The sequence below is a fragment of the Bradyrhizobium sp. USDA 4486 genome (assembly GCF_054057995.1).
Genome location: NZ_JBSRZV010000001.1, coordinates 6,104,054 through 6,161,252, shown reverse-complemented (window position 1 = coordinate 6,161,252; position 57,199 = coordinate 6,104,054). Strand labels below are relative to the sequence as shown.

Below are 57,199 nucleotides of genomic sequence, written 5' to 3'. Positions count from 1 at the left end.
TCGGCGCCCATCGACTTCAGTTTCACGACTTGCGAGTCCACCGTCGGATCGGTGACCTCGTAGGAGACCTCGCCGACGATCATGCTGGCGGCCTTATCACCGAGGCCGCTCTTCAGCCCCGCGAGATAATCGCGGCCCATGTCGTCGTTCTGGTAGAGCACGCCGATCTTGGCGTTGGGATGCTCCTTGAGAATGTACTTGGCGTAGATCCGTCCCTCGGACACGTAGTTGGGATTATAGGCAATGGTCCAGGGATAGTTCTGCGGGTCGTTGAAGCGGGCAGCGCCGGTCGAGGCGAGCAGCTGCGGGATCTTCTTGCCGTTGAGATATTTCTGCACGGCGGCGTTGGCGGCGGTGCCGATGATCTGGAAGGTGAACAGCACTTCGTCGCCCTCGACGAGCTTGCGCACCTGCTCGACGGTCTTCGGCGGCGAATAGGCGTCGTCATACTGGATCAGATTGATCTTGCGGCCGTTGATGCCGCCCTGATCGTTGATCATCTTGAAGTAGGCGGCCTGCGTCTTGCCGATATTGGCGTAGACGGAGTAGGGGCCGGAGAACGGCACGGTCTGGCCGATCTTGATCTCGGTGTCGCTCGCACCGGTATCGTACTTCTTCTGTGCGAGGGCTTCACTCAGGAAGGCTTGGCTGGCGGAGAACGCCAAGGCGAGCGCCGCCGTGGCAGCTAGATAGGCTCTGCGAGTCTTCATGTTGGGTTGTTCCTCCAGACGGAATTTTCGGCCGATGGTCTTTTTCCGTTGATTGCAACGGTCGCCATCGCTGCGGGAGAGTGTGGAGGAACGCGAGGTGCCGCGCAAGGATCGCGGCGCTGCGTTGTAGCGTCTCAGGTCGGGACTATTGAGCGAGGAACAATGCAGCCAGCGCGACCACCGCCGGCAGCGCCTGCACGATCATGATGCGCGTGCTGACGGTCGCGGCACCATAGACGCCCGCCGCGATCACGCAGAGGAGGAAGAACACCTTGATCTGGAATGCGAACGCTGGATTGCCGTGGACCAGACCCCAGATCAGGCCGGCGACGAGAAAGCCGTTATAAAGTCCCTGGTTGGCGGCGAGCACCTTCGTGACCTCGGCCTTCTCGGGCGTATTGCGAAACACCTTCAAACCCGTCGGCTTGGTCCAGAGGAACATCTCCAGGACCATGAAATAAGCGTGCAGTGCGGCGACCAGCACCACCAGGACATTGGCGATCAGGATCAAGTTGAGCTCCCCCAAAGCGTCAGCTTTCGGGTGGACGCTAGCATGGCCGCCGTGGCAAACGCGATGTGTGTTTCGACGCAATGGTGCCGCAATGGCCGCCCGATCAACCAGACCGTCTGTAAGCTTCCGCCTCGATCGCCTGCCGACGCCGATCGGGATCGCGCTGCTCGTCACCGATGCCGAGGGCAATCTTCGCGCGCTCGACTGGGAGGATTACGAGCACCGGATGCGCGAGCTGCTGCGCCTGCATTACGGCGCGGTGGATATGACCGATCAGCCGGCGCCCGCGCAGACGCGGACGGCGCTGTCGCGCTATTTCGAAGGTGATCTCGCCCAGCTCTCGGGAATCGCGTGGCGCATCGCCGGCACGCCGTTCCAGCAGAAGGTCTGGACCGCGCTGGCAAAGATCCCCGTCGGCACGACAATGAGCTACGGCGCGATGGCCGCCAGGATCGAGATGCCGAAGGCCATTCGCGCCGTCGGCCACGCCAACGGCTCCAACCCGATTAGCGTCGTGCTGCCCTGCCACCGCTTGATCGGCGCGGATGGTTCGTTGGTGAAGTATGGCGGCGGGCTGGAGCGGAAGAGGTGGCTGCTCAGGCATGAAGGGGTGGAGGTCTGAGAACTCCGTCGTTCCGGGGCGATGCGAAGCATCCAACCATGGTGCGCAATTGCGCACCTGGAAATCTCGAGATTCCGGGTTCGCCCTGCGGGCGCCCCGGAATGACGGGAGAAAATCACGCCGCCGGCTGAACCGCCTTGTCGCCGGCCATCACATGCGTCAGCGCGCTCTTGATCGCGGACTGCCGCGTCGGCGCGTTGATCTGCGCGCCGAGGAGGTCGGTGACGTAGAACACGTCGCGCGCGCGCTCCCCGAAGGTCGCGACATGAGCGGATGCGATGTTGAGGTTGAGCTTCGAGATCGCGGTGGTGAGCTCGTAAAGCAGGCCGGGCCGGTCGAGGCCGGAGACCTCGATCACGGTGTAGCGGTCGGACCATTGGTTGTTGATGGTCACTTCCGGCTCGATCACGAAGGGGCGCGCCTTGCTGCGCACTGTGCGCCGCGCCACCACTTCAGGCAGGCGCAGCTTGCCTTCCAGCACGTCCTCGATCATCTCGCCGATCCGGGTGGCGCGCCGGCCCTCGTCCTCGTCGCGGTCGTATTCCCTGGAGATCGAGATGGTGTCGAGCGCGCGGCCATCGGTCGTGGTGTAGATCTGGGCGTCGACGATGTTGGCGCCGGCAGAGGCGCAGGCTCCCGCGATGATCGAGAGCAGCCAGGGATGGTCGGCGGCGAAGATCGTCAGCTCGGTGACGCCGCGCATCTCGTCGAAGCCGACATTGATCGCGAGCTTGTGGCCGGCCTGCTCGCTGGAACGGACGAAGCGGGCGTGGCGGATCTTTCGCGGCAGCTCGACCTTGAGCCAATAGGCCGGATAGTGCCGGGCGATATAGGCATCGAGCTCTTCCTTCGGCCATTCGGCGAAAGCCATGCGGAATTCGGCATGCGCGGCGGCAAGGCGTTTTCCCCGGTCGACTTCCGAGAAGCCGCCGGTGAGCACCGGCTCGGTCTCGTAGTAAAGCGAGCGCAAGAGCTGCGCCTTCCAGCCGTTCCAGACGCCCGGACCGACGCCGCGGATGTCGGCAGTGGTCAGGATCGTCAGCAGCTTCATCTGCTCGACCGACTGCACCACGGCGGCGAAATTCTCGATGGTCTTGCGATCCGAGAGATCGCGCGACTGGGCAACCGTCGACATGGTGAGGTGCTCTTCGATCAGCCAGGCTACGAGCTCGGTGTCGGCCGGGCTGAAGCCGAGCCGCGGGCACAGCCGGCGCGCCACCTTGGCGCCGGCGATCGAGTGGTCCTCGGGCCGGCCCTTGGCGACGTCGTGCAGCAGCGTGGCGATGTAGATCACCGCGCGGTGCTCGGGCCGGGTCTTGCGCATCAGATCGCTGGCGAGCGTGAACTCCTCGATGCCGCCGCGCTCGATGTCCTGGAGGAAGCCGATGCAGCGGATCAGGTGCTCGTCGACGGTGTAGTGATGATACATGTTGAACTGCATCATCGAGACGATCTTGCCGAAGGCTCGGATGAAATGGCCGAGGACGCCGGTCTCGTTCATCCTGCGCAGCACGATCTCGGCATTGTCTGAGGTCAGGATCTCCATGAACAGCCGGTTGGCCTCGGGGTTCTCGCGCAGCTGCGCGTTGATCAGCCCGAGTGAGCGCGTCACGTCGCGCATCGCGTCCGGATGGAAGGCGAGGTTGTTCTTCTGCGCGAGGCGGAAGATGCGGATCAGATTGACCGGATCGTGCTTGAAAATATCGGGCGCGGCGACGTTGATGCGGTTGTTGTCGACGATGAAGTCGTCGCTGTCAGGCACGCGCCGCTTCGCCGGCGCCGGGCGCAGCCGCGCCATCATCCGGCTCAAGACCGGCGCGGGCTTGGCTTGCTGGTCCTCGAGCTTGGCGCAGAGGATGGCGGTGAGGTTGCCGACTTCCTTGGCAACCAGGAAGTAGTGCTTCATGAAGCGCTCGACATCCTGCATGCCGGGATGCGAGGTGTATCCGAGCCGGATCGCGATCTCGCGCTGGAGGTCGAAGGAGAGGCGCTCCTCGGCGCGGCCGCAGTAAAAATGCAGATTGCAGCGCACCGACCAGAGGAAATCGGCGCAGCGGTGGAAGGTGCGGTACTCCTGCGCGTCGAACACGCCGCGCTCGACCAGCTCGTCGGTGTCGCGTACGCGATAGACGTATTTGGCGATCCAGAACAGCGTGTGCAGGTCGCGCAGCGCGCCCTTGCCGTCCTTGACGTTAGGCTCGACCAGATAGCGCGACTGGCCGCCGCGGCGGTGCCGCTCCTCGCGCTCGGCGAGCTTGGCGGTGACGAACTCGGACGCGGTGCCTTGCACCACTTCCTTGTCGAAGCGTTCGACCAGCTCGTCATAGAGCGGCTGATCGCCAGTGAGGAAGCGCGTCTCCAGGATCGCGGTGCGGATGGTCATGTCGCCGCGCGCCTGCCGGATCGATTCATCAACCGAGCGCGTGGCATGGCCGACCTTCAGCCCCATGTCCCACAGGCAATAGAGAATGGCTTCGGCGACCTGCTCGCCCCAGGCGGTCTGCTTGTAGGGCAGGATGAACAAGAGATCGATGTCGGATTCGGGCGCCATCAGGCCGCGGCCATAGCCGCCGGTCGCTACCACCGCCATCCGCTCGGCCCCGCTCGGGATCGGCGAACGATAGAGATGACGCGTCGCCGCCGAATAGAGGATGCGGATGATCTCGTCCTGGACATGGCACAGACGCTCGGCGCAGCGGCGGCCGTGACGGTCCTTCAGCAAGATCGCCTGGGCCGCCGCGCGCGCCGCAATCAGCTCGGCCTTGAGCAGTTGCGCGACCGCGGTGCGGAACGCGTCCTCGCGCCCCTCATGCTTTTCGGCAAGCGCGTCGACCGCGGCGGTGATCCGCGCGGTGTCGAAGCGATCGTCCACCTCAGGCTTCTGCTCAGTCGCGACGCTATCCATGTCTCACCGAATATAGAGTCTCATCGGATATAAGAGGCGGCGGGCGCTGTCACCCGCCATTCTCAGGCAATAGTCGTTCCATGCTGGAAAGGTGCGGCTTTGGGCAAATCTGTTCTCGGCCAGTACGTTTCATGGGGCGGATTTTCTCGTTGACCTCTAGATGTAACTCATTGAAAAACAATGAAGTTTTGGAGGAGCCTGGGTATGACCTGGATGACACGACGCATTCTGCTTGCGGGAGCCATTGCGCTCGCCGTGACCCCCGCGGCAAAGGCCGCCGATCCGCTCAAGGAGATCCGCATCGATTGGGCGACCTACAATCCAGTGTCGATGGTCCTGAAGCAGAAGGGGCTGCTCGAGAAGGAGTTCGCCAAGGACGGCATCACCATCACCTGGGTGCAGTCGGCCGGCTCGAACAAGGCGCTCGAATTCCTCAACGCCGGCTCGATCGATTTCGGCTCGACCGCGGGCTCGGCGGCGCTGGTCGCGCGCATCAACGGCAATCCGATCAAGTCCATCTATGTCTATTCGCGCCCCGAGTGGACCGCGCTGGTCACGGGCAAGGATTCCAAGATCGCAAGCGTCGCTGATCTGAAGGGCAAGCGCGTCGCGGTGACGCGCGGCACCGATCCGCACATCTTCCTGGTGCGCGCGCTGCTTGGTGCTGGTCTCACCGAAAAGGACATCACGCCGGTGCTGCTCCAGCATGCCGACGGCAAGACCGCGCTGATCCGCGGCGACGTCGAGGCCTGGGCCGGTCTCGATCCCATGATGGCGCAGGCCGAGGTCGAGGAAGGCGCCAAGCTGTTCTACCGCAAGGCCGACGCCAACACCTGGGGCATCCTCAATGTGCGCGAGCAGTTCTTGAAGGACTATCCGGATGCTGCCCGCCGCGTGCTCGCGGTGTATGAGGAGGCGCGAAAATATTCGCTGGCCAATTACGACGAGCTGAAGAAGACCTTCATTGCAGCCACGAAATTGCCCGAGGCGGTCGTCGACAAGCAGCTCAAGGAGCGCACTGAGCTCACCCACAGCCGCATCGGCGCGCCCCAGCGCGAGTCGATCCTCGCCGCGGGCCTCGCGCTCCAGCAAGCCGGCGTCGTCGACGCCAAGGTCGACGTGAAGGCTACGCTCGATGCCCTGATCGACGACCAGGTCCCGCTGCCGACGAACTAGTGCGCTCCTACCCTCCCCTGGAGGGCAGGGCAATCGCATATGGCTTGCACGATGCGGCGGCATCGGCACTGGGCTCCCTCTCCCGCTTGCTTGCGGGAGAGGGTTGGGGAGAGGGTGTCTCCACAACGGGATAATCCCCAAGAGGAAAGAGCCCTCACCCGCCGCGCTCTGCGAGCGCGTCGGCCTCTCCGCAAGCGGGAGAGGCGGAGCAAGCCTGCAGACAATCCCCGTGAAATCCATATGCGATGGCCCTGCCCTGGAGGGGAGGGTAAGAGGCGCCCTTGCATTCCCCCACGAGACGCGCTTCCTACCGGACATGATCTCCGACGCGCCAGTCCTGCAACAAACCTCGGAACCAGCCGAACGCGCTGCCGCGCCTTCGCGGCTGTCGCGCTATGGGCGGCCGATGCTGGGACTATTGCTGCCGCTGACCCTCGCGCTCGGCTGGGAGCTCGTGGTGTTTCTCGGCTGGTCCAACGGGCGCCTGGTGCCGCCGCCCTCGCGCGTCTTCGCCACCATCACCGAGCTCGCCCGCTCCGGCGAGTTGGTCCGCCACATCGCCGCAACGCTGTGGCGGGTTGGGCTCGGCTTCGCCTTCGGCGTTGTCGCGGGAACGTTGCTCGGCGCCATCTCCGGCTACTGGTCGCTGGCGCGGCGGCTGCTCGATCCGACCGTGCAGGCGCTGCGCGCGATTCCCTCGCTCGCTTGGGTGCCGCTCTTCATCCTCTGGCTCGGCATCTTCGAGACCTCGAAGATCGCGCTGATCGCGGTCGGCGTGTTCTTCCCGGTCTATCTCGGCGTGATGGGCGCGATCCTCTCGGTCGATCGCAAGATCGTCGAGGTCGGCCGCACTTTCCGCCTTTCCGGCTTCGCGATGATCCGCCGCATCCTGCTCCCGGCGGTGCTGCCGGCTTACGTCGTGTCCTTGCGCGTCGGCCTCGGTCTGGGTTGGATGTTCGTGGTGGCGGCCGAACTGATCGGCGCCTCCGAAGGCCTCGGCTATCTCCTGCTCGACGGCCAGCAGCTCGGCAAGCCCGCGCAGATTTTGGCCGCCATCGTAATCTTCGCCATCCTCGGCAAGCTCACCGACTGGCTGATCGAGGCCGTCGCCGCGCCGTTCTTGCGCTGGCAGGACACCTTCTCCCGCGCGAAGGGAGCGTAATGCGATGCTGGCGCTCGACCGGGTCAGCAAAACCTATCCGAATGGCGTCCAGGCGCTGGCGCGCTTCTCCGCAGAGATCGGGCAGGGCGAGATCATCGCCATCGTTGGCGGCTCCGGCTGCGGCAAGTCGACATTGCTCCGCGCCATCGCCGGCCTCGACTGCGCCAGCTCGGGCACAGTGACGCTCGACAGTGAGGCAATCTCTTCGCCGCATGCCAAGATCGGCATCATCTTCCAGGAGCCGCGGCTTCTCCCTTGGCTCAGCGTCGCCGACAATATCGGTTTCGGCCTTGCCGACCTACCGGCTGCCGAACGCCGTGAGAAGGTCGCGCGTGCGCTCGAGCGCGTCGGGCTCGCCGACAAGGCACAAGCCTGGCCACGCGAGCTCTCGGGAGGGCAGGCGCAGCGCGTCGCGATCGCACGGGCGCTGGTGCCGCAGCCCGAGGTGCTGCTGCTCGACGAGCCGTTCTCCGCACTGGACGCCTTCACCCGCAGGGATCTGCAGGATCACCTGCTCGACCTCTGGGCCGACACGCGCCCGATCTTGATCCTCGTCACGCATGACGTCGACGAAGCTGTGGTGCTGGCCGACCGCGTGCTGGTGATGCGGCCACGGCCCGGCCGGCTGTTCGACCAGATCGAGATCAATCTCGGCCGGCCGCGGGATCGCAACTCGCCGCTGTTCGAGAATTTCAAGCGCAGTGTGCTGACGTCACTCGACCGCTCGCTGGACCGCAGCGTGCCCGACCGTGACGCAACCCAGGGTCCCGGTGAGGCCATGTGGTGGTGACATTCGCTCCTTAAGCCGGTACATCGGCAGGCGTATTTTCCGGGAGAGAACAACATGGACGCTGCCGAACTGCGCCAGATGCAGGCCCCGATCAAGGAACGCTACAAGACCGATCCCAAGGCCGCGATGATCACGCTGAAGGCCAAGGGCTCCACCGACAGCGAAGGCATCGCCTGCAAAGTCGAGACCGGTCGCGCCATCGCGATGGCCGGCCTGCATCCCGCCACGGGCGGCTCCGGCCTCGAGCTCTGCTCCGGAGACATGCTGCTGGAAGCGCTCGTCGCCTGCGCCGGCGTCACGCTGAAATCGGTCGCGACCGCGATCGAGGTGCCGCTGAAGACCGGCAACGTCTATGCCGAGGGCGATCTCGATTTCCGCGGAACGCTCGGCATCGACAAGGAGACCCCGGTCGGCTTCGCCGAGATCCGTCTCCGCTTCGAGGTCGACACCGACGCGCCGCAGGACAAGCTTGATCTGCTGCTCAAGCTCACCGAGCGCTATTGCGTGGTCTATCAGACCATCAAGAACGGCCCGAAGGTTTCGGTGTCGATGCAGCGGATATGAGGAGCGAAAGCCGCTACTCCACAATTGGTGTCGTCCCGGCGAACGCCGGGACCTATAATCCCAAAGGCCGATTGTATTGCCGAACTGATCACTACAATCGTCTGACACAGCGAAGCCTGTGGCCATGGGTCTCGGATCTGCGCTGCGCTTGTCCGGGATGACAAACAAAAAATGCCTCCCGAGTTCCACTTCATTCTCCTCCTTGTCCTGCGCATGGCGATCGCGGCGGCGTTCGTGGTGTCGGCGTCGATCATCACTGAACGCTCCGGCCCGGTGATCGGCGCGCTGGTGGCGACGCTGCCGATCTCGGCCGGTCCGTCCTACGTCTTCCTCGCCATCGACCACGACGCCGCCTTCATTGCGCAAGGCGCGCTGGCGAGCCTTCCGGTCAACGCTGCGACGATCGTCCTCGGGCTCACCTACGTCGTGCTGGCGCAGCGGAACAATCTGCTGGTGAGTTGTGGAAGCGCCGTCGCGGTGTGGATCGTGCTCGCCTCCATCATCCGCCTGTTCGACTGGAGTCTGACGGCCGGCCTTGCGGTGAACCTGGTCGCCTTCGGCATCTGCATTCCCCTGCTGGCAAACTACCGTCATGCGAAGATGCCGCTGGTGACGCGCCGCTGGTACGACCTTCCGTTCCGCGCCTCGCTGGTGGCGACGCTGGTCGCCATCGTGGTCTCGACCTCGGGCTGGGTCGGCCCGCGGGTGAGCGGCGTTATCGCGCTCTACCCGATCGTGTTCACCAGCATCATGGTGATCCTGCATCCGCGCATCGGCGGTCCGCCGACCGCCGCCGTGCTCGCCAACTCCGCGTGGGGCCTGCTCGGATTCGGCATGGCGATTGCGGTGCTGCATGTCGGTGCCGCAAACTTTGGCTCCGCGATCGGCCTCACCATGGGGCTCGCCACCTGCATCGGCTGGAATTTGACACTGTGGTGGAACGGACGACGGAAGCGGCTGGCGGCAGTTTCGTAGGGTGGGCAGAAGGCGCGCTCTTCGCGCCGTGCCCACCATCTCCTTTCAGTCTTGGCTATGACAGGGTGGGCACGCTGCGCTTCGCCCACCCTGCGGCACTTTTCACTGCTTCGGCAGCTTGGCCTTCAACGCATAGAGCGCTTCGAGCGCCTCGCGCGGGGACATCTCGTCCGGGTGCAGCGCCTTCACGGCGTCCATCAGCAGCTCGGCCTCGCTCGGCGGCGCAGCTTCCGCGGCGGCGCGGGAGGGGACGGCGAACAGCGGCAGGTCGTCCACCAGCGCCCGCGCGGTCTGGCCGCGGTCCTGCGCTTCCAGCTTGGAGAGCACGGATTTGGCGCGCGTGATCACGGCCGGCGGCAGGCCGGCGAGTTTTGCGACCTGGATGCCATAGGAGCGGTCGGCCGAGCCCGGCAGCACCTCGTGCAGGAACACGACGTTGCCCTGCCATTCCTTCACGCGCACCGTGGCGTTGAACATGCGCGGCAGTTTTGCCGAGAGCGCGGTCAGCTCGTGATAATGCGTCGCGAACAGCGTGCGGCAGCGGTTGCTCTCATGCAGGTGCTCGATCGCGGCCCAGGCGATCGAAAGACCGTCGAAGGTCGCGGTGCCGCGGCCGATCTCGTCCAGGATCACCAACGAGCGCTCGCCGGCCTGGTTGAGGATCGCCGCGGTCTCGACCATCTCCACCATGAAGGTGGAACGACCGCGGGCGAGATCGTCGGCGGCGCCGACGCGCGAGAACAGACGGTCGATGATGCCGATCCGCGCGCGCGTCGCCGGCACGAAGCTGCCGATCTGCGCCATCAAGGCAATCAGCGCGTTCTGGCGCAGGAAAGTGGATTTACCCGCCATGTTCGGACCGGTGAGCAGCCAGAGCTGGCCGGACTTTTGCGCAGGGCTAGGTGACAGATCGCAGGCATTGGCGATGAACGGCTCACCGTTGCGCTTCAACGCCTGCTCGACCACAGGGTGGCGCCCGGCTTCGATCGCGAAGGCAAGCGACGAGTCCACCTCTGGCCGCACATAGTTTTCGTCGACGGCGAGCTTCGCCAGTGACGTCGCGACGTCGAGCAGCGCAAAGCCTTGCGCCGCCGCGCGCAGATCGTCGCTGATCGCGAGCGCCTTGGCGCAGAGCCGCTCGAAGATCTCGAGCTCGAGGCCGAGTGCGCGGTCGCCGGCATTGGCGATCTTGGCTTCGATCTCGCCGAGCTCCGACGTGGTGAAGCGCACCTGCCCCGCCAGGGTCTGGCGGTGGATGAAGGTCGCATTCAGCGGCGCCGACATCAGCTTGTCGCCGTGCTGCGCGGTCACCTCGACGAAATAGCCGAGCACGTTGTTGTGGCGGATCTTGAGCGCTTTGACCCCGGTGTCGTCGGCGTAGCGCGCCTGCATCGAGGCGACCACGAGGCGCGAGGCATCGCGCAGGTTTCGCGCTTCATCCAGCGCAGGCTCGTAGCCCGCGCGAATGAAGCCGCCGTCACGTTTGATCAGCGGCAATTGCTCCTCGAGGGCACGGGCAAATTCGGCTGCGAGTTCCCGCGACGGTCGCTGCAAGGCGGCCATCACCGCCGCGATCTCCTGCGGCGGTTGCTCGAGTTCCGAGAGCCGCGTCAGCGCCTGATCGGCGGCGATGATGCCGTCGCGCAAGCCCGCGAGGTCGCGCGGGCCGCCGCGGCCGACCGACAGGCGCGCCAGCGCGCGCGACATGTCGGGTGCGCCGCGCAGGATGCTGCGGATGTCCTCGCGCGCAGCAGAATCGGCAACGAAGGTGCCGACCGCATCGAGCCGCCGCGCGATTGCCGTCGCATCGGTCAGCGGTGCGGCGAGGCGTTGCCCCAGCAGACGCGAGCCGGCGGAGGTCACGGTGCAGTCGATGGCATCGAGCAGCGAGCCGCGACGCTCGCCGGCGAGCGTCCGCGTCAGCTCGAGATTGGCGCGCGTCGCCGGATCGATCGCCATGGTCGCGCCCGAGGCTTCGCGCGCGGGCGGCGACAGCGGCGGGTGCTTGCCGACCTGGGTGCGGTCGACATAGGTGACCGCGGCGGCAGCTGCCGTGGCTTCCAGCCGCGTCAGCTGCGCGAGGCCGTCCATGGTCGCGACCGCAAAATAGTCGCAGAGGCGCTTCTCGGCGGTGGCGCCGTCGAAGACGTCGCGGGTCAGCGGCGTCACTGCCGGGAGCTCACGCAGGGTCTGGCCGAGCTCGCTGTCGTTATAGAGCGCGTCGGTGACGATCGCCTCGTTCGGGTTGATGCGCGCCAGCGTCGCCGCCAGCTCGCCGCCGGAAACCTCCGTCACCATGAATTCGGCAGTCGAGATGTCGATCCAGGCGAGGCCGAAGCGGTCGCCGCCGGCGGACGAACGCGCCCGCGCGATCGCGAGCAGGTAGTTGTTGGCACGCGCATCGAGCAGCGTGTCCTCGGTCAACGTGCCCGGCGTGACCAGCCTAACCACGCCGCGGCGCACGACGCTCTTGTTGCCGCGCGCTTTCGCCGCCGCAGGGTCCTCGGTCTGCTCGCAGACCGCGACCCGGTGGCCGGCCGAGATCAGGCGGTGCAGATAATCCTCGGAGCGCTCCACCGGCACGCCGCACATCGGGATGTCGTTGCCCTGATGCTTGCCGCGCTTGGTCAGCACGATGCCGAGCGTCCTGGAGGCGATTTCGGCGTCCTCGAAGAACAGCTCGTAGAAATCGCCCATCCGGTAGAACAGCAGGAGGCCCTGATGCGCCGCCTTGATCTCGAGGTACTGTTCCATCATCGGCGTGACGCGCGCGGCGGCTTCCGCCTGTGGCGCGGGCGCTTCGTCGGGCGGCAGTACGGGTATCGGTTGTTGCATGGTCATGGGCGGCGCAACCTACAAAATTTCGGCACCTGCTCCTATCGGTTTGGCCGGAGAGGGGAGGTTTTCCACGTTGTCCGCATCAGGCGAGGAGCTGCCACATTCTCATCGTCATTCCGGGATGCGCCGACAGCGCAGGCCCGGAATACCGCCGGCTCGTGGTTATGGATTCTCAGGTGCGCAATTGCGCACCATAGCTCGCCCTCGGGGCGCCCCGAATGACGGAGAGTTTCGAATATGCCACCCGCGAAACCGTCAATTGACCTGCCGCGGGCACCCTCCTAAAACTCCGCCGACATTGAAGAATTTGGCCGGATCGCGGCATTCAGGGAGAACAACGATGCGTGACGTCTTTATCTGCGATGCCGTGCGGACCCCGATCGGCCGCTTCGGCGGCTCGCTCGCCAAGGTGCGCGCCGACGACCTCGCCGCCGCCCCGATCAAGGCGCTGATGGCCAAGCACTCCAATCTCGACTGGGCGCAAGTGGACGAAGTGTTCTTCGGCTGCGCCAACCAGGCCGGCGAGGACAACCGCAACGTCGCGCGCATGGCGCTGCTGCTGGCAGGCCTGCCGGATTCGGTTCCCGGCCAGACGCTCAACCGCCTCTGCGCCTCCGGCCTCGACGCGGTCGGCGCTGCGGGCCGCGCCATCCGTTCCGGCGAGATCGAGCTTGCGATCGCCGGCGGCGTCGAATCCATGACACGCGCGCCCTTCGTGATGGGCAAGGCGCAGGAAGCATTCTCACGCTCCGCCGAGATCTTCGACACCACGATCGGCTGGCGCTTCATCAATCCGCTTCTGAAGGCACAGTATGGCGTCGATGCGATGCCGGAGACCGGCGAGAACGTCGCCGAGGAATTCCAGGTCTCGCGCGCCGACCAGGACGCCTTCGCGATCCGCTCGCAGCAGCGCGCGGGCAAGGCGATCGCGGCCGGCTATTTCGCCGAAGAAATCACGCCGATCACCATTCCCGGCGGCAAGTCCGGCCCCATCACCGTGGACAAGGACGAGCATCCGCGCCCCGAGACCACGCTGGAAGGCTTGGCAAAACTGAAGCCGATCGTGCGCAATCCCGGCACGGTGACCGCTGGCAACGCCTCCGGCGTCAACGACGGCGCCGCCGCGATGATCCTGGCCTCGGAAGCCGCGGTGAAGAAGCACGGCCTGACGCCGCGCGCCCGCATCCTCGGCCTCGCCTCGGCCGGCGTGCCGCCGCGCATCATGGGCATCGGCCCCGTGCCCGCGACCCGCAAGCTGATGGAGCGGCTCGGCAAGAAGATCAACGATTTCGACCTGATCGAGCTCAACGAGGCTTTTGCCTCGCAGGGCATCGCCTGCATGCGCCAGCTCGGCGTCGCCGACGATGCCGACTACGTCAATCCGCATGGCGGCGCCATCGCACTCGGCCATCCGCTCGGCATGAGCGGCGCGCGCCTCGCGCTCACCGCCGTGCATGGCATGGAGAAGCGCGGCGGCAAGCTCGCGCTCGCCACCATGTGCGTCGGCGTCGGCCAGGGTGTCGCGGTCGCGATCGAGAAGCTGAATTGATGAAACGCAGCGTTCGTCATCCCGGGGCGGTGCACTTGCACCTGAACTATGGTGCGCAGTTGCGCACCTGAGGATCTCGAGATTCCGGGTTCAGCCCTGACGGGCTGCCCCGGAATGACAGCTGCAAGGAAGCCGCCGAAACCCGCTTCCCCAAATTAGTTATGTCCTATAATGATTGGCGGAAGCGTTGACCGGCAGGACCAAAATGGCCGGGGAGGAGTTCGCCAATGACATTCATCTATCCCACCGACAGCAACAGGGCGCATCCGCTGCCGCTGTCGCCCGAGTACAAGAGCTCGATCAAGCGCGCGCCGAACAAGCCCTTGATCCCGATGCGCCACACCCTGTCGGAACTCACCGGCCCGGTCTACGGCCACGAGACGGTGCGCCAGGGCGATAATGACCTCACCACTCAGCATGCGGGCGAGCCGATCGGCGAGCGCATCATCGTGCACGGCCATGTCCGCGACGAGGACGGCCGCGGCGTGCCGAACTCGCTGGTCGAGATCTGGCAGGCCAATTCCTGCGGCCGCTACGTCCATGTCCGCGACCAGCATCCGGCGCCGCTCGATCCGAATTTCACCGGTGCGGGCCGCACCGTGAGCGATGCCGACGGCTATTACCGTTTCGTCACCATCAAGCCCGGCGCCTATCCCTGGGGCAACCATCACAACGCCTGGCGTCCCGCGCACATCCATCTGTCGGTGTTCGGCCATTCCTTCGTCACGCGCCTCGTCACGCAGATGTATTTCCCGAACGATCCGCTGTTCCCGTTCGATCCGATCTTCAACTCGGTGCCGGACGAGAAGGCGCGGGCGCGGATGGTGTCGTCGTTCGACCTCGAGAACACCCAGCCCGAATGGGCGCTGTGCTACCGCTTTGACATCGTGCTGCGCGGCAAGAACGCCACGCCTATGGAGAATCACTAGTGCAGGATTCTGTGAAGCCCAACGGGATCACCCCATCGCAGACCGTCGGTCCGTTCTTCAAATACGGCCTGACGCCGAACGGCGAGTACGCCTGGAACGACGCGTTCACCAACTCGACGCTGACGCCCGACGTCACGGGCGATCGCATCCGCATCGAGGGCCGGGTGTATGACGGCGACGGCGTCGCCGTGCCCGATGTCATGCTGGAGATCTGGCAGGCGGATGCGCAGGGACGCTTTGCCGACCCGCAGGACAAGCGCGCATTGCCGAACGCCAGCTTCCGTGGCTTTGCCCGCTGCGGCACCGACAAGGACGGCAATTATTCCTTCGACACCATCAAGCCGGGTGTGGTGCCGGATCCCGATGGCAAGCCGCAGGCACCGCATGTCCTGCTAGCGGTGTTCGGACGCGGCATGCTGCGGCATCTCTACACCCGGATCTATTTCAGCGACGAGGCCGGCAACGCCGCCGACCCCGTGCTGGCGCTGGTGCCGGCCGATCGCCGCGCCACGCTGACCGCGGTGCGCGAAGCCGGGAAGCCGGTCTACCGGCTCGACCTGCGGCTCCAGGGCGACAACGAGACGGTGTTCTTCGACGTGTGACGTCTCGCCGCCTTCCTGTGAAGGCGGCCGACGCGCGCTGGCGCTTCCCCGGGTGATCATGCAGTATGGCTGCAGCACCGGGGGGCGCGATTCATGACATCCTCACCACTGCCGGCGGTCACGGAGCCCAGCTATCTGACGGCTGCCCTGCGCAAGGCGGGTGCGCTGGACGCCGGCGCCGTGCGCGAGGTGAAGGTGCTGCACCAGCGCGACACCGTTGTGTCGCACATCATCCGCCTCGGCCTGCGCTATGTCGGTGAAGCCGGCGGCGCGCCGCAATCGCTGATCCTGAAGACCGCGCATGCCGCCTTCGCGAAATCACTTGCCGATGCCGGTCGGCACGAGGTGGCTTTCTACACGCAGCTTGCGCCGAGCATGCCGCGGGGGCTCGCGCCGCGCTGCTTCGACGGGAGCTTCGACGAGGAGAGCCGGGCCTGGCACCTTCTGCTCGAGGATCTCACCGACAGCCATGTGATCGCGACCCAATGGCCTCTGCCGCCGACGCGCGAGCAGGCGATGGCGATCGTCACGACCCTGGCGCGCTGGCATGCGGCATGGTGGGACCATCCCGGTCTTGGTGACACCGTCGGCAGCTGGGCGAGCGCTGAGGAGCGCGCGCAGCACATGGAGACCTTCGCCGGTCATTACGACCGTTTTGCCGATCTCCTCGGCGACCGTCTCGGCGAAGAGCGCCGCACCCTCTATCGCCGCCTGATCGAGCATTCGGCCCGGCTGTCCCAGCGCTATCAGTCACGGCGTCATATCAGCATTGCCCATGGCGATGCCCATATCTGGAATTTCCTGCTGCCGCGCCCCGGTATCGCAGACACCGTGCGCATCTTCGATTTCGACCAGTGGCGCGTCAACGTGCCGACGACCGACCTCGCCTACATGATGGCGATCCAATGGTATCCGGACCGCAGGCAGGCGCTCGAGCGGCCGCTGCTCAATCATTATCACGAGACGCTGATGGCCAATGGCGTCACCGGCTACACACGCGGCGCGCTCGATCAGGACTATCGTCTGTCGGTGCTCTGGCAGATCACCAAGCCGGTCTGCCAATGGAGCATCAACATCCCGCCGCTGATCTGGTGGAACAACCTTGAGCGGGTGATGATGGCGGTCGAGGATTTGGGCTGCGAGGAGTTGTTGTAGCGGCTGCTTGTCCCAGGCGCGGTGCAGCGCGCAGCGGTGCGCCGCAGAACCGGGACCCCAGCATGGCGCCGTATGGGCCCCGGCCCAGCAGCGCAACGCTGAAGCAGCGCTGCGCTGCGTCCGGGGCATGAGACTGGCGTGTGTCCTACTCCATCACCGCATGCTCCGGCCCCGCGGCCTGCTTGCGCAGCGCGGCCTTGGTGGAGCCGATCAGCAGGGCGAGCGGGATGGTGCAGAGAATGAAGAACATCACCAGCTGGTAGTCGTGGGCGAAGGCGATGATCTGCGCCTGCACGCCGACCATCCTGTCGGCCATGGCGCGGCCGGCGTCGGTGGACAGGTTGATCATGCCGCGCACGTCAGGCATCTGCAGCGCGTGGTTGAACGGGTTGATGTGCTCGGACAGGATCGCATAGGTTCGCCGCGTTCCTTGCGTCAGCTCGGCGATGACGACGGAAATGCCGACCGAGCTCGCGACGTTGCGCATCAGGGTCAGCATCGCGGTGCCGTCGGTGCGCAGGTCGTTCGACAGCGTCAGGAACGACACGGTCGAGAGCGGCACGAACACGAGGCCGAAGCCGAAGCCCTGGACCACGCTGACGGTCACGATCTCCGGCACCTGGGTCAGGTCGGTCCAGCCGGTCATCTGGAACAGCGAGCCCGCGGTCAGCGTCAGGCCCGTGATGATCAGCGTGCGCGCCTCGAAATAGCGCATCATGCGGCCGACCAGCATCATGGCGAAGAAAGTGCCGAAGCCGCGGCTTGCCAGCAGCAGGCCGGCGGTGATGATGGGATAGCCGATCACGTTCTGCATGTAGGGCGAAGCCAGCGCCATGGTCGAGAACAGCACGAGGCCCATCACGATCATGAACATGCAGCCGGTGACGAAGTTGCGATCCCGGAACAGCGCGAAGCGGATGAACGGCGTCGAGGTCGTGAAGGAGTGCGCCAGGAAGAAGTAGAAGGCGACGGCCGAGACGATGAATTCCGCGATGATCTCGTTCGACTCGAGCCAGCCCAGTTGCTCGCCGCGGTCCAGCGCGAGCTGGAGGGCGCCGATCGCGATCGCCAGCGCGGCGAAGCCGAGCCAGTCGAACTTGAGAGTGAGATCCTTCTTGGTCTCATCCATGAAGATGATCAGCCCGATCACGGTGATCGCGCCGAACGGCAGATTGACGAAGAACACCCAGTGCCAGGAATAGGTCTCGGTGAGCCAGGCACCGAGCGAGGGGCCCATGATCGGGCCCATCATCACGCCCATGCCCCAGATCGACATCGCCTTGGCGCGTTCCTGCAGCGTGTAGTAGTCAAGCATCACCGATTGCGACAGCGGCACCAGCGCGGCGCCGAACACGCCCTGCAGCAGGCGGAACAGCACCATCTGGTTGATGTCCTGCGCGAGGCCGCACAGCACGGAGGCAATGGTGAAGCCGGCCGAGCAGATGATGAAGATGCGCTTGCGGCCGTAGCGGTTGGCGATCCAGCCCACCGGCGCCGTCATGATTGCGGCGGCGACGATGTAGGAGGTCAGCACCCAGTTGATCTGGTCCTGCGAGGCCGACAGCGTGCCCTGCATGTAGGGCAGGGCGACGTTGGCGATGGTGGTGTCCAGCGCCTGCATGATGGTCGCAGTCATGGCGCAGATCGTCACCATGTTCCGGCGCAGGCCGGGGACCATCAGGCTGGCATTGGGGCCGGACATCGGATCAGTCCTTGTCGTGGTCTTTATCCTGGCTTGCCGTCGCCGACAGGCCGAACAGTCCGGCGAGCGAGCGCTTGTGGCCGGTGTCGATGGTGGCATAGACGCTCATGCCGGCCTTCAGCTTCCTCACATATTTGTCGGTCTCGTCGAAATAGATTCGGATCGGCACGCGCTGCACCACCTTGACGAAGTTGCCGGTGGCGTTCTGCGGCGGCAGGATCGCGAATTGCGCGCCGGTGCCGGGCGAGAGCGAGCCGATCTTGCCTTTGAACACGTGGTTCGGGAATGCGTCGACCTCGAGGGTCACAGGCTGCCCCTCGGTGACATAGGTGAGGTCGCTCTCCTTCGGGTTGGCGTCGACCCAGGGATGAGCGACATCGATGATGGAGAACACCGCCGTGCCGGCGCTGACGTAGCGGCCGAGCTGGATCTGCTCGACCTGCGTCGCCACGCCGCTCATCGGCGCGCGCACCACGGCGTGATCGAGATTGCGCTCGGCATTGTCGAGCTTGGCCTTGGCCTGCGCATAGGGCGGGAACTTTTCCAGCGGCAGGTCGGTGTCACCGAGCAGTTGCGTCTTGGCCGTCGAGATCTGCTGCTTGACGTATTGTGCGATCGACCCCGACGTGACCAGCGCGTTCGCGGCGTTGTCGAGGTCGAGCTGCGAGCCGTAACTGTTCTTCACCAGCGCCTGCTTGCGCTCGACGTCGCGCTGCTTGAGGTCGACGCCCTGCTGGGCGAGGTTGAGCATATCGCCGTAGATCTTGATGTTGGCGCGAAGATTGTCGTACGTGGTCTGCGCCTGCATCAGCTGCGCCTTGGCCTCATCCACCGCGAGGCGAAACGGCACGGGGTCGATCTCGAACAGCACGTCGCCCTGCTGGACGAGCTGGCCTTCCCTGACCACGACCTTATCGATCTTGCCGGAGATGTCAGGCGTCACCAGAACCTTCTGCGCGCCGACATAGGCATCGTCAGTGCCGACATAGCGGCCGCCATTGAGATAGAAGGTGAGGCCGCCGATGGCGACCACAACAGGCAGCACGACCATCAGCAGGAAGCGCCGATAGCGGCGCAGGCCGGCCATGAAGCGGCGCCGCGGATCGGTGCCGGCCTTCTTGGTCGGCTTGCCGCCGTCGATCTTCTGCTCGGGCTGGAATTTGAGGACCTGATCAGCCATAGCGCTGCTCCTTACGCGCCTGTTCCGCTCCGCTACTCTGGATCGCGTTACGCACGTTTTCCTTGATTGTTTCGAGTTGGGTGAGAAGGCGGTGGGCGTCCGCCGGGTTGATGCCGTCGAGGGCGTTGGCCGTGAGCTCGGACTTCAGCCCGCTCATCCGTCCGAGCAGTTGCCGCCCGGCTTTCTTCAGATAAAGGCGCTTGACGCGGCGGTCCGAGGCATCGCTGCGACGCTCGATCCAATCGTTGTCGCACAGCTTGTCGATCAGCCGCGTCAGCGTGATCGGCTGCATCTCCAGCAGCTCAGCGAGTTCCGACTGCTTCATGCCCTCGCTGCGCTCGACCTTGGTCAGCACGGCCCATTGCGCGCGGGTGATGCCGAAGCGAGAGGCCTCTTTGTCGGCATAGACACGCAGCAGACGGTAGAGCTCGCCGAGCGTGAAAAGGAAATTCTGGTCAACCGACCCGCGGCTCATAAGCTTGGCCTCCAATAAGCTTGGGATATAATAAGCAAGCTTATGATTATTTCATGGCGGATCGCCGGGAGGCTGTCCCGCGGCAAGAGCATGGCGGGCAGCCGCATTCCGCGTCGCGCTTTGGGTTCCCTCCCCGAAATGCTAGAACGCTGCCGACATGACCCTCGCAAAGCCGGCCTTTCCTGCGCCCGACCACGATCACGGCCGCTGCACTGCGGACGCGCTGGCGCATGCCGAGGCCGTTTGCAAGCTGCGTGCGCAGAAATTCACACCGATCCGCCGTCAGGTGCTGGGAGCTTTGCTTTCCAGCCATCGCCCGCTCGGCGCCTATGAGGTGATCGACGAGCTCGCCAAGTCGATGGCGCGGCCTGCGCCGATCACGGTCTACCGGGCGCTCGATTTCCTGATGGCCAACGGCCTCGTGCACCGCATAGAAAGCCGCAACGCCTATCTCGCCTGCGCCGCCCACGACCACGATTCAACCTCGGCGGTGGCGTTCCTGATCTGCGAGCGCTGCGGCCTCGTCGGCGAGATACCCTCGGCATCCTTCGCCGGGGATATCAACGCCGCGGCGCGCGGCTCGGGCTTTGCGCCCAAATTGTCCGTGGTGGAGATCACGGGCGTCTGCACCCATTGTCAGAAAGCTGCATAAACCAACAACGGCGCAAAGCCGGATCACAGGAAGACATGTCCGCACCTCAAGCCATCCCGTCTGCCGGTCGTCCCCTCAGTGCCGGCGCCATTGCCCTGATGCTCATGCTGTGCCTGACCTGGGGTTTCAACCAGATCGCGGTGAAGCTGGTGCTGCCGGACATCCCGCCGATGCTGCAGGCGATGATCCGCTCCATGGGCGCGCTGCCGGTGCTGTTCATCATCGGCAGGTTGCGGGGCGTGAAGTTCTTCGAGCGCGACGGCACCTGGAAGCCTGGCCTGATCGCAGGACTGATGTTCGGCATCGAGTTCGTGCTGATCTTCCAGGGCCTGCGTCTGACCTCTGCCTCGCGCGCGGTGGTGTTCCTCTACACCGCGCCGTTCTTCGTGGCGCTCGGCTCCTATCAGGTGCTCGGCGAGCGGCTCGGGGCTGCGCAATGGCTCGGCCTCGCCATCAGCTTTGCCGGCGTTGCGCTCGCGATCGGCGTTCCGCAACCCAATGTGGACGCGCATGTCCTGCTCGGCGATCTCCTGATCGTCGGCGGCGCGGCGCTCTGGGCGGCGACCACACTGGTCGCCAAGGGCACAAGGCTGCGCTTAGCAGCTCCCGAGAAGGCGCTCGGCTACCAGGTCGCGACCTCGATCCCGATCCTCGGGCTGGCGGCATATCTGTTCGAGGAGACCATCACCCACCCACCGTCGCCGCTGTCGCTCAGCCTGATGGCCTTCCAGGCGATCTGGGTGGTGGGAACCACGTTCACGCTTTGGTTCGCGCTGGTGAAGGCCTATTCGGCCAGCAAATTGTCCGCTTTTACCTTCATCACCCCTTTGTTTGGCGTGGTGGGTAGCTATTTCATCATGCACGACACCCTGAGCCTGGCTTTCGGGGCGGCCGCCGTCCTTGTAATTGCTGGGCTTTTCCTCGTTAACCGTCCGAGTGCGGCCGTTCAGGAGCTCCCTCTCCCGGTGCCGCGAGCCCATAAGGGAGCTCCTGAACCGGAGGCCGCACTCGATTCATAAGTTCTTGGTATTCCTTTGAATTCGAAGTTCGCTCAGAGGCGCCGCGAGTGAGGGAACTTCGAACTCAAAGGGATACCGCCAAACGGCTGCGGCGCCGGCTGATGCATTGCTGAATGCCACCCAAACCTGATATTTGGACCCCATGAACAAGCTCGAAAACTCCATCGATTCCGACCTCGCGGGCCCGGCGCCCCGGCACCAGACCACCCAGGTGAAGGTCGGCGACGTCACTGTTGGCGGCGGTGCGCCGATCGTCGTGCAGTCGATGACCAACACCGATACTGCCGACATCGACGGCACCATCGCCCAGGTTGCAGCGCTGGCGCGCGCCGGCTCCGAAATGGTCCGCATCACCGTGGACCGCGAGGAGGCCGCAGCCGCGGTTCCGCACATTCGCGACGGCCTTCTCAAGCGCGGCATCACCACGCCGCTGATCGGCGACTTCCACTATATCGGCCACAAGCTGCTCGCCGAGCATCCGGCCTGCGCCGAGGCGCTCGCCAAGTACCGCATCAATCCCGGCAATGTCGGCTTCAAGGACAAGCGCGACACCCAGTTCGCCGACATCATCGAGATCGCCAACAAGAACAACAAGCCGGTGCGCATCGGCGCCAATTGGGGCTCGCTCGATCAGGAGCTGCTGACCAAGCTGATGGACGAGAACGCCGCGTCGCCGAATCCGCGCGATGTGCGCGCGGTGACGCGTGAAGCGATGGTGCAGTCGGCGCTGCTCTCGGCAGCGCGGGCCCAGGAGCTCGGCATGCCGAAGGACCGCATCATCCTCTCGGCCAAGGTCTCGGCCGTGCAGGATCTGATCGCGGTCTATCAGGACCTCGCGGCGCGCTCGGATTACGCCATCCATCTCGGCCTCACCGAGGCCGGCATGGGCTCGAAGGGCATCGTCGCCTCGTCGGCCGCGCTCGGCATCCTGCTGCAGCAGGGCATCGGCGACACCATCCGCATCTCACTGACGCCGGAGCCCGGCGGCGACCGCACCCGCGAGGTGCAGGTCGGTCAGGAGCTGCTCCAGACCATGGGCTTCCGCACCTTCGTGCCACTGGTTGCGGCGTGCCCCGGCTGCGGCCGCACCACCTCGACGACGTTCCAGGAGCTGGCGCGCTCGATCCAGGATTTCATCCGCGACGAGATGCCGACCTGGAAGACGAAATATCCCGGAGTCGAGCAGCTCAACGTCGCGGTGATGGGCTGCATCGTCAACGGCCCCGGCGAATCCAAGCACGCCAATATCGGCATCTCGCTGCCCGGCACCGGCGAAGCGCCGGCCGCGCCAGTGTTCGTCGACGGCAAGAAGTTCCGCACGCTGCGCGGCCCCGGCATCGCCGCCGACTTCAAGGCACTGGTGATCGACTACATCGACCAGCGCTACGGCCAGGGCGCCAAGGTCCCGGTGACCGCGGCGGAGTGATTTCACTCGCTCGCTAGCACCCCACACTCCGCTGTCGTCCCTGCGAAAGCAGGGACCCATAACCACAGGGCGTCGTGGTTGGGCAGACTGTCACTCCGAGTCTTCGCCAAATTCAATCCTGTGGCTATGGGTCCCTGCTTTCGCAGGGACGACAGCTGAGTTTGCGGTGCAGATTGCGTATCTATTGCCGCACGCTACGATGGCTCCCAATCAACAATGATTGGGAGCAACACCCATGAGCTCACTCGCCGGCAAGCAGGGCCCGCGCTATCGCCACAGCGCGGACGAAGGCGCTGCTTACGAGACCATTGCGGTCGAAAAGCTCACGCCCATCATCGGCGCGGAAATCTCCGGCGTCGATATCGGCCAGCTCGTCGAGGGGGACGCGCGCTCCAACCGGCAGATGGACGAGATCCATCGCGCGCTCGCCGAAAACCTCGTGATCTTCTTCCGCGACCAGCACATCACGCCGAAGCAGCATCTCGCCTTCGGCCGCAAGTTCGGCGAGCTGCATTTCCATCCGGCCGCGCCGCACGAGGACGAAGATCCGGCCTTGATGAAGATCTACGCCGACAAGAACTCGCCGCGCGCCAATGGCGAGGGCTGGCACTCCGACGTGTCCTGCGATCTCGAACCGCCGATGGGCTCGATCCTCTACATCAAGCAGTGCCCGCCGCGCGGCGGCGACACGCTGTTCGCCAACATGTACGCCGCTTATGAGGCGCTGTCGGATCGCATGAAGGCCTATCTCGACGGCCTCACCGCGCTGCACGACGGCGAGCCGATCTATCGCGGGCTCTACGCGAACTATGGCGTCGCCGACCGTCCCTCCTATCCCCACGCCGAGCACCCGGTGGTGCGCACGCATCCGGTCACGGGCAAGAAGGCGCTCTACGTCAATCGCGGCTTCACCCGCCACATCAATGGCATCCCGCGCGACGAGAGCGACGCCATGCTGGCCTATCTCTACCAGCATGCCGAGAACCCGCTGTTCCAGTGCCGCTTCCGCTGGACCGAGAACGCCATCGCGTTCTGGGACAACCGCTGCACCCAGCATCGCGCGATGTGGGACTACTGGCCGCACACGCGCTCCGGCACACGGGTGACGGTGAAGGGGGAAAGGCCGGTGTGAGCAAGCCGTGGCGCGCCATCGTCGCTGTCGCGTTTGCGCTGATCCCGCTTTTGCTGTCGCCAGTTGATCATGGCCAGGCGGCCGCGGCGCGGAAGGCTGCAAAGGCGAAACCGAAAACGTCTGCGCCGGAGACATGCGAGCCGCGGAGATTCCGGATTGTCGTCGACGTCGGACACACACCGGAATCCTATGGCGCGCTCAGCGCGCGCAATGATCCGGAGTTCGGCTTCAACTTCGTTCTCGCAAAACTCATCACGGCAAAGCTCAGGTCCGAAGGCTTTGCCGCCACCCGCCTGCTCGTCACGGATGGCAAGGCGCGGCCGAGCCTATTCAAACGGGTCAGTGCCGCCAATGACAGCCGGACCGATCTCTTCCTGTCGATCCATCACGATTCGGTGCCGGATAAATTGCTCGAGACCTGGGAATTCGACGGCGCGAAGAGCTATTTCAGCGACCGCTTCTCGGGTCACTCGCTGTTCGTGTCGAAGCAGAATCCGCATTTTGCCACCAGCCTGCTGCTGGCGCGGATGATCGGCAGGCAGCTCAAGGAGCAGGGCCTGCATTACGCCGGCCAGTACACGCTGCCACTGATGGGCCGTTACCGGCATCAGTTGCTCGACAAGGATGTCGGCGTATACCGCTATGATGGGCTCATCGTGCTGTCGCGGACGAGGAGTGCTGCCGTGCTGCTCGAGGCCGGCTCGATCATCAACCGCGACGAGGAGATGGAGCTCAACTCGTCTGAGCGGCAGGAGATGATTGCGAGGGCCGTTGCGGCCGGGGTCAGGGATTTCTGCGAGAAGCGGTAGATCGCTCCGCTGTCTCAACAACCGTCATTGCGAGCGCAGCAGAGCAATCCAGACTGCCGCCGCGGAAATGCTTCGCTACGCTCGCAACGACAGGCTGCTACAGCGGCCCTCCCCGATATTCCCGGTTCGCCAGGCTCGCCTCCTCCAAGTCCAGATCGCGCTCGATCCGCCGTCTGGTCTCGTCGGTGATCTGGCCGTCGCGCAGGAGTTCGTGGATGAACTTGCGTTCGGCGGCGATCAGCTCGCGGGTCAGCGCGGTGCCGGCGGCGGAGACGTCGTGCTGAGTGGGATCGAGCGCATCGGGGAGCTGGTTGAGGCGAATCTCGTGACGCGCGCGCAGGAGCCGCATCACCTCGTCGGACACCTCCTTCTCCGCGGTCAGCGCGTCCAGCGATTTCAGCGCGGCATCGAGCGCTTGGCGGCGCGCCGCGATCTCGGCCTCGTGGGCGGCGACGTGCTCGCTGCGGCCGGCCTCGGCGACGCCGAGCCAGCGCACCAGCGGCGGCAGCGTCAGACCGACGCCGATCAGCGTGACGAAGATGACGCCGAAGGCGACGAACAGGATCAGGTCGCGATAGGGGAAGGCATCGCCCTCGGGCAGCGTGAACGGCAGCGCCAGCGCGGCCGCGAGCGACACGGCGCCGCGCACGCCGGTGAAGGCGAGCACGAACGGCCATTGCCATGGCGGCGAGGGATCGCGCTCGCGCAGCGACTTCGAGAGGATTCTCGGCAGATAGGTCGCGGGATAGAGCCAGGCGAAGCGCGCGATCACGATGATCATCAGGACCACGGCGGTCGCGATCAGAATGTCGTCGAGCGGGAACGTCTTCGATTTCTCATAGAGGGCGCGCATCTGGAAGCCGGTGAGCAGGAACAGCAGGCCCTCGATCAGGTAAATGATGAGATCCCAGAAGAAGATGCCCTGCAGGCGCGTCGCCGACGAGATCAGCAGCGGGCCGTTCCAGCTGACATAGAGGCCGCAGGCGACCGTGGCGATCACGCCGGAGCCGCCGACATGCTCGGGCAGCCAGTAGGAGACGTAGGGCGTGATCAGCGACAGCGTCAGCTCGACCTGCGGGTCCCTGGACCATTTGCGGAAACGCAGGGAGAGCCAGCCGACGCCGATGCCGAATGCGATCTCGCCGGCGACGATAAGGGCGAATTCGCCGGCCGCCAGCGGCAGCGAGAAGTGGCCGACTATGATGGCGGCGAGCGCGAAGCGGTAGAGGATCAATGCGGTGGCATCGTTGGCGAGCCCTTCGCCCTCGAGAATGACCACGAGCCGGCGCGGCAGGTTCAGGCGGCGCGCGATCGCGAGCGGTGCCACCACGTCGGGCGGCGCGACGATCGCCCCGAGCAGGAATCCGATCGTCCAGGGCAGGCCGATCAGATAGTGCGTGGCGGCGGCCACCATGGCCGCCGTGAAGATCACTGCGCCGACCGCGAGCAGCACGATCGGGCGCAGATTGTTCCTGAACTCGCGCCAGCTCATCGCAACGCTCGCCGAGTAGATCAGCGGCGGCAGCACCATCAGCAGCACCAGTTCCGGCGGCAGCTCCACCGGCGGCATGCCCGGCACGAAGGCGAGGCCGACGCCGGAGAGCATCAGCAAAATGGCGGGCGCGATGTTGAAGCGACGGGCGACCAGCGCGGTGCCCGCCAGCACCGCGAGCAGGATGAGAAAGGTCTGGAATTTCGCTGCGATCATGGCCTGTCTTGGCCCGGAAGCAATCGCAAGGTCAATGCGGCGCGGCTCACACCAGCTGCTCTGCCACCATGCGCCCGATGCGTGCAAATACGGCTTGGATTTGGGCGGCGTTCGGCGCGCCGCCCTGGGTGTAGGCCGCGATCAGGATCGGCATGTCCGGCTTGCTGTCAGGCTTGGGCCAGACGACGGCGATGTCGCCTGCGGCATCCTTGCCGTTGTATCCGGTCTTGTCGCCGATCTTCCAGTCCGCGGGCAGGCCGCCGCGCAGCCGGTTCGCGCCGGTCTTGCAGTTCACCATCCACTCGGTGAGCTGTGCGCGAGAGGCCGGCGACAGCGCCTCGCCCACGATCAGCCGCTTCAGATTGCCGGCCATCGCCACCGGCGTCGTGGTGTCGCGGGGATCGCCGGGCGGGGAGCGGTTGAGCTCGGGCTCGTTGTGGTCAAGCCGCGAGGTGGCATCGCCGAGCGATCGCCAGAACGCGGTGAGTGCGGTGGGCCCGCCGACCCGCGCCAGCAGCAGATTGGCACAGGTGTTGTCGCTGAGCTCGACGATCGCCTTGCACATGTCAGCGACCGACATCTTGCCGGCGGCGAGGTTTTGCTTGGCGACCGGCGCGTAGTCGAGCAGGTCATCTTGGCCGTAAGGGATCATGGCCGCAAGCTGCTCCTCGCCGCGATCGACCCGCGCCAGCACGCAGGCCGCGAGCGAGGCCTTGAATGTCGAGCACATCACGAAGCGTTCGTCGGCGCGCCAGGCGAGTTTTGCGCCTGTGGCGAGATTCTCCGCATAGACCCCGATCTTTCCGCCGCTTTCGCGCTCATAGGATTCGAGCTCAGGCGGCGCCTTCGCGGCAAAAGCGGGCGCAGCGGCCATCCAGCAGAGAGAGGCGAGCAGGGAACGGCGATCGAGCAGCATGGGGGCCTTTTGGACAATTGGGGAGGAGCGAGGAAAGGCGAACGATATTTCCACACCGTCATTGCGAGCGCAGCGAAGCAATCCAGTCTATCACCGCGGAGAGACTCTGGATTGCTTCGCTGCGCTCGCAATGATGGAGAATGGCGGACGAGCACGTCAGATTCTGGGCAGTGAAAGGTCGATTGAGAGAAGCCCTCACTCTCTCAGATCATACCGGTACGACTTCGACACGATTTGCCAGCCGTCGGCGAGCTTCATTGCGACCAGATAGTCCGTGAAGTAGCGCGGCGGCAGCTGGCAGCGGACCTTGATGAAGGCGGTCTTGTCGTCGGAGCGGTCGATGGTGACGATGAAATCCTCACGCGGCTTGCCTTCGGCCTTGCCGGAGGGACGCTTCCGCACGCGGTCGAGCCAGTCGGGCACGGTCAGCACCTGCAATTCGCCGTTCTCGACCCAGCGCAAATCGGCGGAGGGGTGGAAGATGGCACCGAGCTTGTCGGCGTCCCCCTCATAGAGCCCATCGAAATACGATTGCACGACGGCTTCGACGCTCGAGCGGTTCTGGCTCATGGGTCATCCCTTTGCATGATGTCTTGCGAGGAACTTACTCGTACACATCAGAATGCGCTATGGGTGTGTCAGCCATTTGCGCGAAGACGTTGTCGTGACCGGATCAGAAAATTCGAACGCTCGCATCCTCACCGGCGAATGCTATTGCCGCAGTGTACGCTTCGAGGTGGCGGACGCGTTCGCCTACGCGATGAACTGCCACTGCTCGAACTGCCGCCGCACCACCGGCTCCGCCTTCAAGGCGTTCGCCGGGATCGAGCAGCACAAGCTCCGCCTTGTCCAAGGCGCAGACCAGCGCCTCATCTATGGTGACGACATCACCCACGACGCCCACTGCGCGCGCTGCGGCTCGCTGCTTTATTCCCGGGTGCGTGAGGGGAAATGGGTCCATGTCGCCATGGGAACCCTGGTCGACGCCCCCTCGATCCGGCCGACCGCCCACATCTTCGTCGGCTCGAAGGCGCCCTGGCACGAGATTACGGACAATCTGCCGCAATATCGGGGGCACCTTGGAGAGGGCTAGGGGAACCGGGCGAGCGAACTTTGTCGGCGAACCCCGACCGCACTGGCGCGACAAACATAAAGGGTCTTTCGGCCCGCCGCCGGCGCCTTCGTGACCTCCATCACAAGCGCCAGCAGCAGGTCCTGCTAAAGCGGTCCCAAAGGGGCTCGAACCGCCTCTGAACTTCGGAAGTCGTGTCATGCGCAATCTGCTCAGACTATGCCCGCTTCTGCTCGCCGCCGCGCTGCTGTTCGGCGCCGGGCCCGCTTTTGCCGGAAAGCGCGTCGCGCTGGTGCTCGCCAACTCGGCCTACCAGCATGCGCCCTCGCTGGCGAACCCCGTCAATGACGGTGCGGTGATGGCGAAGACACTGAGGGAGGCGGGCTTCGACGTCGTCGAGGCCCGTCACGACCTCTCGGCGCTCGACACGCGGCGCGTGCTGCGCGACTTTGCCGATGCAACCCGCGATGCCGACATCGCTGTGGTCTATTATGCCGGTCACGGCATCGAGGTCGAAGGCTCCAACTATCTGATCCCTGTCGACGCCAAGCTCGAGCGCGATACCGACGTGTACGACGAGGCGCTGTCGCTCGATCGTGTCCTGGTCGCCGTCGAGCCCGCCAAGCAGCTGCGCCTGGTGATCCTGGATGCCTGCCGCGACAATCCGTTCGGCAAGACCATGAAGCGTACGATTGCAACGCGCGGCATCGGCCGCGGCCTTGCCCAGGTCGAGCCGACCAGCCCGAACACGCTGATCGCCTACTCGGCCAAGGCCGGTTTCACCGCGCAAGACGGCGATGGCGCCAACAGTCCGTTCACGGTCGCGCTCTCGAAGCATCTGACGACGCCAGGCCTCGATGTCCGCCGCGCCTTCGGCTTCGTGCGCGATGACGTGCTCAAGTCGACCGGCAACAAGCAGGAGCCGTTCGTGTACGGCTCGCTCGGCGGCGATGACGTGCCGCTGGTGCCGGTCAAGGTGGTGGCGGCGGGGCCGGCGGTGCCTGCGCCGAACCCGCAGGCCGATATTCGCCGCGACTATGAACTCTCGCTCCAGGTCGGCAACCGGGCGGCATGGGAAGCGTTTCTCGCCCAGCATCCCGACGGCTTCTATGCGAGCCTAGCCAAGCTCCAGCTCGAGAAAATCGACGCCGAGCAGGCTCATGCGGCGGCGACCGAGAAGGCGAAGCAGGCCGAGGCCGAGCGCGATCGTCTCGCGGCCCTCGGTGCGCAGAAGGAAGCCCAGGCCAAGGCCGCGGCTGACGCCAAGGCGGCCGAGCAGGCGCAGATCGCGGCGCGAAAAGCCAAGGAACAGGCGCAGCAGCAGGCGGCCGCCGCCGAGCAGCAGCGCGTCAACCTCGCCGCGACAGCGGCGAGCGCTGCGCCGGCCAGTACCGCAAGCCCTGGTGGCACCAACGTCGCCTCGCTGGCGCCGGCGGCGCCGGCAGCCGATCTCACCCGCTCGGTGCAGACCGAGCTCGGCCGCGTCGGCTGCTTCTCCGGACAGGCCGACGGCAACTGGAACACGTCCTCGCAGCGATCGCTATCGCAGTTCAACCGTTATGCCGGCACCAAGCTCGACGTGAAGGTGGCAAGTACCGACGCGCTCGATACCGTCAAGGCCAAGCAGTCGCGCGTCTGCCCGCTGGTCTGTGAGCACGGCTTCAAGGCCGACGGCGACAAATGCACCAAGATCGTCTGCCGTGAGGGCTATGCCGTCAACGACGACAACGAATGCGAGAAGCAGCGTGCCGCCAAGCCGGCCAAGCCCTCGTCCGCCAAACGCGACGACAGCGAGGAGCGTCCCGCACGGCAGCGTCGTCAGGCTGCCGGCGCCGCGGGCGGCTATGGTGCTGCTGCCGGCATTGCCGCTGCCGCCGGTGCCAGCCGCCCTTCGGGTGGCGGGCAGGTGTTCTGCAACAGCGGCGGCTGCCGTCCGGTCAACCGCGGCTGTCATCTCGAATATCGCGGCGGTGGCGGCCCCGGCAACGATGCCAATGCCGAAGTGTGTCACTAAAGCATGATCCGGAAAAGTGCGAAGCGGTTTTCCGGAAAGATCATGCGTAAACAACAACCTAAAGCGCGATGACGATTCATCCAAATCTCATCGCGCTTTAGGGTGAGAAGCCTCTCCCTGTCGTCCCCGCGAAACGCAGGAACGGCAGATCAGTTCGAGATCGCGCTCGCCGCGATGTTCACCGTCAGCGCCAGCAAGGCCGTGTTGTAGATGAAGGACACGATGCCGTGCGCGGTGGCGGTGCGGCGGATGGTCTTGTCGGTGATGCCAACGTCGGAGACCTGTGCGGTCATGCCGATCACGAACGAGAAATAGACGAAGTCCCAATAGTCGGCGTGGTCTTCCTTGTCACCGCTCGGAAACTGCAGGCCGCCCGGCTTGGCGTTCCGGTAGTAATCATGTGCGTAATGCAGCGCGAAGGTGGTGTGCACGGCGGCCCATGACAGCGCGATGGTGGTAATCGCGATAGTCAGCTCGGCCGCGCCGCGATGCGCCGTGCCGAGCTCCGAAAGGATCGCGGCAATGCTGGCGAACGCACCGATCGCCGTCACCAGCAGGATCACGAAGCGACCGTCGTCCTGCATCGCAGCCGCGCGACGAATGTGGTGATGATCGTTGCAGAGCATCATGGTGTAAACCAGCGCGAGATAGACCGCGATCAGCGCATCCCAGCCGAACAACAGCCGCGTCACCAGCCGGTGCGAGCCCGGCAGCAGCAGGCAGACGAGAACACCGACGCCAAGCGAGATGAAGGTCCGCGGCCGCGCATAGATCAGCCGCACCGGCCGCGACATCTGGCGGAAGCGGGCGAGGGCGGGATCTTCTTTGTCGGTGGCCATGATGATGGCTCTCTCACTGTTGCTGCGGCGGCGGTCTGCTCCCTCGCCCCGCTTGCGTGGAGAGGGTTGGGGCAAGGGGTAGCCTCCGCAAAGACGGTGAGAGTTGGACTCGCGGAGAGTCCTCCTCACCCGAATTTGCTGTCGCAGATTCCGGCCTCTCCGCGCAGGCGGGGCGAGGCGAAGATCGTACGCTCGCGTCAGCTCTTCCGCTCGGCGACAAACCGTGCGGCAGCCTGCAGCACGGCGGCGCGATCGCCGAAGATCGAGACCGCGCTGTCGGCCCGCGCGAGCAGGTCGCGTACGCGCTGCTTGGCACCTTCAATGCCGAGCTGGGTAACGAAGGTGGTCTTGCCGAGCGCGGCATCGGCGCCGGCCGGCTTGCCGAGCGCAGCCGCATCGCCTTCGACGTCGAGCAGATCGTCGGCGATCTGGAACGCTTCGCCGAGCGCGCGGCCGTAATCGTCGAGCGCCTGATATTCCGCACTCGATGCCTGGCCGAGGATCGCGCCGGCGATGCAGCCGTAGCGCAACAGCGCGCCGGTCTTCATCTGCTGGATACGGGCGACATCGATCGGCTCGTTGCCGCCAAAGCGGCCTTCGCCGGCGAGATCGAGGATCTGGCCGCCGACCATGCCGCCGATGCCGGCGCAGCGCGCCAGCGCGCGGGTCAAGAGCAGGCGCACATTGGCGTCGCGATGGATCTCGTCCCGGGTGATGATGTCGAAGGCGAGCGTCAGGAGACCGTCACCGGCGAGGATCGCGGTGGCGTCATCGGTCTTCTTGTGCAGGGTCGGGCGGCCGCGGCGCAGGTCCGAATTGTCCATCGCCGGCAGGTCGTCGTGGATCAGCGAATAGCAATGGATGCATTCGAGCGCGGCGCCGGCGAGCAGCGCGGCCTCGCGCGGAACGCCGAACACGGCGGCGCTCTCGACCACCAGGAACGGCCGCAGGCGCTTGCCGCCGTTGAGGCTCGAATAGCGCATTGCGTCCATCAGTCGCTTTGGCCGGGCGATTTCATCGTGCAGGATGTCGTCCGACAAGAGGCGCCCGAGCAGGGCCTCGGTATCATCAGCGGTCTTGTCCAGACGCTTGGCGAAATCGGACGGGGACGTGCCGGTCATCAAGAAGGGCTCCAGAACTAAATTTCGGCCGGACAATCCTTTATGCGCCAGCCCCAGTCAATCGTTTGGAAGGCGTAAAAAGTGCTGGAAAAGGCCCGAATTATCACAGACTTAATGCCGGGCTCGTGGCCGCGTTTCGTTTTCCGCCGGAAAGATCGATTTGCGCATCGTTAAAATCCTGCTGGCGCTGCTCGCGATCGTGGTTCTCACGCCCTATTTGATCGCGCCGTTCTATCGCATTGGCCATCCGGTTTCGACGCTGATGGCCTGGCGCAGCTTGCGCGGCGCGCCGATGCAGCGGGAGTGGATCGATCTGGTTGATATGTCGCCCTATCTGCCGCGCGCGGTGGTGGCGGCCGAGGACGCGCATTTCTGCAAGCATCACGGCATCGACTGGGGCGCGCTGCGCGAGGCGATCGACGACGCCAGGGAGGACGGCACCGCTTTCCGGGGCGCCTCCACCATCACCCAGCAGGTGGCGAAAAACCTTTTCCTCTGGCAGGGCCGGGATTTCGTCCGCAAGGCGCTGGAATTTCCGCTGGCGCTGTGGATCGACTTCGTGTTGCCCAAGGCGCGGATCCTTGAGATTTACCTCAACATTGCCGAGCTCGGCCCGCAGGGCCAGTTCGGGGTGGAGGCGGCCAGCGCCTATGCCTTCGGCAAATCGGCCGAGAACCTCTCGCCCCGGGAAGCCGCCCTGCTGGCCTCGATCCTGCCGAACCCGGTCAAACGCAGTGCTCGGACCCCCGGCCCCGGTGTCAGGCGGCTGGCTGCGACCTACATGGCGCGGGGACAGGCGAGCTCGCTCGTGACGTGCTGGCGCGAAAATCGCTGATTTCGGGCCCATTTGGGGCATATTTTCCGGCCCAAGAGCCTAGCTTTACGGCCAGCCTTCCTCTATAAGCGCGGCCTTGATCGGCATTCAGCTCGCCTCGTATTGCGGGTGCTGAGCCGTCCCCTCGCGGACGATGCCCTGATGACACCAATCCCTAGAGGATATTGAAATGGCCGTTCCGAGAAGAAAAACCTCGCCGTCGCGCCGTGGCATGCGCCGCTCGGCAGACGCGATCAAGAAGCCGACCTATGTGGAAGACAAGGACTCTGGCGAGCTCCGTCGTCCGCACCATCTCGACCTCAAGACCGGCATGTACAAGGGCCGTCAGGTCCTGAAGAAGAAAGAGTCCTAAGGACCTTTCTTGGGCAGGACGATTTGACCTGCCTGATTTCGGCCAACCCATGAGATATGACAGTGACGGCGGCGGAGCCAATGCTTCGCCGCCGCATTGTCCTGTCTGGATATCTTGATCGAGAAGGCATTTCGCCGATGGTCGGTTTCCCGCTGCTCCTGATTCCGCTCGCGGTCTACAACATCATCGCCTTCCTGATGCCGAGCGTGTCCTTCACGGACGTGCTGTTCAAGGTGCCGATGATCACGGGCGAGACCTGGCCGGTGACGCTCGCCGATCTCTTGCTCGCGCTGGGCGTGCTGCTGCTGCTGCTCGAAGTGGTCAAAGGCGCGCGGCCCGGCTCGAAATTCCTGATGGATCATCTGCTGTCGTTGATCATCTTCGGCGCGGCCGCGGCCGAATTCGTGATGTGGCCCAAATTCGGCAACTCCACCTTTTTTCTGCTGGTGCTGCTCGCGATGGCCGATTTCCTCGGCGGCGTCGCCCAGCGCACGCGCCGCCGCGTCACCTATGTCGCTGAGACGACAGTGCCCGCTGCGCGCAGGGGCAAGCGCCAGGCCGAGCCGCCGGCGGACGAAGCCTCGCCCGAGCCAAAGTTGCCCGAGCCCAAATTCGAGCCGGCGCCCGCGCCCCAAGCAGCGCCTGTCGTGCCGCCCGCGCCCTCGGCCCAGTCGGTAGCCGAATCCGTGCTGATGGATCATCCCGCGCCGAAGCCGGCCCAGAGCATTCCGCCCTCGCCGGAAATCCCCTCGCCGCATCTGCAGCCGGGCAACGGCACGCCGTCGTCTCCCGACGCTCCGCGCTGATTTCTCTGAGTTTGGCTTAGTCCCACCGCAATGTCGGTGCGCTCCCTCGCCCCGCCCTTCGCGGGGAGAGGTGAAGGACGACGGCCTCGCTTCGAAAGATTCGATCCGATCAAGCCACCTGCCGCGTGCGTGCGGTGACGCTTCCGAGCGGGCGCTTGCTGCCATAGGCCATGCGCGCGTCTTCGGAGGAGGCGCGGCGCAGCCGGGTGGTCTGGGGCAGGTGCTCGGCATTGGCGATGAGCTGGGTGACGAAGCTCGGATCGGGGCGCGGCAGCGGCGCCTTGAGGACCCACGCAAGTGTAGGCATGACCGGCACCAGGGCCGTGCCCGTGCCGGCTTCCACTACGTTCGATCGATCAGTACCCAACATCGCAATCACCGTTGATCCGGCCAAGATGTCGCGTTTCGAGACGCTGGCGCCGGGTGCGTGTCAGTACTCGCAAGGCCTATGCCGGGCAGGCCGGTTTGGTTCCGCCGCACGCGGAAACGTGGTTTCCAAATTGTTTATCAACTTTGCCTAGGGTCGGGGACGAATCTGGCTCTATCCTGTGCCGGCTCTGGACTCCCCGCTGTCCCGAAACGAGGCGATTTTGACCCCCGCATTGCCGCAAGCCTCCGACATCCTGGCCGCGCTCGGTCAGGCCGTTTTCGCCTGGGACATCGCCAGCGATGTGATCGTCTGGGGGGAGCAGGTCAGCGCCGTCTTCCCCGGTATCCCCGCTGAGCGGCTCGCCACCGGCGCCGAATTCGCCAAGCTGATCGAGCCTTCGCAATCGCTGCGGAGCGCCGCGCTGGCGCAGACCTCCGCCGTGCACGGCGCCGATGGCACGCCTTACCGGGTCGAGTACGGCGTGCGCATGAGCGCCGCCGATCCCGTGATCTGGATCGAGGAGACCGGGCGCTGGTTCGCCGGCCCCGATGGCCGCCCCACGCGGGCGATCGGCTCTGTCCGCATCAACAATGAGCGCCACGCCCGCGACGAGGAGCTGGCCAAGCTCGCCCGGCTCGATCCGCTGACCGGCGAGCTGAACCGCTCCCACCTGATCGCGGCGCTGGCCGAGTCGATCGAGGAGACGACCCGCTTCCGATCGACTGCGGCCTTCATGCTGGTCGGCATCGATCATCTCGCCCGCGTCAACGACGCCTTCGGCTTCGACGTCGCCGATGCCGTGATCCTCGACGTCGCCAGGCGCATCCGCGCGCGGCTGCGCGGCGGCGACGTGCTCGGGCGCTTCTCCGGCAACAAGTTCGGCCTGATCCTGAAGAACTGCACGGTCGACGACATGAATGTTGCCGCTGAACGCTTTCTCGCCGGTATCCGCGACGAGGTGGTGCCGACCAAATCCGGCCCGGTTTCGGTCACGGCCTCGATCGGCGCGGTCAGCGTGCCGCGTTATGCCCGCAGCACCGACGAGGCGGTCAATCGCGCCCACGAGACGCTGGATGCCGCCAAGCGTCGCCGCGCCGGCTCGTTCGCGGCCTGGCGCCCCGATGCCGCGCGGGATGCGCAGCGCCGCGTCAACATCCGCGTCACCGACGAGATCGTCACCGCGCTGAACGAGCGCCGCATCAAGCTCGCCTATGAGCCGGTGGTCGCGGCCGCCTCGCGCGAGCGCGCGTTCCACGAATGCCTGGTGCGGATGGATCAGGGCGACGGCCAGGTGCTGCTCGCGCCCGACATCGTGCCGGTGGCGGAGCGGCTCGGCCTGATCCGCCTGGTCGATCACCGCGTGCTCGAGCTCGTGGTCGCCGAGCTCGCCGCCGCGCCCGGCATCTGCCTCAGCCTCAACATCTCGCCGGATACGACGATGGATCCGGACTGGTGGGCGGGAATCGAATCGCTGATGCAGGCCCATCCCGGCGTTGCGGAGCGGCTGATCGTCGAGATCACCGAGACGGTCGCGATCCAGGACATCGACGACGTCCGCGCTTTTGTCGGCCGTCTCAAGCATTTCGGCAGCCGCATCGCCATCGACGATTTCGGCGCCGGCTACACCTCGTTCCGCAATCTGCGCAAGCTCGGCGTCGACATCGTGAAAATCGACGGCGCCTTCGTGCAGAACATCACCCATTCCGCCGACGACCGCGCCTTCGTGCAGACCCTGATCGACCTCGCCCGCCGGCTCGACATCAAGACCGTGGCCGAATGGGTGCAGGACGAAGAGGCCGCGAACATGCTGCGCGACTGGGGCTGCGACTACATCCAGGGGCGCCTGATCGGCCTCGCCTCAGCCGAGCGCCCGTGGGGCGCGCCGCCGGACAGCGCGCTGCCCGCGGCAAGCTGAGGTGCCGTAGGCCGGGCAACGCGAAGCGTGCCCACAACCGTTGCATTCGTCGCGAGATGGTGGGCACGGCGGTAAAGCATGATCCGGAAAAGTGCGAAGCGGTTTTCCGAAAAGATCATGCGCAAACAACAACCTAAAGCGCGATGACGATTCGTCCCAATCTCATCGCGCTTTAGCGCGCCTTTGCCCATCCTACGATTGCGCCCGTAAGATCTACTCTTTCCCGCGTCATTGCGAGCGCAGCTACGCCACGCAGATGCCCGGCACCGCGACCTTCTGGAACAGATGTGGGCTGGCCACGGCTGACGCCGGGTAGTCCGCGATCTTGGCGCGAAATTCCGGGTTGGTGAACGCCGCGCGGAAATGCGCGTTGGATTCCCACACCGCGCAATTGAGATAGGTCGGATTGTCGCCGACGGCGCGGTGGAGCTGGGTCGAGATGAAACCCGGCTGCCGCTTCATGAAAGCGGCATCGTCCTGCCAGCTCGTCAGAAAGCCCTGTTCATCGGCGGCATCGAGCGTGAACAGATTGACCAGCACCACGGGGCCGGCATCAAGCGCGATCTGGCGGTCGATCGGGAAGGTGGGGTCGAGAGGGCGCATCTGCGGCATGGCATCGCTCCGTCTAATTTGGTACCATCATGTCAATTCGGTGAGTTACGACATAGACATTTGACATGACGATGTCAATACGGATCAATCGTTACAAATGACCAAGCCCAAGCGGACCCCGGCGGGCGATGCCCTGACCGACCTGATCCTCGACCTGTTCCGGGCCAACGGCCTGCTTCTGACCGCAGGTGACCGGCTGGTGGCCTCGCTCGGCCTCACCAGCGCGCGCTGGCAGATCCTCGGGGCGATCGTCGATGCCGAGCGGCCTGAGCCGGTCGCCTGGCTGGCACGCAATCTCGGCGCCAATCGCCAGAACGTGCAGCGCATCGTCAACGATCTGGAGCGGGATGGTCTCGTCGTGTTCGAGACCAACCCGCATCACCGCCGCGCGCAGCTTGTGGTGCTCACCGACAGGGGCAGGCAGATCTATGATGCCGCCGGCCGCTTGCAGGTCCCGTGGGTGAATGGCCTGTCGGATGGATTGTCGGTGAAGGAGATCGAGACGGCCCGCCGCGTGATCGGCGTCCTGCGCGACCGGCTCAAGGAAGCCGGCGAAAGCTGATTGCGTCGCGCGCTTTACGCCACGCGCCGAACCGCGTTCAGCGTTTCGATGGTACGTCCGACTTCGGCCGCCGGGCAGGGCTTGCCGAAATAATATCCCTGCACCGCGGTGCAGCCGCATTCGCGCACGAAGTCGAGCTGCTCGATGGTCTCGACGCCCTCCGCGGTGGTCTCGACGCCGAGCACGGAGCCGAGGCTGGCGATGGTGCGGACGATGGCGACGCTCTCCGGGCTTTCGCCGAGCGTGCCGACGAAGGAGCGGTCGATCTTGATGCGGTCGAACGGAAATTTGCGCAAGTAACTGAGCGAGGAATAGCCGACGCCGAAATCGTCGAGGCTGACGCGTACGCCCAGCGCACGAAGCTGATGCAGGATCTCGATCGTCGCCTCGCTGTCGTCGAGCAGCGCCGTCTCGGTGACCTCGAGCTCGAGCCGCTGCGGTGCCAGGCCGGCCTCCGCCAGCGCGCTCGTGACCATCGCCACTAATCCGCGCGAGCGGAACTGCACCGGTGACAGATTGACCGCGACGGTGACATCGGGCCATGAGGCGGCCGTGGCGCACGCCGTGCGCAGCACCCATTCGCCGATCTGGACGATCAGCCCGTTCTCTTCCGCGATCGGAATGAACTCGGCCGGCGAGACGAAGCCGCGCGAGGGATGTTTCCAGCGCAGCAGCGCTTCGAAGCCGGTGAGCTCGGTGGTGTCGAGCCGCACCTGCGGCTGGAACACCAGGTGGAATTCGCGCCGTTCCAGCGCCGCGCGCAGATCGTGCTCCAGCGCGTGGCGGCTGCGCGCCTGCTCTTCCATCTCGGGCTCGAACAGTTGATAGGCGCCACGGCCCTTGGCCTTGGCCTGGTACAGCGCGAGGTCGGCGCACTTCATCAGCTCGTCGGCATCGAGCCCGTGATCGGGCGCGATCGCGATGCCGACGGAGACGCCGACATGGATCGACTGGCTTTCCAGCGCCGGCGGATGACCGATGATCTCGACCAGGTGGCGCGCGAGCTTTTCGGCCGATTCCGGCTGCGGTCCGCGCTGGAGCACGGCGAACTCGTCGCCGCCGAGGCGCGCGACGGTGTCGTGCTCGCCGACATTCTCCTTCAGTCGCCCCGCCACCCAGCGCAACAGCCGGTCGCCGGCGGCATGGCCCGAGGCGGTCGTTGACGGTCTTGAAATTGTCGAGGTCGAAGCACAGCACCGCCATCGCACCGCCGGCGATCGCCACCTGGTTCAACCCCTCGCCCATCTTCTCGCGGAACAGAGTGCGGTTGGGCAAGTCAGTCAGGGAGTCGTGGCGCGCCATGTGTGCCACCCGCGCCTGCGCCTTGTGGCGCTCGGTGACGTCCTCATAGGTGACGACCCAGCCGCCATGCTCCATCCGCTTGTGGTTGAGCTTGATGATGCGGCCGTCGCTCAAATGGCGGTGCAGCGTGTGCTCGCCCTCGCGCAGCCGCTCGACATAATCGGCATAGAGCTTGGCCGCGGTCGTATTCGGATGGATGCCGAGATCGCAGCTGTGCTCCATGATCTCGCGCATCGAGACGCCGGGCTTCACCACGTCGGGGGAGAGGCCGTACATCTCGATATAGCGGCGGTTGCACACGATGATACGCAGGCTGGCATCGAGCATGCACAGGCCCTGGCTCATGTTGTTCAGCGCCGCGTCGAAGCGGCGATATTGCTCGCTCAGCTCCTCGACCGCACGCTCGCGCTCGGTGATGTCCTCGTAGGTGGCGACGAAGCCGCCCTCGGCCAACGCGCAATAGCGCACCGAGATCACGGTGTTGTTCGACATGCTCCGGCGCATCGGCGAGGAGTCGCGGCTGGCGATCCGGGCGCGGGCCGCTTCGAGGATCTGCTGCGGGCTGTATTCCGAGGAGAACGCGCCGTTCACCATCGATCGTTCGATCAGCTCGCCGAGATGCGTGCCGGGCCTGGTCTCCTCCGGCGACAGCCGATAGATGGTGCGGTAAGTGTTGTTGCAGACGCGCAGGCGCATGTCGCTGTCGTAGAAGGCGAGTCCGTGCGCCATGTTCTCCAGGGCCGCATCGAGCATGAAATTCTGCTGCCGCAGCGTCTCCTCGTATTGCAGCCGCTCGGTGACGTCCTCGTGCACGGTGACCCAGCCGCCGTCGGGGAGAAAGCGCGAGACGGCCTGCACCATCCGTCCGTCATAGCGCATCACCAGCAAGGTCTTTGCCTTCCGGCCGCGCACGTCCTCAAGGCGGGTCTGGTGGAATTCGTCGGCCGACATGCCCGGCAGGTTGCCGCGCGAGAGCCAGTGGTCGATGGCCGTGCTATGCGCGACACCCGGTTTCACGACGTCGGGATCGAGATTGTAGAGGTTCAGGAAACGTTCGTTGCAAACCACGACGCGGCTGTCGGCATCATACATGATCAGGCCGTGCGACATGTTGGCGAGCGCGTGCTCGCTACGCTCGGTCTGCACGCGCAGCTCTGCTTCGAGCCGGGCGAGGCGGCTGACATCGTCGCAGATCGTCATCCAGCCGCCGCCGGGGAGCGGCTTCAGCTCGAGCGACATGACAAGGCCACTCGCAAGCCGCTGCTCGGTCCGGAACGGCTTGCCCGCTGCGATCTGGGCAATCCGCGCCGAATAGAGTGCGTCGAGCTCGTTCTCGGGAAAGTTGCCGCGGCTCGCGCTGTGCGCAAGCACCTCGCGGTAGCTCGTGCCCACCCGCACGATGTCGGCCGACATGTCGAACAGGCCGAGGTAGCGCTGATTGACCAGCACGATCCGGTTGTCGGCGTCGTAGACGCAGACGCCCTGCTCCATGTGGTCGAGCGCAAGCTGGCTCAGCGCAACCAGCGCCTCCGGGCCCTGCTCGCGGCGTGCACCAAGCTCGTTGTCGCGGGTCGACGTCATGGGATCGGCGGGATCTCGGCGGGCAATAGACTTAACGCAGCGCAATTCGGACGCCGAGGCTAGCGAACAGGCGGGAAAATTCCCTTAAGCGCAGTAGTTTACGGAGGGTGACTGGCGATAGGAAAAGGCGTGTGCCGGCAGGCGAATCCGGAGGAGCCCGCGAGCCAGAGCTGGCCCGAGAGTGCGCGGTCCGCGCGTCCACTACGGCCCGTACAGAACGAGCTCGGTATCTGTGAGATCGCCAAGCTGCGGGCGATGCGGGCCCTTGAAATATTTGCGGCCACGCCGCTCCGTATAAATGCCGGCAAGGCCGGGGATTGGGCCGTTGGCATCGATCGCGACCGAGATCTTGCCGAGCCGCAGCAAGAGCCGGCCGATGCGGCCGGCGCAGGCGGCGTATTCGGCGGCGCTGCGGCAATAGATCAGCTTCATCGCGGGCGGCGCGATGAAGCCACGGCGGATGCGCACCGGTTGCAGGATGAACGGGAACGTTCCGTCAGGCGTGCGGACGGCCAGGCTGAGGCAATTGTAGCGCGCATGCCGCGTCAACAGCTCGGTCTCCTCGGCGGAAAGTCCCTCGATGGTCTTGGCGTGCTGCGGAATGACCTCGATCTCGCTCCAGCGCGGGGCGCGCGAGAGCGCCGGCACGGAGAAGAAGATGCCGCGGCAATAGGCGCGAAAGCCCTGGGTCTCGATGATCGGCCAGGTCCACGGCGCCGGGCTGATATTGAGATAGGTGACCTCTTTGTGCCGCTGCGCGATCTTGGTCAGCAGCGGCGCATAGTTACGGTAGGCGGGATCGACATACCAGCTCGACAAATTGCACTGGATGGCGGTCTCCTCGCCGACCTTCCGCGCCGTGTAGATCAGCAGCAGCAGGCCGACCGGCGTGCCGTCATTGTCGAGCATATAGCCGAAGCGGGGGTAGCCCTCTGGCACGGGCCGGAAGGCCTGTCGGCGCAGGCCCTGGATCCAATAGTTGTACGAGCGGCCGACGAAGCCGCGCGTCAACAGGTCCGCGACCGCCTCGACGTCGGCTTCGGTGATCTCGCGGCATCGGACCTTGGTGTGGATCACGCTCGTCTTGCCCGTGGAAATGGGAGGCCTCGTGAGTTTGGTTAGCGCCAGCCTTCGCCATGGGCTTCAGCCGCGATCTGCGGCTGCATGCCCATGATCTCCCGCACCGTGGCGGGCCACGCGGAAAGGTCGGTGCCATGGGTGTGGAACATGGCGACGGCCAGGCGATCCATGCCGAAGGCGACGCAGCCGGTGTGCGCAGGCTCGCCATTGGCGTCCTGGATGCCCCAAGTCGTGCCGAAATGTTCGCGGTGATAATTGAAGCTCATGCATGCAGTCGGCTGCTCTTCCGAGCGCAGCGGGATCAAGAGCTCGAACTTGAGCTGCTGCTGTTTCTGGCTCACCGCCTTCATCTGGCCGACGCGGCCGAAAAACGGGTCGCTGGCATAGTCGACGCGGAAGGTCAGGCCGAGGTCGGTCGCGATTTTCTGCGCGCGCACCATCCAGCGCTCGCGGAAATCGGCGACGTCATCGGGCGTGCCGATGCAGACATATTCGCGCATCCGGAACGATTGCAACCGGTCGAGGTGCTTCGACGGCTCGCGGCGGAAGCAGTCGGCGGCGACGTCGAAGCGCAGGCCCCCTTTCGGCAAAGGTCCGCGGCTCGCCGCGATCGGATAGACCGGATAACAGGCGGCAGGCGAGAGCACGAGGTCGGCCGGCGAGAGCGAGGTGGTCCAGTCGCCGCCAGCATCGAAGCGGCTCACCGCGGCGTTGATCTCGCGTTCGGTGCCGTGCAGGCCGCAGACGCAGCCGAGCAGGTTCGGAAAGCTCTTGAGATAGCCGGATTTCTCCAACTGGGCCCGGCTCATCACCGGCGGAAAGCGCAGCGCTTCGGTGCCGGCCTCGCAATGCCGAGTGATCAGCGCGGCGAGCTTCTCGACGACGCCCTCATAGAGCGCGGTGCGGGCATAGACGCCGTCCGAGCCCATGCGGTGGAACAGCTTGTCGGCGAGATGATCGAGCGGATCGGTGATCTCGGGCGCGGTCTCGGGCGAGTTGGGAAGGACGGCAATGTTCATGGGATGATGTCCTGCTATCTTAAAATTGTTCTTGTTGTTTTCAGTCATGAAGACTTGTGGGCACGCCGCTCATGAGCGTCGATGTCGCGGCGTTGGCCAGAATGCGGTCGTTGTTGATCATGATCGGCGATGACAGCACGTCGCGGAGGTGACGGCCCATGGTGAACTCGCCGTCATTGCGATAGCCGGAGAGGCCGGCGGTGCGCATCGCATGCATCACGGTCTCGACCGCGAGCTCGGAGGCCTGCACTTTGAGCAGCGTGATCGAGGACTGGAAGTCGAGCGATCCGAGCGCACGCTCGTCGTGCTCGGCGCGAGCAAAGGCATCGATATTGGCCGCGATCAGCGCGCGCAGCTTTGCCAGAGACATCTTTGCAGCGGTGAAATGGGCGGCGGCGGGCGGCATCTGACCGCCGGACGAGCGCGCCGCCTTGCGGATGAAGGCCTGCGCGCGCGTGACGGCGGCGGCGGCAATGCCGGCCCAGGCCGACGACCAGCACAGATGCGCGAACGGCGTCATGGTCTGGGCGTGGATCTTGTCGTAGGCCTCGGGGAAGACGCGGTCGGCGGGGCAATCGACCTTCAGTTCGAAGCCCATCGAGCAGGTGCCGCGCATGCCGAGCGTTTCCCAGCCCTGCGTCTGCTTCAGCGAATAGTCGTCCTTGGCGAGCGCCAGCAGCACCTGATCGGAAGCCGCGGCGTTGGTGGCGCGGCGGGCGATGGTGACGAGACCATCGGCCTCGGCGCCGTAGGAGATCACGGTGGCGTCGCGCACCAGCGAGATGGTGTCGCCGGCGTGATCGACCGCCGCCGCGCTGGCGCGGATGTTGCCACCGTTCTGGCCTTCGGTCGTGGAGGAAGCGAGCAGCCACTGGTCGCGCGCAACCCGGCGCATCATGGTTTCCATCCAGGGAATGCCGTGGCCATGCCTGGTGACGCAGGCGACTTTCGTCGTGTGCATCGCGTAGATCATCGCGGTCGAGGCACAGGCGCGTCCGAGCGTGTAGCAGATGTCGGTGACGTCGTGGATCGAGGCGCCGAAGCCGCCGAACTCGACCGGGATCATGGCGCCGAGCAGCTTCTGCTCGCGCGCGACGTCGAATGCCTTGTGAGGGAACCGGGCGTCGCGATCGACCTCGTCTGCGTCGGCCGCCGCCGCTGCGGCGGTCCGGGCGGCGCGCTCGATCAGGGAAGGACCCTGTTCGAGAAAACCCGTTCGTGTATCGTCGACAGTGAGGACCGCTTCACGCACGTTCATACTCGTCCGCCTCCGGTTTGCCGTTCAGGATCGCCGGCATCATTCGCGACGCCGTGTAGAGCAATCCCCCGACCATCTTTGCTTGTGGGACGAGGCTACGGATTTAATTCAAATTCGTCGATGAAATAGAGGGTAAACGAAGCCCAATTCCGAATGGACAGTTAAGGTCCGGTTGTTTGCATCGCCGGAAATTCGAAGGCCGCGTTAGGGTTCTGGAAAAAGGGCGAATTCCAGACAATCTGAGTCATCGTTTACTAAGAAACGCGAAGTAATGGTGACGCCCATTGCGGGATCGGCCGTCCCTGCCCATCGTAGCCGGCGAGCGATCCGACCTTGATGACAGATGGGAATTTACCGATGCAGTCCTTCGACACCGAATTGCGCAACCGCATCATCAAGCTGGTGAAGGGCATCCTCGAGCAGAATTCGCTCAGCGCCGCTGTCACGCCCAAGGCCAAGCTCGTCGACGTCGGCCTGACCTCGATGGACATGGTCAACCTGATGCTGGGCGTCGAAGCCGAGTTCGACTTCACCATCCCGCAATCCGAGATCACGCCCGAGAATTTCCAGTCGGTTGAGACGCTGGAGCGGATGGTCGCGGCCCAGCTAAAGCTCGCGACGGCGGCGTAAGTCACAGACGCCACCACCTCCTTGGTGTCGTTCCTGCGAACGCAGGGACCATACCGCGAGATCTTTCGACGGCTGACGGTCGCAGTACGGAACCACTCGTCTTCGCGAATAACTGCGTGTGGTGATGGGTCCCTGCGCCCGTGCGCAATTGCGCACTAGGCAGGGACGATACTGAATATGAGGCGCTGCCTCGCCCTCACACAGGGCCGCTATCCGCCCCACCATCCCCGTTCCAAAACCGCCGCAAAACTGGCATAGCTTAACCATGTCGCATTTAGCGGACAGGGTGGAGCAGGCATGGCGCAGGCGGTATTGGGCATCATCGGCGGCTCCGGTATCTACGATCTGCCGGGCCTCGAAGGCGCGCACGAAGAGGTGATCAAGAGCCCCTGGGGCGAGCCGTCGGCTCCGCTCCGCCGCGGCTCCATCGCCGGCCTGCCGATCGTATTCCTGCCGCGGCATGACAAGGGCCACCGTCTCTCGCCCTCCGACATCAACTACCGCGCCAATATCGACGTGCTGAAGCGCGCCGGCGTCACCGACCTGATCTCGCTCTCGGCCTGCGGCTCGTTCAAGGAGGAACTGCCGCCGGGCACGTTCGTTCTCGTCGATCAATTCGTCGACCGCACCCATAAGCGCGAGAGTTCGTTCTTCGGCCGCGGCTGCGTCGCGCATGTGTCGATGGCGCATCCGGTCTCGCCGCGCCTGCGCATCCATCTTGCCGCGGCGGCTGAAGCCGAGGGCATCGCGATCGCGCGCGGCGGCACCTATGTCTGCATGGAGGGACCGCAATTCTCCACCTATGCGGAGAGCATGACCTACAAGGCGCTGGGCTATTCCGTGATTGGCATGACCAACATGCCGGAAGCGAAACTCGCTCGCGAGGCGGAGATCTGTTACGCCACCGTCGCGATGGTGACGGATTTCGACTGCTGGCATCCCGATCACGATGCAGTCACCGTGCAGGACATCATTCGCGTGCTGAACTCGAACGCCGACAAGGCCAAGGCGCTGGTGGCACGGCTGGCAAAGGAGTTTCCCCGCGAGCACGAGCCGTGCCCGATCGGCTCGGACCGCGCGCTCGACACCGCGCTGATCACCGCGCCCGAGGCCCGCGATCCCGAGCTTCTGAAGAAGCTCGATGCGGTGGCCGGGCGCATCCTGCGCGGGTGAGACACAAGAAGAACGAAAAGGCAGAACGCCATGAAGGTCGACGGCAAGCATTTTCGCAGCATCTGGCGCGAGCGCGACGGCTGGTCGGTCGGCGCGATCGACCAGCGCCGGCTGCCGCACGAGTTCGTCATTGCGAAGCTGACCTCGTGCGAGGATGCGGCGATCGCTATCCGCGACATGCTGGTGCGCGGTGCGCCGCTGATCGGCGCCACCGCGGCCTATGGCATGGCGCTCGCGATGCGCGAGGATGCCTCCGATGCTGGCCTGAAGCGCGCCTATGAGACGCTGATCATGGCGCGGCCGACCGCGATCAATCTGAAATGGGCGCTGGATGAGATGCGCGCGACGCTAGCGCCGATCGATCCCGTTGAACGGGCGGAAGCCGCCTATGCGCGCGCCGACGAGATCGTCGAGCAGGACGTCGAGATCAACCGCGGCATCGCCGGCAATGGCCTTGCGCTGATCGAGGCGATCGCGGCAAAGAAGCCGGGCAAGGCGATCAATGTGCTGACCCACTGCAATGCCGGCTGGCTCGCCACCGTCGACTGGGGCACCGCGACCGCGCCGATCTATCTTGCACATGAGCGGGGCATCAAGATCCATGTCTGGGTCGACGAAACCCGCCCGCGCAACCAGGGCGCCTCGCTGACCGCGTGGGAACTCGGCCATCATGGCGTGGCGCACACGGTCATCCCGGACAACACCGGCGGGCACCTGATGCAGCACGGCATGGTCGACCTCGCGATCGTCGGTACCGACCGCGTCGCCGCCAACGGCGATGTCTGCAACAAGATCGGCACCTATCTGAAGGCGCTCGCCGCGCACGACAATGGCGTGCCGTTCTATGTCGCGCTGCCATCGCCGACGATCGACTTTGCCGTTGATGACGGCATCCGCGACATCCCGATCGAGCAGCGCAGCGGCACGGAGGTTACCGACATGACCGGCCGCACCGTAGATGGAAGGCTGGAGACGGTCCGCATCGTGCCCGAGGGCTCGCCGGTCGCGAATTATGCCTTCGACGTCACGCCCGCGCGCCTCGTCACCGGCCTGATCACCGAGCGCGGCGTGCTGAAGCCGGATCGTGACTCGCTGGCGGCGGCGTTTCCGGAACGGATCTCTGCTGCGGCGAAGTAGTCTTGGTTGGACGAGATCTCGCCACGGCTGCGGCAATGACCGAGAATGACGCGCTAGCTCAGCTCCAGTCCCGTCGCCTTCTCGAGCTCCGCGATCGCCTGCGCGCCGCTCGTCACCTTGATCGTAGTCATGCCCATCTGACGCGCCGGCTTCAGGTTGACGCCGAGATCGTCGAGATAGACGCAATGCTTCGGATCCACCTTCAGGGTCTCGACCATCATCTGGTAGATGCGTGGGTCGGGCTTGCGTAATCCGATTTTGGCGGACTCGATGACGTGATCGAACAACGCCATGACCTCCGCAACGTAGAGCGTGCGCCCGGTCATGCTGCCGATCGCGTTGGCGGGCAGATTGTTGGTGATGCAGCCCGTCTTGAACTGCGTCTTGATGCGCTTCAACGCCTCCACCATGTCGGGACGCAGATCGCCCTGGAGCAGCGGCAGCACGTCGCGGCCGCGCACCTCGGCGCCGAGTGCGCGTGACTCCTCCGCGAACAAGGCATCGAAGGTGTCGATATCGACCTCGGCCCGCTCGAACTTGGCCCAGGCGTTCTCCAGATGATTGGCAGCGTTGGTGCGGCGGATGATGTCGGCAGGCAAGCCGCGCTCCGTCTCGAACCGCGTGAACGCCTCGAACGGCGAACTGGTCAAGACGCCGCCAAAATCAAAGATCACAGCCTGGATCGCCACTGTCCTGCCCTCGTCAATTCCTTTCCAAGAGCGCTAGCATGCGCTATCGGCAAGGACCAGTCCGAAGCATCCGCGCCCGCATCGATGCCGCTCCAATACGTGTTCCCATGATGAAGCTCGCAACCCCAATCATTGCCGCTCTGCTCGCCACACCCGCTTACGCCATCGTCGGCGGCGGCACGCCGCAGGCTGATGGCGTTGCGCGCGCGGTCGTCACCATCGTGGGCTCGCGCGGCAATTTCTGCACCGGCAGCCTGATCGCGCCGAAAATCGTGCTGACGGTTGCCCATTGCGTACAACCCGGCGCCGACTACAAGATCGTCGATCGCGGCACCGGCGGTCAGCCGCAATTGCTGAACGTGCGCTCCGTCGCGATCCATCCGAATTTCAACATGCAGGCGATGCAGGCCCATCGTGCCACCGCCGACGTGGCGCTGCTGCAGCTCGATATTCCATTCAAGGGAAAATCGACGGTCGTGGTCGGCGCTCCGACTATTCCGATCCAGGTCGGCGGCCGCTTCGCCGGCATCGGCGTCACCGTGCGCGGTGATGGCAAGAGCGGCGGCACCACGCGCGTTGCCGGTCTCGTCGCGACGGGGCAGCCCGGCACGCTCCAGATCCGGCTGGTCGATCCCGTAACCAACGGTGTTCGCGACGGAATCGGCGCCTGCACTGGTGATTCCGGCGGGCCCGTGTTCGAGGACAAGCCGAGTGGTCCCGTGCTTGTGGGTCTCATCAGCTGGTCCACGGGACCGAATGGCGCCGCCGGCTGCGGCGGCTTGACCGGCGTCACGCCGCTCACGCTCTATCGCGACTGGATATTGCAGACCGCGCGGAGCTGGGGCGCGGCGTTGTAGCTTGATCGCGACTTGATCTATGCCATTTTGCGAGGGAAGCGCGATGGGCGACCATGCCCGTCGCGGAGGAAACGCGCCGCCAATAAGGCGGCCTGAAAAAGACAAGGCATAGAAGCAACAATGAATGTCGCTGTTCGCAGTCACGCCACCGCCAAACAGGCTTCTGAACATTTCGACGTGCTCATCGTCGGTGCCGGCATCTCCGGCATCGGCAGCGCCTATCACATCACCAAGCAGCTGCCGGACACGAGCTACGTCATCTTGGAAACCCAGGCGACGTTCGGCGGCACCTGGTCGACGCATCGCTATCCCGGCATTCGCTCCGACAGCGATCTCCATACCTTCGGCTACAGCTTCAAGCCCTGGGTCGGGCCGCCGATCGCGACCGCGGAAGAAATCCTCACCTACATGAAAGAGGTGATCGACGACAACGATATCGCCCGGCATATCCGCTACAAGCACAAGATCAACTCGGCGAGTTGGTCGAGCGAACAAAACCTCTGGACCATCGAGGCGGTGACGACGGACACCGGCGAGGCGAAGACTTTCACGGCAAACTTCCTCTGGATGTGCCAGGGCTATTATCGCCATTCGGAAGGCTACACGCCGGAATGGAAGGGCATGGATCGCTTCAAGGGCCGCATCGTCCATCCGCAGACCTGGCCTGACGATATCGATCTCGCGAACAAGAAAGTGATCGTGATCGGCTCGGGTGCGACCGCGGCGACACTGGTGCCGAACATCGCAGACACATGCGCGCATGTCACCATGCTGCAGCGCTCGCCGACCTATTTCCGGCTGGGCCGCAACGCCATCGAGATCGCCGAGGAGCTGCGCCGGCTTCAGGTCGACGAAACCTGGATTCATGAGATCGTCCGGCGCAAAATATTGTTCGAACAGGATGCGTTCACGAAGCTCTGCATCGCCAAGCCCGAGCAGGTGAAGAAGGAGCTGATCGGCCAGATCAGCGCAGTGCTCGGCCCCGACTACGACGTCGAGACGCATTTCACGCCGAGCTATCGGCCGTGGCGCCAGCGCATCGCCTTCGTGCCGGATGCCGATCTGTTCAAGGGCATCGCCAGCGGCAAGGCGTCCGTCGTCACGGACGAGATCGAGTGCTTCGTCGAGAACGGTATCCAGCTCAAGTCTGGCAGGCTGCTCGAGGCCGATATCATCATCACGGCGACCGGCTTCAATCTTTCGGCGCTCGGCGACATCGCCTTCGAGGTCGACGGCAAGCCACTCGCATTCGGCGAGACCGTGACCTATCGTGGCATGATGTTCACGGGCGTGCCGAACATGGCCTGGGTGTTCGGCTATTTCCGCGCCAGCTGGACGCTGCGCGTCGATCTCGTCGCCGATTTCGTCTGCCGGCTACTCGGCCACATGAAGGCGAAGGGTGCGAAGAAGGTCGAGGTGAGGTTGCGCCCCGAAGACCACAACATGCCGATCCTGCCCTGGATCGATCCGGAAAACTTCAACCCCGGCTACATCATGCGCAACATGAACCTGCTGCCGAAGCGCGGCGACAAGCCCGAATGGCAGCACAGCCAGGATTACTGGACCGAGAAGGATGAGATTCCGAAGACGAATCTGGACGACAAGGCATTTGTGTACGGGTGAGGTGCGCTGGCGAGCGCCACACACCGTCGACGTTCATGTGAACGGCGGTCAACTCTGGAACAGGATAGCACACGCTGCACATGGGCGGATGGATCATTCTGCGCGGCAAAGCGTGGTGTAGTTGCAACATGGTCCGCTGAATGAACTCCGGTTGTGGCGCCGTCCGGCGATTCCGCCGCTTCCGTAGTTCCACGTAGGGACCCGGTCGCCTAATTTGCCGGCGGCGCCGCCGGGAGCGCCGTTGAGGGCGCTGGGGGTGGGTGGGCTGCCATCGATCGGGCGGGATTGCACGCGCCGGACTGCAACTGCAGTTCGCGCGGCATTCTGGGTCGTTCTGGCCTTCAGCGCGGCGGCGGCGGCGAGTCCCGCCGGCGCGCAGCAATTCTTCAACGGATCGCAGACCACGCTGAATGGCGCCGTCCTCCAGGGGAGGGTAAGGGGAATCACCGCTTCTGCTGCTCGGGCCGGCGCGGGGGGCGCGGCGCGATGGGGGTGCCGGCCATCTTGTTGGCGGCCTCGCTGATGTCGAGCAGCGAGCGGCGGACGTCCTCGATGTAGCTCGCCGACTTCTTCCGCATGGTGTCCGCGAGCTCACGCAATCCCTGCACCTTCTCGAACAGCTCGTCGGCCTTGCCGTCGGCGAAGCCGGGCACCACGCTCTCAATCTTGGTGACGGCTTTATCGAATCCCGCAAAGGCGCTGTCGACCTTGGCCATCACGGCATCGATCTCGCCGCCCTTGCTGCGGAGGTCGGCGGTGGTGCTCTCGAATGTGCGCAGGCCCTCCTTGATCGCGGGGGCGTTGCTCACGATGGTGCGGTCGACGCTGTGCAGGGTGTCGACGATGGATTCGGCATCGCTGAGATCGGCCGTCAGCACGGGAATGCCGTCCGAGTCCAGCGGCACCGGCGGCGCGGAGGGCGCGCCTCCGATCAGCGAGATCGCGGCAACGCCGGTGAGGCCCTGGAACTCGATGCCCGCGACGGTGTCCTTGCGGATCGGCGCCGTGTTGTCGAGCGTCACCAGCGCCACGATCCGGCGCGGACTGTCCAGCTTGATCGAGAGGATCTGGCCCGCGGGCACGCCGTCGAAATTCACCGGCCCGCCGCGGCGCAGGCCGCTGGCAGAACCGCCCTCGAACACCACGCGCAGCTGGCTGCGGCTCTGGATCGTGCGCCATTTCTGCACGCCCAGCAGGCCGCCGAACGCCACGGCGATCACCGCCAGCGTCGCGGTTCCGACGACCAGATTGCTCGCGCGTGCCATGCGGGAGATTTTACGGCCAAAACGAGGAGGTTGGAAGAAGGCCGCAATGATACGCGGGACGGGTTAACGACTAATCCGCCCAATGGCATCAGTGTCCGGCCGCGCGTTTCGCCACGGCATTGTTCAGCACAATCAGGGCATCTACCGCCACGCCCGTCTTCGCATTGATCAGGAACGGATTGATGTCGATCGAGGCGATCCGGTCGCCGGCATCCGTGATCAGGTTGGACAGTCCGACCAGCGCCTTCACCGCGGAAGCCTCCTGCAGGGCCGGCCTGCCGCGATAGCCGCGCATCTTGATGCCGGCCTTGGTGCGGCCGATCAGCAGCCGCGCCTCGGCCTCGTCCAGCGGCGCGCCGGCAACCGCGACGTCCTTCATCAGCTCGATGTCGATGCCGCCCGTGCCGAACAGCACCACAGGTCCCATCTCGGCATCGAGCGAGGCGCCGACCACGAGCTCCAGGTCTGCCTTAACCTGCTGCGCGATCAAAATGCCGTCGAGCTTCGGCTTGCCCTTCAGCTTCGCCACCCGCGCAGTAATGTCGGCGAAGGCCTTCTTGACCTCGGCTGCACTGTTGAGGTTCAACACCACGCCGCCGATGTCGGATTTGTGCAGGATCTCGGCGCTGACGACCTTCGCCACGACCGGAAAACCGATTTGCTTCGCGATCTTCGCAGCCTCCGCCGCGGTCTGCGCGATGGCTTCCTTGGAGATCGGGATGCCATAGGCCTTCAGCAGCTTCTTCGAGGCGACCTCGTCGAGTGCGGCGCCGTTCGCCGCTTTCAACGCCTTCTCCAGCATCGCGCGTGCGGCAGGCTTGGAGCTGGAGACGATGTCGGGCACCTCCTTGCGCAGCTTCGAATAAGCGAGCAACGACTTGATCGCGGTCACCGCGCGGTCCATGCCCTGCATCACCGCGAGATGCGGCAGCGATTTGCGCAAGCCCTTGGTGAACTCGGTGAAGCCGATCGACATCGCGCTGATGTAGATTACGGGCTTCGAAGCCCGGCTCGCCATCTCGTTGACGATGCGCAAATTGCGCTCGCGCTGCTCGTGTGGCGCCTTGGGCAGCTCGGCATCGATGATGACGATGTCGATATCGGGATCATCGATCATCAGCTTGATCGACTTCATGTAGACGGAGGGATCGACCACCGCGGCAAAGCCGGCGTCGAGCGGGTTGCCGACGATCGATCCCGGCCCGAGCATTCTTGCCAGCTCCGCACTGACATGTGGACTGAGCGGAGCAAAGTTCAGGCGCTCGGCATAGAAGGCGTCGATCAGCATGCCGCGCTTGCCGCCGGATAGCGTGACCGCAGCGAGCCGGTCGCCCTTGGGCACGACTGAGTGGACGAAGCATTCGGTGGTCTCGATCAGCTCGTCGAGCCCGCCAACCCGGATCACGCCTTCGCGCGTCGCAATGGCATCGAAGGTCTCGATCGAGCCGGCAAGCGCGCCGGTATGCGCCATCGCCGCGGCGCGGCCGCCCTCTGACGAACCGAGCTTGAGCGCGATCACCGGCTTGCTGGCGGCACGCGCCGCCTTGCAGGCATCGCGAAACGCCTTGGTGTTGCGCACGCCTTCGAGGTAGACGACGATCACCCTGATGCTCGGATCCTCGGCGAAATAGCGCATCAGATCCGGCGTCTCGAGCCCGGTCTCGTTGCCTGTCGTCACCATGTAGCCGACACCGACGCCGCGATCTTCCAGCGCCTGCCGGATCGCCATGACGATCGCCCCGGACTGTCCGGCGATCGCCACCGCGCCCTGTTCCATGGTGACGATGCGGTCGTCGATATTGGTGAACAGCTTTTCGCCGGCGCTCAGATTACCAAGGCAGTTCGGGCCTGTGACCGCCAGGCCGGTCTCGCGCACGGCCGCCTGCAGTTCAGAAGCGAGCTTCTGGCTCTCCGCATCCTGCAATTCGCTGAATCCCGAGGTGACGATGGTGGCCGAGCGCGCGCCAGCCGCAGCCGCATCGCGGATCACCTGCACGGCAAAGCGCGCCGGCACCAGCACGAGCACGTGGTCGGGCTTTTCCGGGAGGCTCGCAAAGTCCTTGTAGCAGGGCACGCCCCAGATGGTCTCGCGCTTGGCATTGACCGGATAGAGCCCGCCCTCGAAGCCGTATTTGACCAGATTGTTCCAGATGCGTTCGGCGTAATTGCCCGGCTTGTCGGTGGCGCCCACCAGCACGATGTTGTGCGGGTGCAGCATGGCGTGGATGCCTTTGACGACATCGCTTGCATCGGGTGGCGGAGACCATGGGCGGGATGCGGACGCAGCAGACACATGGGCTTCCATGGCGTGACCTCACCTGTTGTTCTTATTTGGTGGCGCATCACTCTGTTCTACGGCCAGTCCTTCGCTGTGGCAACCATGTGGGTTTCATGCCGTGTGGTGGAATGAAGTTCGTATCAGTGCGTGTCGCCAGCCCGGTGGGCGATCTATCTGTCGGCTCCAATCAATGTTGCATGCAGGATGTAACGCTCGGGTCCGGAGGTGACTGCGTCGAATGGCCAGCAGGTTGCGAGAATGAGCTCGAATCCTTGTGCCGTCGCGTCGATACCCGATTCATCGAAACGGACCACGGCCGAGGAATCTGCGCGATAGCGAAAATGTTGGCCGTCGCTGCGCGTGACATCGATGATGTCATCCATCGCAACATTGCGCAGGAAGCGAAAATGAGTGTCGCGATGCGCGGCATAGACGGCAATCCCGCGCTCGCCCGCATCAGCCGTGTGCTGGATATGGCCGGGTCCGAAAGCGAGAGCCTGTCCGCTCGAGCCTTCCAACACGATGGCGCTGGCGCCGATCCGTTTGACCTCGATCCGCGCGACCGGCCAGGTGTCGGCCCACGACCAGGGCTTCACCGCCTGGCCCGCCGCAATGCTTCGCTCGAACGCCCGCTCCAGCAGCACCTGCGCGAGCCATGCCTTGGCGTGGATGTAGGCGCCGTCGCCGAACAGGATGAGGCCGATTAGCGCCAAGACCACGGGAGAGATGAGGCGGGGCATTGTTTTCATGCGCGTCAGAAAAAGGCGCGCGCGGCCGTTGGTTACGGGACGGGCGACCGCGCGCGCTAACAGAGGAGGTCGGGGGGCTCCTCTCTCAAACAGCGTCGGTGAGCAAGGGCCGACGCCGGTTGAACACGAACAGGATCAGGGCGAGCATGATCAGGATGAAGCCTGCGATTATCTTCAGCTCGGCCGAGGTTGCAGTCTTGGGCAGGCGGATCGCATCGGGCGCGGCGGGGGTCGGCCGCCTTGCCGAAGGCTGGTTGCGCGCATCTGCGTGGCGCTCGCGCAGCTGCGTCGGCGTCAGATGCGGACGCTCGCCGAAGATCTTCTCGAAATCCCAGCCGGCCGGCAGGTTGATCGGCAGCTCGCTCAGCTTGAGCGGCTCGCCTTCGGGACGGCTCGGCGTCTTGTCGACGGCAACGAGGCTGGTCAGGCGCGTGACGATCTGGTGCTCGAGCGCCAGCGCGAGGATCGCCTTGTCGGAGTCTTCGGGCGTCATCTCGCGCAGGGTGCGTGCGACTTCGGCATCGCCGATCTTGCGCCTCGCCCAGACCTTCGACAGGCCCTTGCCTTCGGCGGCGTTTTGCAGCGGCAGCGTCACCGACCACGGCCGGTCGCCGACACGGCCCTTGATCTCGAGCGAGCCCGCGAGCTTGTCGAGTCTTGCCGCCAGCACCAGCGGCTCGTCGCGATAGACGTCGGGAATGATCGCCGGCGTCACATCGGCCTTGGCGTCGGAGAATTTTGCGCTGAGGCCGGTCACGGCCGGATTCTCCAGCTTGGCGAACAGGCCGCGCATGCGCTCCTCGACCTGCTCCACCGAGCCGATATGGGTAAAGGCGCCACGGCCGAGCTCGGCGGCGCGCGTCATCAAATAGGTGTTGGGCGCGGACCCGATGCCGACCATGAACACGCGCGAGCGGCCGCGCATCGCCGCGATGGTTTCGAACAATTGCTGCTCGTTGCCGATCGCGCCGTCGGTCAGGAACACGACCTGGCGGACCATGTTGGTGTCGCCGAGCTTGTCGGCCAGCGCGGCGCGCATGGCCGGCACCATCTCGGTGCCGCCGCGCGCCTGCAATCCATTCACGAAGGCGAGTGCTTCGCCGAGATGCGCGGGATCGGCCGGCACAGAGGTTGAGAACAGCACGTCCATGGTGTCGTCGAAGCGGATCACGTTGAAGCGGTCATTGGGCTGGAGGCGGCCGAGCGCGTAGAGCAGGCTCGCCTTGGCTTGAACGATGGAGGTGCCGCCCATCGAGCCGGAATTGTCGATCACGAACACGACCTCGCGCGGCAGTGGTTTCTGCATTGCCTGCTCGGCGCTGGGCGGGGTGACGAAGGCGAGCAAATAATCGGCGTCGCCGACACGTTCACGGAACAGGCCAACCGAGGGTGCCTTCTCCGCGGCCGGCTTCCAGGTCAGCTCGAAATCGCGGTCGGCAGGCACAGCACCATCAGCGAGCGTGACGACACGCGTCTTGGTATCCGGGCCCTCGACCTTGACGTGGTGGTGGTGGCTTTTGACCTCGCCGAGCGCGAAGCCGGCCTTCAGGCGCACCGTGATGCTGGTCGGATTGACCGGCGCATTGTTCGCAGGATTCAGCACGGGCGGCGAAATGTGCTCGCGGTCCGGCACCGGATCCGAGCTGGTCGCGCCCCAGCCCGAGCCGTCCTGTCGGAAGTCGACGCTCTGCACGATCGGCGCCGGATTGTAGCGCGGCGCGACCACCAGCGGCAGCCGCAACGAATATTCGTTGCCGGATTGGTGCACCGGCTCCTGATATTCGATCTGCACCAGCACGGTTTCGCCGGGACCGATATTGGCGACCGAGTTGGTGAAGATGTTCGGCCGCTCCAGCTCAGTCAACGCAGCCTTCTGGCCGGCGCGGCGCGCCTGCTCGTAGATCATGCGAGCTTGCTGCCGTTCCTTGATGTCGCCGAGGATGACGCGGTCGCCGACCACCATCTTCAGCGTATCGACGGCGCCGCCGGTCGCGAGCGGATAGACATAGGTCGCCTCCACCCAATCCTTCGTCGGGTTGCGGAAGATTTGGGTGATGCGGGCGCGCAGCGTCGGACCTGATACCGTGATGTCGACATCGGTGCCGAGGCGGATCGCTTCGCTATAGGCGCCATCCTCCTTCAGCAGGAGCGTGCCAGATTTGGCGTCGCCAGGTTGGAGCAAGCTGGCCTGCTGCGTCGTCGCCGACCATCCGGGCTCAAAGCTCACCAGCAGGGCCACGAAGGCCACCAGCATCACCGCGATGCCCTGCACGAGGAGAAACAATCCGAGCTTGATCAACCGGCCGAGCATGGGGTGATCGTCGCTGTCGGCGGTGTCGTAGGTGTCCATTTGGCCTGCTCCCGAAGCATGTTCGCTGGCCCAAAGCATCTGCCGGAGGCGCTGATGTCGCGAGCAGAATGATCGGCAATCTTCCGCCGCGGCCGGCCCGGCCCGGCCGCCGCCGGGGTCGCCATGTGCGGTTTTGTGCTGGTTTGTCCGCCCTGCTAGAATAGGTCTCCTGGAGCAGGGCCACGATGCAGACGCAGGACAAA

50 protein-coding genes and 1 pseudogene (2 of these 51 cut by a window edge) are annotated in these 57,199 nt (G+C 65.0%); 28 read left to right on the top strand and 23 right to left on the bottom strand.

The window, feature by feature from the left end; translation table 11 throughout:
• Positions 1-710 carry the 5' portion of an ABC transporter substrate-binding protein gene (locus ACVWY3_RS29060; RefSeq protein WP_456841541.1) on the bottom strand. Its footprint begins 532 nt before the window's first position, so the window shows 710 of its 1,242 coding nt (coding positions 1-710); its start codon is at positions 708-710; the stop codon falls past the left edge of the window.
• A gap of 145 nt (positions 711-855) precedes the next feature.
• Positions 856-1,215 (bottom strand): DUF1304 domain-containing protein, encoded by a 360-nt coding sequence (locus tag ACVWY3_RS29055; protein ID WP_456843482.1) that lies wholly within the window; start codon positions 1,213-1,215, stop codon positions 856-858.
• 97 nt (positions 1,216-1,312) lie between these two features.
• Here ACVWY3_RS29055 and ACVWY3_RS29050 point away from each other — a divergent pair, with 97 nt between their 5' ends.
• Positions 1,313-1,843, top strand: a complete 531-nt coding sequence (locus ACVWY3_RS29050; RefSeq protein ID WP_456841540.1) for a methylated-DNA--[protein]-cysteine S-methyltransferase — start codon at positions 1,313-1,315, stop codon at positions 1,841-1,843.
• A 115-nt stretch (positions 1,844-1,958) separates the two neighbouring features.
• Here the strand turns inward: ACVWY3_RS29050 and ACVWY3_RS29045 are convergent, their stop codons facing one another.
• The gene (locus ACVWY3_RS29045; protein ID WP_456841539.1) at positions 1,959-4,748 is read right to left on the bottom strand and encodes a [protein-PII] uridylyltransferase; all 2,790 of its coding nucleotides are present in this window, start codon (positions 4,746-4,748) and stop codon (positions 1,959-1,961) included.
• Positions 4,749-4,952: 204 nt separating this feature from the next.
• Between ACVWY3_RS29045 and ACVWY3_RS29040 the strand changes: the two genes are divergently transcribed.
• The 5 genes from ACVWY3_RS29040 (at position 4,953) to ACVWY3_RS29020 (ending at position 9,415) form a co-directional block, all read left to right on the top strand.
• Complete coding sequence (locus ACVWY3_RS29040; RefSeq protein ID WP_456841538.1) at positions 4,953-5,924, top strand: aliphatic sulfonate ABC transporter substrate-binding protein; 972 nt, start codon at positions 4,953-4,955, stop codon at positions 5,922-5,924.
• Between the two features lie 316 nt (positions 5,925-6,240).
• A complete protein-coding gene (locus ACVWY3_RS29035) occupies positions 6,241-7,086 on the top strand; it encodes an ABC transporter permease (protein ID WP_456841537.1) in 846 nt (281 codons plus the stop codon).
• A 4-nt stretch (positions 7,087-7,090) separates the two neighbouring features.
• Positions 7,091-7,876, top strand: a complete 786-nt coding sequence (locus ACVWY3_RS29030; protein WP_456841536.1) for an ABC transporter ATP-binding protein — start codon at positions 7,091-7,093, stop codon at positions 7,874-7,876.
• 54 nt (positions 7,877-7,930) lie between these two features.
• On the top strand, positions 7,931-8,440 hold the full coding sequence (locus ACVWY3_RS29025; protein ID WP_456841535.1) for an OsmC family protein: 510 nt from the start codon (positions 7,931-7,933) through the stop codon (positions 8,438-8,440).
• 171 nt (positions 8,441-8,611) lie between these two features.
• Positions 8,612-9,415 carry a hypothetical protein gene (locus ACVWY3_RS29020; RefSeq protein ID WP_456841534.1) on the top strand — a complete coding sequence of 268 codons (804 nt, stop codon included), beginning with the start codon at positions 8,612-8,614 and terminating at the stop codon, positions 9,413-9,415.
• 102 nt (positions 9,416-9,517) lie between these two features.
• Here ACVWY3_RS29020 and mutS read toward each other — a convergent pair whose 3' ends face one another.
• Complete coding sequence (gene mutS / locus ACVWY3_RS29015) at positions 9,518-12,256, bottom strand: DNA mismatch repair protein MutS (RefSeq protein ID WP_456841533.1); 2,739 nt, start codon at positions 12,254-12,256, stop codon at positions 9,518-9,520.
• 337 nt (positions 12,257-12,593) lie between these two features.
• Between mutS and pcaF the strand changes: the two genes are divergently transcribed.
• The 4 genes from pcaF to ACVWY3_RS28995 all read left to right on the top strand — a co-directional run bounded on the left by pcaF (position 12,594) and on the right by ACVWY3_RS28995 (position 16,488).
• A complete protein-coding gene (pcaF, locus tag ACVWY3_RS29010) occupies positions 12,594-13,802 on the top strand; it encodes a 3-oxoadipyl-CoA thiolase (protein ID WP_456841532.1) in 1,209 nt (402 codons plus the stop codon).
• A gap of 227 nt (positions 13,803-14,029) precedes the next feature.
• A complete protein-coding gene (pcaH, locus tag ACVWY3_RS29005) occupies positions 14,030-14,731 on the top strand; it encodes a protocatechuate 3,4-dioxygenase subunit beta (protein ID WP_456841531.1) in 702 nt (233 codons plus the stop codon).
• The gene (gene pcaG, locus ACVWY3_RS29000) at positions 14,731-15,333 is read left to right on the top strand and encodes a protocatechuate 3,4-dioxygenase subunit alpha (protein WP_456841530.1); all 603 of its coding nucleotides are present in this window, start codon (positions 14,731-14,733) and stop codon (positions 15,331-15,333) included. Before pcaH ends, pcaG begins: the two co-directional genes overlap by 1 nt.
• A 93-nt stretch (positions 15,334-15,426) precedes the next feature.
• Positions 15,427-16,488, top strand: a complete 1,062-nt coding sequence (locus ACVWY3_RS28995; protein WP_456841529.1) for a phosphotransferase — start codon at positions 15,427-15,429, stop codon at positions 16,486-16,488.
• Between the two features lie 145 nt (positions 16,489-16,633).
• Here the strand turns inward: ACVWY3_RS28995 and ACVWY3_RS28990 are convergent, their stop codons facing one another.
• The 3 genes from ACVWY3_RS28990 to ACVWY3_RS28980 are packed head-to-tail and all read right to left on the bottom strand — an operon-like array spanning position 16,634 to position 19,845.
• A complete protein-coding gene (locus ACVWY3_RS28990) occupies positions 16,634-18,190 on the bottom strand; it encodes an MDR family MFS transporter (protein ID WP_456841528.1) in 1,557 nt (518 codons plus the stop codon).
• 4 nt (positions 18,191-18,194) lie between these two features.
• On the bottom strand, positions 18,195-19,370 hold the full coding sequence (locus ACVWY3_RS28985; RefSeq protein ID WP_456841527.1) for an HlyD family secretion protein: 1,176 nt from the start codon (positions 19,368-19,370) through the stop codon (positions 18,195-18,197).
• Positions 19,363-19,845 carry a MarR family winged helix-turn-helix transcriptional regulator gene (locus tag ACVWY3_RS28980; protein ID WP_456841526.1) on the bottom strand — a complete coding sequence of 161 codons (483 nt, stop codon included), beginning with the start codon at positions 19,843-19,845 and terminating at the stop codon, positions 19,363-19,365. Before ACVWY3_RS28980 ends, ACVWY3_RS28985 begins: the two co-directional genes overlap by 8 nt.
• Before the next feature lie 157 nt (positions 19,846-20,002).
• Here ACVWY3_RS28980 and ACVWY3_RS28975 point away from each other — a divergent pair, with 157 nt between their 5' ends.
• From ACVWY3_RS28975 to ACVWY3_RS28955, 5 genes are all read left to right on the top strand, one after another.
• The gene (locus tag ACVWY3_RS28975; RefSeq protein ID WP_456841525.1) at positions 20,003-20,497 is read left to right on the top strand and encodes a Fur family transcriptional regulator; all 495 of its coding nucleotides are present in this window, start codon (positions 20,003-20,005) and stop codon (positions 20,495-20,497) included.
• Positions 20,498-20,532: 35 nt separating this feature from the next.
• Positions 20,533-21,516: a DMT family transporter gene (locus ACVWY3_RS28970; RefSeq protein WP_456841524.1), complete on the top strand. Its 984-nt coding sequence runs from the start codon at positions 20,533-20,535 to the stop codon at positions 21,514-21,516.
• Positions 21,517-21,658: 142 nt separating this feature from the next.
• A complete protein-coding gene (ispG, locus tag ACVWY3_RS28965) occupies positions 21,659-22,942 on the top strand; it encodes a flavodoxin-dependent (E)-4-hydroxy-3-methylbut-2-enyl-diphosphate synthase (RefSeq protein WP_456841523.1) in 1,284 nt (427 codons plus the stop codon).
• Between the two features lie 235 nt (positions 22,943-23,177).
• A complete protein-coding gene (locus tag ACVWY3_RS28960) occupies positions 23,178-24,074 on the top strand; it encodes a TauD/TfdA dioxygenase family protein (RefSeq protein ID WP_456841522.1) in 897 nt (298 codons plus the stop codon).
• Positions 24,071-24,883, top strand: coding sequence for an N-acetylmuramoyl-L-alanine amidase (locus ACVWY3_RS28955; protein WP_456841521.1), 813 nt, complete (start codon positions 24,071-24,073; stop codon positions 24,881-24,883). Before ACVWY3_RS28960 ends, ACVWY3_RS28955 begins: the two co-directional genes overlap by 4 nt.
• Before the next feature lie 97 nt (positions 24,884-24,980).
• Here ACVWY3_RS28955 and ACVWY3_RS28950 read toward each other — a convergent pair whose 3' ends face one another.
• From ACVWY3_RS28950 to ACVWY3_RS28940, 3 genes are all read right to left on the bottom strand, one after another.
• Positions 24,981-26,591 carry a Na+/H+ antiporter gene (locus tag ACVWY3_RS28950; protein ID WP_456841520.1) on the bottom strand — a complete coding sequence of 537 codons (1,611 nt, stop codon included), beginning with the start codon at positions 26,589-26,591 and terminating at the stop codon, positions 24,981-24,983.
• Between the two features lie 46 nt (positions 26,592-26,637).
• On the bottom strand, positions 26,638-27,507 hold the full coding sequence (bla, locus tag ACVWY3_RS28945) for a class A beta-lactamase (protein ID WP_456841519.1): 870 nt from the start codon (positions 27,505-27,507) through the stop codon (positions 26,638-26,640).
• Between the two features lie 195 nt (positions 27,508-27,702).
• On the bottom strand, positions 27,703-28,077 hold the full coding sequence (locus ACVWY3_RS28940) for a nuclear transport factor 2 family protein (protein WP_456841518.1): 375 nt from the start codon (positions 28,075-28,077) through the stop codon (positions 27,703-27,705).
• A gap of 94 nt (positions 28,078-28,171) precedes the next feature.
• Between ACVWY3_RS28940 and ACVWY3_RS28935 the strand changes: the two genes are divergently transcribed.
• Both ACVWY3_RS28935 and ACVWY3_RS28930 read left to right on the top strand, forming a co-directional pair.
• On the top strand, positions 28,172-28,600 hold the full coding sequence (locus ACVWY3_RS28935) for a GFA family protein (RefSeq protein WP_456841517.1): 429 nt from the start codon (positions 28,172-28,174) through the stop codon (positions 28,598-28,600).
• Positions 28,601-28,778: 178 nt separating this feature from the next.
• Positions 28,779-30,593 carry a caspase family protein gene (locus ACVWY3_RS28930; RefSeq protein WP_456841516.1) on the top strand — a complete coding sequence of 605 codons (1,815 nt, stop codon included), beginning with the start codon at positions 28,779-28,781 and terminating at the stop codon, positions 30,591-30,593.
• A 149-nt stretch (positions 30,594-30,742) separates the two neighbouring features.
• Here the strand turns inward: ACVWY3_RS28930 and ACVWY3_RS28925 are convergent, their stop codons facing one another.
• Both ACVWY3_RS28925 and ACVWY3_RS28920 read right to left on the bottom strand, forming a co-directional pair.
• Positions 30,743-31,432: a DUF1345 domain-containing protein gene (locus ACVWY3_RS28925; protein WP_456841515.1), complete on the bottom strand. Its 690-nt coding sequence runs from the start codon at positions 31,430-31,432 to the stop codon at positions 30,743-30,745.
• A gap of 197 nt (positions 31,433-31,629) precedes the next feature.
• Positions 31,630-32,553: a polyprenyl synthetase family protein gene (locus tag ACVWY3_RS28920; protein ID WP_235542388.1), complete on the bottom strand. Its 924-nt coding sequence runs from the start codon at positions 32,551-32,553 to the stop codon at positions 31,630-31,632.
• A gap of 160 nt (positions 32,554-32,713) precedes the next feature.
• On the opposite strand from ACVWY3_RS28920, the gene mtgA reads away from it, so the two are divergent.
• The 3 genes from mtgA (at position 32,714) to ACVWY3_RS28905 (ending at position 34,546) form a co-directional block, all read left to right on the top strand.
• A complete protein-coding gene (mtgA, locus tag ACVWY3_RS28915) occupies positions 32,714-33,388 on the top strand; it encodes a monofunctional biosynthetic peptidoglycan transglycosylase (protein ID WP_456841514.1) in 675 nt (224 codons plus the stop codon).
• Positions 33,389-33,557: 169 nt separating this feature from the next.
• Positions 33,558-33,740 carry a 50S ribosomal protein L32 gene (gene rpmF / locus ACVWY3_RS28910; RefSeq protein WP_007598106.1) on the top strand — a complete coding sequence of 61 codons (183 nt, stop codon included), beginning with the start codon at positions 33,558-33,560 and terminating at the stop codon, positions 33,738-33,740.
• A 137-nt stretch (positions 33,741-33,877) separates the two neighbouring features.
• Positions 33,878-34,546 carry a hypothetical protein gene (locus ACVWY3_RS28905; RefSeq protein ID WP_456841513.1) on the top strand — a complete coding sequence of 223 codons (669 nt, stop codon included), beginning with the start codon at positions 33,878-33,880 and terminating at the stop codon, positions 34,544-34,546.
• A gap of 109 nt (positions 34,547-34,655) precedes the next feature.
• On the opposite strand, the gene ACVWY3_RS28900 is transcribed toward ACVWY3_RS28905, so the two are convergent.
• Positions 34,656-34,916, bottom strand: coding sequence for a hypothetical protein (locus tag ACVWY3_RS28900; protein WP_456841512.1), 261 nt, complete (start codon positions 34,914-34,916; stop codon positions 34,656-34,658).
• A gap of 220 nt (positions 34,917-35,136) precedes the next feature.
• Between ACVWY3_RS28900 and ACVWY3_RS28895 the strand changes: the two genes are divergently transcribed.
• A complete protein-coding gene (locus tag ACVWY3_RS28895) occupies positions 35,137-36,831 on the top strand; it encodes an EAL domain-containing protein (protein WP_456841511.1) in 1,695 nt (564 codons plus the stop codon).
• Positions 36,832-37,074: 243 nt separating this feature from the next.
• On the opposite strand, the gene ACVWY3_RS28890 is transcribed toward ACVWY3_RS28895, so the two are convergent.
• Positions 37,075-37,443 (bottom strand): antibiotic biosynthesis monooxygenase family protein, encoded by a 369-nt coding sequence (locus ACVWY3_RS28890; RefSeq protein WP_456841510.1) that lies wholly within the window; start codon positions 37,441-37,443, stop codon positions 37,075-37,077.
• A gap of 97 nt (positions 37,444-37,540) precedes the next feature.
• On the opposite strand from ACVWY3_RS28890, the gene ACVWY3_RS28885 reads away from it, so the two are divergent.
• Positions 37,541-38,005 (top strand): MarR family winged helix-turn-helix transcriptional regulator, encoded by a 465-nt coding sequence (locus ACVWY3_RS28885; RefSeq protein WP_456841509.1) that lies wholly within the window; start codon positions 37,541-37,543, stop codon positions 38,003-38,005.
• A gap of 14 nt (positions 38,006-38,019) precedes the next feature.
• On the opposite strand, the pseudogene ACVWY3_RS28880 reads toward ACVWY3_RS28885, so the two are convergent.
• The 4 genes and pseudogenes from ACVWY3_RS28880 to ACVWY3_RS28865 all read right to left on the bottom strand — a co-directional run bounded on the left by ACVWY3_RS28880 (position 38,020) and on the right by ACVWY3_RS28865 (position 44,245).
• Positions 38,020-40,888, bottom strand: a pseudogene (locus tag ACVWY3_RS28880) (PAS-domain containing protein).
• 201 nt (positions 40,889-41,089) lie between these two features.
• Entirely contained in the window at positions 41,090-41,965 is an 876-nt protein-coding gene (locus ACVWY3_RS28875) for an acyl-CoA acyltransferase (protein WP_456841508.1), read from the bottom strand.
• Positions 41,966-42,006: 41 nt separating this feature from the next.
• Entirely contained in the window at positions 42,007-42,987 is a 981-nt protein-coding gene (locus ACVWY3_RS28870) for an amino acid--[acyl-carrier-protein] ligase (RefSeq protein WP_456841507.1), read from the bottom strand.
• Between the two features lie 40 nt (positions 42,988-43,027).
• Positions 43,028-44,245, bottom strand: coding sequence for an acyl-CoA dehydrogenase family protein (locus ACVWY3_RS28865; protein ID WP_456841506.1), 1,218 nt, complete (start codon positions 44,243-44,245; stop codon positions 43,028-43,030).
• Positions 44,246-44,602: 357 nt separating this feature from the next.
• Between ACVWY3_RS28865 and ACVWY3_RS28860 the strand changes: the two genes are divergently transcribed.
• The 3 genes from ACVWY3_RS28860 to mtnA all read left to right on the top strand — a co-directional run bounded on the left by ACVWY3_RS28860 (position 44,603) and on the right by mtnA (position 47,185).
• A complete protein-coding gene (locus tag ACVWY3_RS28860; RefSeq protein WP_456841505.1) occupies positions 44,603-44,875 on the top strand; it encodes a phosphopantetheine-binding protein in 273 nt (90 codons plus the stop codon).
• A gap of 297 nt (positions 44,876-45,172) precedes the next feature.
• Positions 45,173-46,048 (top strand): S-methyl-5'-thioadenosine phosphorylase, encoded by an 876-nt coding sequence (locus ACVWY3_RS28855; RefSeq protein WP_456841504.1) that lies wholly within the window; start codon positions 45,173-45,175, stop codon positions 46,046-46,048.
• A gap of 30 nt (positions 46,049-46,078) precedes the next feature.
• Positions 46,079-47,185: an S-methyl-5-thioribose-1-phosphate isomerase gene (gene mtnA / locus ACVWY3_RS28850; RefSeq protein ID WP_456841503.1), complete on the top strand. Its 1,107-nt coding sequence runs from the start codon at positions 46,079-46,081 to the stop codon at positions 47,183-47,185.
• A gap of 53 nt (positions 47,186-47,238) precedes the next feature.
• Here mtnA and ACVWY3_RS28845 read toward each other — a convergent pair whose 3' ends face one another.
• Positions 47,239-47,874: an HAD-IA family hydrolase gene (locus ACVWY3_RS28845; protein WP_456841502.1), complete on the bottom strand. Its 636-nt coding sequence runs from the start codon at positions 47,872-47,874 to the stop codon at positions 47,239-47,241.
• Positions 47,875-47,981: 107 nt separating this feature from the next.
• Between ACVWY3_RS28845 and ACVWY3_RS28840 the strand changes: the two genes are divergently transcribed.
• A complete protein-coding gene (locus ACVWY3_RS28840; protein ID WP_456841501.1) occupies positions 47,982-48,731 on the top strand; it encodes a S1 family peptidase in 750 nt (249 codons plus the stop codon).
• Positions 48,732-48,851: 120 nt separating this feature from the next.
• On the top strand, positions 48,852-50,354 hold the full coding sequence (locus ACVWY3_RS28835) for a flavin-containing monooxygenase (protein ID WP_456841500.1): 1,503 nt from the start codon (positions 48,852-48,854) through the stop codon (positions 50,352-50,354).
• 443 nt (positions 50,355-50,797) lie between these two features.
• Here ACVWY3_RS28835 and ACVWY3_RS28830 read toward each other — a convergent pair whose 3' ends face one another.
• From ACVWY3_RS28830 to ACVWY3_RS28815, 4 genes are all read right to left on the bottom strand, one after another.
• Positions 50,798-51,619 (bottom strand): MlaD family protein, encoded by an 822-nt coding sequence (locus tag ACVWY3_RS28830; RefSeq protein WP_456841499.1) that lies wholly within the window; start codon positions 51,617-51,619, stop codon positions 50,798-50,800.
• Positions 51,620-51,707: 88 nt separating this feature from the next.
• Positions 51,708-53,924 carry an acetate--CoA ligase family protein gene (locus ACVWY3_RS28825; protein ID WP_456841498.1) on the bottom strand — a complete coding sequence of 739 codons (2,217 nt, stop codon included), beginning with the start codon at positions 53,922-53,924 and terminating at the stop codon, positions 51,708-51,710.
• Between the two features lie 143 nt (positions 53,925-54,067).
• Entirely contained in the window at positions 54,068-54,637 is a 570-nt protein-coding gene (locus tag ACVWY3_RS28820; RefSeq protein WP_456841497.1) for a class GN sortase, read from the bottom strand.
• Positions 54,638-54,731: 94 nt separating this feature from the next.
• Positions 54,732-56,996, bottom strand: coding sequence for a marine proteobacterial sortase target protein (locus ACVWY3_RS28815; RefSeq protein ID WP_456841496.1), 2,265 nt, complete (start codon positions 56,994-56,996; stop codon positions 54,732-54,734).
• Positions 56,997-57,181: 185 nt separating this feature from the next.
• Here ACVWY3_RS28815 and ACVWY3_RS28810 point away from each other — a divergent pair, with 185 nt between their 5' ends.
• Positions 57,182-57,199, top strand: the 5' portion of a protein-coding gene (locus ACVWY3_RS28810) for a helix-turn-helix transcriptional regulator (protein ID WP_456841495.1). 753 nt of this gene lie beyond the right edge of the window; 18 of the gene's 771 nt are visible here — the first part of the coding sequence; its start codon is at positions 57,182-57,184; its stop codon lies beyond the right edge, outside the window.

Coding starts and splice junctions, on each gene's coding strand:
- ACVWY3_RS29050 (WP_456841540.1), top strand. CDS start 1,313: ATGGCCGCCCGATCAACCAGACCGTCTGTAAGCTTCCGCCTCGATCGC.
- ACVWY3_RS29045 (WP_456841539.1), bottom strand. CDS start 4,748: ATGGATAGCGTCGCGACTGAGCAGAAGCCTGAGGTGGACGATCGCTTC.
- ACVWY3_RS29040 (WP_456841538.1), top strand. CDS start 4,953: ATGACCTGGATGACACGACGCATTCTGCTTGCGGGAGCCATTGCGCTC.
- ACVWY3_RS29035 (WP_456841537.1), top strand. CDS start 6,241: ATGATCTCCGACGCGCCAGTCCTGCAACAAACCTCGGAACCAGCCGAA.
- ACVWY3_RS29030 (WP_456841536.1), top strand. CDS start 7,091: ATGCTGGCGCTCGACCGGGTCAGCAAAACCTATCCGAATGGCGTCCAG.
- ACVWY3_RS29025 (WP_456841535.1), top strand. CDS start 7,931: ATGGACGCTGCCGAACTGCGCCAGATGCAGGCCCCGATCAAGGAACGC.
- ACVWY3_RS29020 (WP_456841534.1), top strand. CDS start 8,612: ATGCCTCCCGAGTTCCACTTCATTCTCCTCCTTGTCCTGCGCATGGCG.
- mutS (WP_456841533.1), bottom strand. CDS start 12,256: ATGACCATGCAACAACCGATACCCGTACTGCCGCCCGACGAAGCGCCC.
- pcaF (WP_456841532.1), top strand. CDS start 12,594: ATGCGTGACGTCTTTATCTGCGATGCCGTGCGGACCCCGATCGGCCGC.
- pcaH (WP_456841531.1), top strand. CDS start 14,030: ATGACATTCATCTATCCCACCGACAGCAACAGGGCGCATCCGCTGCCG.
- ACVWY3_RS28995 (WP_456841529.1), top strand. CDS start 15,427: ATGACATCCTCACCACTGCCGGCGGTCACGGAGCCCAGCTATCTGACG.
- ACVWY3_RS28990 (WP_456841528.1), bottom strand. CDS start 18,190: ATGTCCGGCCCCAATGCCAGCCTGATGGTCCCCGGCCTGCGCCGGAAC.
- ACVWY3_RS28985 (WP_456841527.1), bottom strand. CDS start 19,370: ATGGCTGATCAGGTCCTCAAATTCCAGCCCGAGCAGAAGATCGACGGC.
- ACVWY3_RS28980 (WP_456841526.1), bottom strand. CDS start 19,845: ATGAGCCGCGGGTCGGTTGACCAGAATTTCCTTTTCACGCTCGGCGAG.
- ACVWY3_RS28975 (WP_456841525.1), top strand. CDS start 20,003: ATGACCCTCGCAAAGCCGGCCTTTCCTGCGCCCGACCACGATCACGGC.
- ACVWY3_RS28970 (WP_456841524.1), top strand. CDS start 20,533: ATGTCCGCACCTCAAGCCATCCCGTCTGCCGGTCGTCCCCTCAGTGCC.
- ispG (WP_456841523.1), top strand. CDS start 21,659: ATGAACAAGCTCGAAAACTCCATCGATTCCGACCTCGCGGGCCCGGCG.
- ACVWY3_RS28960 (WP_456841522.1), top strand. CDS start 23,178: ATGAGCTCACTCGCCGGCAAGCAGGGCCCGCGCTATCGCCACAGCGCG.
- ACVWY3_RS28950 (WP_456841520.1), bottom strand. CDS start 26,591: ATGATCGCAGCGAAATTCCAGACCTTTCTCATCCTGCTCGCGGTGCTG.
- bla (WP_456841519.1), bottom strand. CDS start 27,507: ATGCTGCTCGATCGCCGTTCCCTGCTCGCCTCTCTCTGCTGGATGGCC.
- ACVWY3_RS28940 (WP_456841518.1), bottom strand. CDS start 28,077: ATGAGCCAGAACCGCTCGAGCGTCGAAGCCGTCGTGCAATCGTATTTC.
- ACVWY3_RS28930 (WP_456841516.1), top strand. CDS start 28,779: ATGCGCAATCTGCTCAGACTATGCCCGCTTCTGCTCGCCGCCGCGCTG.
- ACVWY3_RS28925 (WP_456841515.1), bottom strand. CDS start 31,432: ATGGCCACCGACAAAGAAGATCCCGCCCTCGCCCGCTTCCGCCAGATG.
- ACVWY3_RS28920 (WP_235542388.1), bottom strand. CDS start 32,553: ATGACCGGCACGTCCCCGTCCGATTTCGCCAAGCGTCTGGACAAGACC.
- rpmF (WP_007598106.1), top strand. CDS start 33,558: ATGGCCGTTCCGAGAAGAAAAACCTCGCCGTCGCGCCGTGGCATGCGC.
- ACVWY3_RS28905 (WP_456841513.1), top strand. CDS start 33,878: ATGGTCGGTTTCCCGCTGCTCCTGATTCCGCTCGCGGTCTACAACATC.
- ACVWY3_RS28900 (WP_456841512.1), bottom strand. CDS start 34,916: ATGTTGGGTACTGATCGATCGAACGTAGTGGAAGCCGGCACGGGCACG.
- ACVWY3_RS28890 (WP_456841510.1), bottom strand. CDS start 37,443: ATGCCGCAGATGCGCCCTCTCGACCCCACCTTCCCGATCGACCGCCAG.
- ACVWY3_RS28885 (WP_456841509.1), top strand. CDS start 37,541: ATGACCAAGCCCAAGCGGACCCCGGCGGGCGATGCCCTGACCGACCTG.
- ACVWY3_RS28870 (WP_456841507.1), bottom strand. CDS start 42,987: ATGAACATTGCCGTCCTTCCCAACTCGCCCGAGACCGCGCCCGAGATC.
- ACVWY3_RS28865 (WP_456841506.1), bottom strand. CDS start 44,245: ATGAACGTGCGTGAAGCGGTCCTCACTGTCGACGATACACGAACGGGT.
- ACVWY3_RS28860 (WP_456841505.1), top strand. CDS start 44,603: ATGCAGTCCTTCGACACCGAATTGCGCAACCGCATCATCAAGCTGGTG.
- ACVWY3_RS28855 (WP_456841504.1), top strand. CDS start 45,173: ATGGCGCAGGCGGTATTGGGCATCATCGGCGGCTCCGGTATCTACGAT.
- mtnA (WP_456841503.1), top strand. CDS start 46,079: ATGAAGGTCGACGGCAAGCATTTTCGCAGCATCTGGCGCGAGCGCGAC.
- ACVWY3_RS28840 (WP_456841501.1), top strand. CDS start 47,982: ATGATGAAGCTCGCAACCCCAATCATTGCCGCTCTGCTCGCCACACCC.
- ACVWY3_RS28835 (WP_456841500.1), top strand. CDS start 48,852: ATGAATGTCGCTGTTCGCAGTCACGCCACCGCCAAACAGGCTTCTGAA.
- ACVWY3_RS28830 (WP_456841499.1), bottom strand. CDS start 51,619: ATGGCACGCGCGAGCAATCTGGTCGTCGGAACCGCGACGCTGGCGGTG.
- ACVWY3_RS28825 (WP_456841498.1), bottom strand. CDS start 53,924: ATGGAAGCCCATGTGTCTGCTGCGTCCGCATCCCGCCCATGGTCTCCG.
- ACVWY3_RS28820 (WP_456841497.1), bottom strand. CDS start 54,637: ATGCCCCGCCTCATCTCTCCCGTGGTCTTGGCGCTAATCGGCCTCATC.
- ACVWY3_RS28815 (WP_456841496.1), bottom strand. CDS start 56,996: ATGGACACCTACGACACCGCCGACAGCGACGATCACCCCATGCTCGGC.